Source organism: Gordonia sp. OPL2 (assembly GCF_003797825.1).
Lineage (GTDB): Bacteria > Actinomycetota > Actinomycetes > Mycobacteriales > Mycobacteriaceae > Gordonia.
Genome location: NZ_RKME01000009.1, coordinates 1 through 57671, shown reverse-complemented (window position 1 = coordinate 57671; position 57671 = coordinate 1). Strand labels below are relative to the sequence as shown.

At 66.1% G+C, this 57671-nt stretch carries 48 protein-coding genes and 5 pseudogenes (1 of these 53 running past the window's edge); 24 read left to right on the top strand and 29 right to left on the bottom strand.

Annotation, left to right across the window (positions count from 1 at the left end):
• On the top strand, positions 1 to 441 hold the 3' portion of the coding sequence (locus tag EEB19_RS26920; protein WP_262365596.1) for a hypothetical protein. The gene continues 81 nt to the left of window position 1, outside the view; only the last 441 of its 522 coding nucleotides appear in the window; its start codon lies off the left edge, out of view; the stop codon is at positions 439 to 441.
• Between the two features lie 365 nt (positions 442 to 806).
• Here the strand turns inward: EEB19_RS26920 and EEB19_RS26915 are convergent.
• The 3 genes and pseudogenes from EEB19_RS26915 to speB all read right to left on the bottom strand — a co-directional run.
• Positions 807 to 1227, bottom strand: a pseudogene (locus EEB19_RS26915) (integrase core domain-containing protein); the annotation flags it as partial.
• A 700-nt stretch (positions 1228 to 1927) separates the two neighbouring features.
• Positions 1928 to 3424, bottom strand: a complete 1497-nt coding sequence (locus EEB19_RS11440) for a sodium:solute symporter (protein ID WP_187586272.1) — start codon at positions 3422 to 3424, stop codon at positions 1928 to 1930.
• A gap of 260 nt (positions 3425 to 3684) precedes the next feature.
• Positions 3685 to 4677: an agmatinase gene (gene speB / locus EEB19_RS11435; protein WP_187586478.1), complete on the bottom strand. Its 993-nt coding sequence runs from the start codon at positions 4675 to 4677 to the stop codon at positions 3685 to 3687.
• Positions 4678 to 4820: 143 nt separating this feature from the next.
• Here speB and EEB19_RS11430 point away from each other — a divergent pair, with 143 nt between their 5' ends.
• Positions 4821 to 6356: a PucR family transcriptional regulator gene (locus EEB19_RS11430; RefSeq protein ID WP_187586270.1), complete on the top strand. Its 1536-nt coding sequence runs from the start codon at positions 4821 to 4823 to the stop codon at positions 6354 to 6356.
• A gap of 424 nt (positions 6357 to 6780) precedes the next feature.
• Here the strand turns inward: EEB19_RS11430 and EEB19_RS27185 are convergent.
• Positions 6781 to 7056, bottom strand: a pseudogene (locus EEB19_RS27185) (CoA-binding protein); the annotation flags it as partial.
• Between the two features lie 228 nt (positions 7057 to 7284).
• On the opposite strand from EEB19_RS27185, the gene EEB19_RS26910 reads away from it, so the two are divergent.
• Together EEB19_RS26910 and EEB19_RS26905 are read left to right on the top strand one after the other, a co-directional pair.
• On the top strand, positions 7285 to 7914 hold the full coding sequence (locus EEB19_RS26910) for a hypothetical protein (RefSeq protein ID WP_262365595.1): 630 nt from the start codon (positions 7285 to 7287) through the stop codon (positions 7912 to 7914).
• Positions 7880 to 8170 (top strand): hypothetical protein, encoded by a 291-nt coding sequence (locus tag EEB19_RS26905; RefSeq protein WP_262365594.1) that lies wholly within the window; start codon positions 7880 to 7882, stop codon positions 8168 to 8170. Before EEB19_RS26910 ends, EEB19_RS26905 begins: the two co-directional genes overlap by 35 nt.
• A 33-nt stretch (positions 8171 to 8203) precedes the next feature.
• On the opposite strand, the gene EEB19_RS11420 is transcribed toward EEB19_RS26905, so the two are convergent.
• The gene (locus tag EEB19_RS11420; RefSeq protein ID WP_187586269.1) at positions 8204 to 9826 is read right to left on the bottom strand and encodes a PucR family transcriptional regulator; all 1623 of its coding nucleotides are present in this window, start codon (positions 9824 to 9826) and stop codon (positions 8204 to 8206) included.
• Positions 9827 to 9962: 136 nt separating this feature from the next.
• Between EEB19_RS11420 and EEB19_RS11415 the strand changes: the two genes are divergently transcribed.
• The 4 genes and pseudogenes from EEB19_RS11415 (at position 9963) to pdxS (ending at position 17228) form a co-directional block, all read left to right on the top strand.
• Positions 9963 to 11459, top strand: a complete 1497-nt coding sequence (locus EEB19_RS11415) for a CoA-acylating methylmalonate-semialdehyde dehydrogenase (RefSeq protein WP_187586267.1) — start codon at positions 9963 to 9965, stop codon at positions 11457 to 11459.
• A gap of 31 nt (positions 11460 to 11490) precedes the next feature.
• Entirely contained in the window at positions 11491 to 12876 is a 1386-nt protein-coding gene (locus EEB19_RS11410; RefSeq protein ID WP_187586265.1) for an aspartate aminotransferase family protein, read from the top strand.
• A 97-nt stretch (positions 12877 to 12973) separates the two neighbouring features.
• Entirely contained in the window at positions 12974 to 16330 is a 3357-nt protein-coding gene (locus tag EEB19_RS11405) for an NAD-glutamate dehydrogenase domain-containing protein (RefSeq protein WP_187586263.1), read from the top strand.
• Positions 16327 to 17228 (top strand): annotated as a pseudogene (gene pdxS / locus EEB19_RS11400) (pyridoxal 5'-phosphate synthase lyase subunit PdxS). The gene EEB19_RS11405 and the pseudogene pdxS overlap by 4 nt, the downstream one beginning before the upstream one ends.
• Positions 17229 to 17644: 416 nt before the next feature.
• Here pdxS and EEB19_RS11395 read toward each other — a convergent pair.
• Both EEB19_RS11395 and EEB19_RS11390 read right to left on the bottom strand, forming a co-directional pair.
• Positions 17645 to 18240 (bottom strand): annotated as a pseudogene (locus EEB19_RS11395) (IS1380 family transposase); the annotation flags it as partial.
• 566 nt (positions 18241 to 18806) lie between these two features.
• Positions 18807 to 20072 carry an NADH:flavin oxidoreductase/NADH oxidase family protein gene (locus EEB19_RS11390; RefSeq protein ID WP_262365593.1) on the bottom strand — a complete coding sequence of 422 codons (1266 nt, stop codon included), beginning with the start codon at positions 20070 to 20072 and terminating at the stop codon, positions 18807 to 18809.
• A gap of 51 nt (positions 20073 to 20123) precedes the next feature.
• On the opposite strand from EEB19_RS11390, the gene EEB19_RS11385 reads away from it, so the two are divergent.
• Positions 20124 to 20744, top strand: coding sequence for a TetR/AcrR family transcriptional regulator (locus EEB19_RS11385; protein ID WP_187586259.1), 621 nt, complete (start codon positions 20124 to 20126; stop codon positions 20742 to 20744).
• Positions 20745 to 20792: 48 nt separating this feature from the next.
• On the opposite strand, the gene EEB19_RS11380 is transcribed toward EEB19_RS11385, so the two are convergent.
• On the bottom strand, positions 20793 to 21620 hold the full coding sequence (locus EEB19_RS11380) for an SDR family oxidoreductase (protein WP_187586257.1): 828 nt from the start codon (positions 21618 to 21620) through the stop codon (positions 20793 to 20795).
• A 486-nt stretch (positions 21621 to 22106) separates the two neighbouring features.
• Here EEB19_RS11380 and EEB19_RS11375 point away from each other — a divergent pair, with 486 nt between their 5' ends.
• Positions 22107 to 23348 carry a lipase family protein gene (locus EEB19_RS11375; protein ID WP_262365592.1) on the top strand — a complete coding sequence of 414 codons (1242 nt, stop codon included), beginning with the start codon at positions 22107 to 22109 and terminating at the stop codon, positions 23346 to 23348.
• Positions 23349 to 23375: 27 nt separating this feature from the next.
• Here EEB19_RS11375 and EEB19_RS11370 read toward each other — a convergent pair whose 3' ends face one another.
• From EEB19_RS11370 to EEB19_RS26900, 3 genes are read right to left on the bottom strand one after another with little or no spacing between them, the layout of a single operon-like run.
• Positions 23376 to 23990: a TetR/AcrR family transcriptional regulator gene (locus EEB19_RS11370; RefSeq protein WP_187586253.1), complete on the bottom strand. Its 615-nt coding sequence runs from the start codon at positions 23988 to 23990 to the stop codon at positions 23376 to 23378.
• Positions 23987 to 24787 (bottom strand): MBL fold metallo-hydrolase, encoded by an 801-nt coding sequence (locus EEB19_RS11365; protein ID WP_187586251.1) that lies wholly within the window; start codon positions 24785 to 24787, stop codon positions 23987 to 23989. Before EEB19_RS11365 ends, EEB19_RS11370 begins: the two co-directional genes overlap by 4 nt.
• Positions 24784 to 25071 (bottom strand): dienelactone hydrolase family protein, encoded by a 288-nt coding sequence (locus EEB19_RS26900; RefSeq protein WP_187586249.1) that lies wholly within the window; start codon positions 25069 to 25071, stop codon positions 24784 to 24786. Before EEB19_RS26900 ends, EEB19_RS11365 begins: the two co-directional genes overlap by 4 nt.
• 84 nt (positions 25072 to 25155) lie before the next feature.
• Between EEB19_RS26900 and EEB19_RS26895 the strand changes: the two genes are divergently transcribed.
• Positions 25156 to 25398, top strand: coding sequence for a hypothetical protein (locus EEB19_RS26895; protein ID WP_187586246.1), 243 nt, complete (start codon positions 25156 to 25158; stop codon positions 25396 to 25398).
• Between the two features lie 141 nt (positions 25399 to 25539).
• Positions 25540 to 26058: pseudogene (locus EEB19_RS11350) on the top strand (HAD hydrolase-like protein); the annotation flags it as partial.
• A 171-nt stretch (positions 26059 to 26229) separates the two neighbouring features.
• Here EEB19_RS11350 and EEB19_RS11345 read toward each other — a convergent pair.
• The gene (locus EEB19_RS11345; RefSeq protein ID WP_187586244.1) at positions 26230 to 26610 is read right to left on the bottom strand and encodes an SHOCT domain-containing protein; all 381 of its coding nucleotides are present in this window, start codon (positions 26608 to 26610) and stop codon (positions 26230 to 26232) included.
• Positions 26611 to 26713: 103 nt separating this feature from the next.
• Between EEB19_RS11345 and EEB19_RS11340 the strand changes: the two genes are divergently transcribed.
• Positions 26714 to 27742 (top strand): LLM class flavin-dependent oxidoreductase, encoded by a 1029-nt coding sequence (locus EEB19_RS11340; RefSeq protein ID WP_187586242.1) that lies wholly within the window; start codon positions 26714 to 26716, stop codon positions 27740 to 27742.
• A 9-nt stretch (positions 27743 to 27751) separates the two neighbouring features.
• Here EEB19_RS11340 and egtD read toward each other — a convergent pair whose 3' ends face one another.
• A complete protein-coding gene (egtD, locus tag EEB19_RS11335; RefSeq protein WP_187586240.1) occupies positions 27752 to 28708 on the bottom strand; it encodes an L-histidine N(alpha)-methyltransferase in 957 nt (318 codons plus the stop codon).
• The gene (egtB, locus tag EEB19_RS11330; protein ID WP_262365591.1) at positions 28705 to 30081 is read right to left on the bottom strand and encodes an ergothioneine biosynthesis protein EgtB; all 1377 of its coding nucleotides are present in this window, start codon (positions 30079 to 30081) and stop codon (positions 28705 to 28707) included. The genes egtD and egtB overlap by 4 nt, the downstream gene beginning before the upstream one ends.
• Positions 30082 to 30300: 219 nt before the next feature.
• Between egtB and EEB19_RS11325 the strand changes: the two genes are divergently transcribed.
• Positions 30301 to 31029: a Clp protease N-terminal domain-containing protein gene (locus tag EEB19_RS11325; protein ID WP_187586238.1), complete on the top strand. Its 729-nt coding sequence runs from the start codon at positions 30301 to 30303 to the stop codon at positions 31027 to 31029.
• A gap of 1 nt (position 31030) precedes the next feature.
• Here EEB19_RS11325 and EEB19_RS11320 read toward each other — a convergent pair whose 3' ends face one another.
• Positions 31031 to 31552 carry a DUF5709 domain-containing protein gene (locus tag EEB19_RS11320; RefSeq protein WP_187586236.1) on the bottom strand — a complete coding sequence of 174 codons (522 nt, stop codon included), beginning with the start codon at positions 31550 to 31552 and terminating at the stop codon, positions 31031 to 31033.
• A gap of 156 nt (positions 31553 to 31708) precedes the next feature.
• Here EEB19_RS11320 and EEB19_RS11315 point away from each other — a divergent pair, with 156 nt between their 5' ends.
• Positions 31709 to 32794, top strand: coding sequence for a hypothetical protein (locus EEB19_RS11315; RefSeq protein WP_187586234.1), 1086 nt, complete (start codon positions 31709 to 31711; stop codon positions 32792 to 32794).
• A gap of 131 nt (positions 32795 to 32925) precedes the next feature.
• Positions 32926 to 33504 carry a hypothetical protein gene (locus EEB19_RS11310; protein ID WP_187586232.1) on the top strand — a complete coding sequence of 193 codons (579 nt, stop codon included), beginning with the start codon at positions 32926 to 32928 and terminating at the stop codon, positions 33502 to 33504.
• A gap of 13 nt (positions 33505 to 33517) precedes the next feature.
• Here the strand turns inward: EEB19_RS11310 and EEB19_RS11305 are convergent, their stop codons facing one another.
• The gene (locus tag EEB19_RS11305) at positions 33518 to 34084 is read right to left on the bottom strand and encodes an HdeD family acid-resistance protein (RefSeq protein ID WP_187586231.1); all 567 of its coding nucleotides are present in this window, start codon (positions 34082 to 34084) and stop codon (positions 33518 to 33520) included.
• Between the two features lie 31 nt (positions 34085 to 34115).
• On the opposite strand from EEB19_RS11305, the gene EEB19_RS11300 reads away from it, so the two are divergent.
• Positions 34116 to 34964 (top strand): acyl-CoA thioesterase domain-containing protein, encoded by an 849-nt coding sequence (locus tag EEB19_RS11300; protein WP_187586229.1) that lies wholly within the window; start codon positions 34116 to 34118, stop codon positions 34962 to 34964.
• 79 nt (positions 34965 to 35043) lie between these two features.
• A complete protein-coding gene (locus tag EEB19_RS11295; protein ID WP_187586227.1) occupies positions 35044 to 36117 on the top strand; it encodes a DUF4185 domain-containing protein in 1074 nt (357 codons plus the stop codon).
• Between the two features lie 111 nt (positions 36118 to 36228).
• On the opposite strand, the gene EEB19_RS11290 is transcribed toward EEB19_RS11295, so the two are convergent.
• The 3 genes from EEB19_RS11290 to EEB19_RS11280 all read right to left on the bottom strand — a co-directional run bounded on the left by EEB19_RS11290 (position 36229) and on the right by EEB19_RS11280 (position 38683).
• The gene (locus EEB19_RS11290; protein WP_262365590.1) at positions 36229 to 36891 is read right to left on the bottom strand and encodes a DUF305 domain-containing protein; all 663 of its coding nucleotides are present in this window, start codon (positions 36889 to 36891) and stop codon (positions 36229 to 36231) included.
• Between the two features lie 144 nt (positions 36892 to 37035).
• Complete coding sequence (locus EEB19_RS11285; RefSeq protein WP_187586225.1) at positions 37036 to 37458, bottom strand: hypothetical protein; 423 nt, start codon at positions 37456 to 37458, stop codon at positions 37036 to 37038.
• Positions 37459 to 37468: 10 nt separating this feature from the next.
• Complete coding sequence (locus tag EEB19_RS11280) at positions 37469 to 38683, bottom strand: phosphatase PAP2 family protein (RefSeq protein ID WP_262365608.1); 1215 nt, start codon at positions 38681 to 38683, stop codon at positions 37469 to 37471.
• Positions 38684 to 38869: 186 nt separating this feature from the next.
• Between EEB19_RS11280 and EEB19_RS11275 the strand changes: the two genes are divergently transcribed.
• From EEB19_RS11275 to EEB19_RS11265, 3 genes are all read left to right on the top strand, one after another.
• Positions 38870 to 39085 (top strand): hypothetical protein, encoded by a 216-nt coding sequence (locus EEB19_RS11275; protein ID WP_187586221.1) that lies wholly within the window; start codon positions 38870 to 38872, stop codon positions 39083 to 39085.
• Between the two features lie 67 nt (positions 39086 to 39152).
• Complete coding sequence (locus EEB19_RS11270) at positions 39153 to 39923, top strand: deoxyribonuclease IV (protein ID WP_187586219.1); 771 nt, start codon at positions 39153 to 39155, stop codon at positions 39921 to 39923.
• Between the two features lie 185 nt (positions 39924 to 40108).
• A complete protein-coding gene (locus EEB19_RS11265; protein WP_187586217.1) occupies positions 40109 to 41944 on the top strand; it encodes an acyl-CoA dehydrogenase in 1836 nt (611 codons plus the stop codon).
• Between the two features lie 121 nt (positions 41945 to 42065).
• Here the strand turns inward: EEB19_RS11265 and EEB19_RS11260 are convergent, their stop codons facing one another.
• The 3 genes from EEB19_RS11260 to EEB19_RS11250 all read right to left on the bottom strand — a co-directional run bounded on the left by EEB19_RS11260 (position 42066) and on the right by EEB19_RS11250 (position 46161).
• On the bottom strand, positions 42066 to 42842 hold the full coding sequence (locus EEB19_RS11260; protein ID WP_187586215.1) for an SDR family NAD(P)-dependent oxidoreductase: 777 nt from the start codon (positions 42840 to 42842) through the stop codon (positions 42066 to 42068).
• Positions 42843 to 42928: 86 nt separating this feature from the next.
• Positions 42929 to 44617, bottom strand: coding sequence for a VanW family protein (locus EEB19_RS11255; protein WP_262365589.1), 1689 nt, complete (start codon positions 44615 to 44617; stop codon positions 42929 to 42931).
• A 248-nt stretch (positions 44618 to 44865) separates the two neighbouring features.
• Positions 44866 to 46161 carry an acetyl-CoA C-acetyltransferase gene (locus tag EEB19_RS11250; RefSeq protein WP_187586470.1) on the bottom strand — a complete coding sequence of 432 codons (1296 nt, stop codon included), beginning with the start codon at positions 46159 to 46161 and terminating at the stop codon, positions 44866 to 44868.
• Between the two features lie 156 nt (positions 46162 to 46317).
• Here EEB19_RS11250 and EEB19_RS11245 point away from each other — a divergent pair, with 156 nt between their 5' ends.
• Positions 46318 to 47673 carry a 3-oxoacyl-ACP reductase gene (locus EEB19_RS11245; RefSeq protein ID WP_187586213.1) on the top strand — a complete coding sequence of 452 codons (1356 nt, stop codon included), beginning with the start codon at positions 46318 to 46320 and terminating at the stop codon, positions 47671 to 47673.
• Complete coding sequence (locus tag EEB19_RS11240; protein ID WP_187586211.1) at positions 47673 to 48623, top strand: MaoC/PaaZ C-terminal domain-containing protein; 951 nt, start codon at positions 47673 to 47675, stop codon at positions 48621 to 48623. The genes EEB19_RS11245 and EEB19_RS11240 overlap by 1 nt, the downstream gene beginning before the upstream one ends.
• A gap of 83 nt (positions 48624 to 48706) precedes the next feature.
• On the opposite strand, the gene EEB19_RS11235 is transcribed toward EEB19_RS11240, so the two are convergent.
• From EEB19_RS11235 to EEB19_RS11205, 7 genes are all read right to left on the bottom strand, one after another.
• On the bottom strand, positions 48707 to 49318 hold the full coding sequence (locus tag EEB19_RS11235) for a DedA family protein (protein WP_187586209.1): 612 nt from the start codon (positions 49316 to 49318) through the stop codon (positions 48707 to 48709).
• A 215-nt stretch (positions 49319 to 49533) separates the two neighbouring features.
• Positions 49534 to 50064, bottom strand: coding sequence for an acetyltransferase (locus EEB19_RS11230; protein ID WP_187586207.1), 531 nt, complete (start codon positions 50062 to 50064; stop codon positions 49534 to 49536).
• Between the two features lie 240 nt (positions 50065 to 50304).
• Positions 50305 to 51453: a hypothetical protein gene (locus tag EEB19_RS11225; protein ID WP_262365588.1), complete on the bottom strand. Its 1149-nt coding sequence runs from the start codon at positions 51451 to 51453 to the stop codon at positions 50305 to 50307.
• Positions 51454 to 51480: 27 nt separating this feature from the next.
• Complete coding sequence (locus EEB19_RS11220) at positions 51481 to 51876, bottom strand: hypothetical protein (protein ID WP_187586203.1); 396 nt, start codon at positions 51874 to 51876, stop codon at positions 51481 to 51483.
• Positions 51877 to 52120: 244 nt separating this feature from the next.
• Positions 52121 to 52735: a TetR/AcrR family transcriptional regulator gene (locus EEB19_RS11215; protein ID WP_187586201.1), complete on the bottom strand. Its 615-nt coding sequence runs from the start codon at positions 52733 to 52735 to the stop codon at positions 52121 to 52123.
• A gap of 66 nt (positions 52736 to 52801) precedes the next feature.
• Complete coding sequence (locus EEB19_RS11210; protein ID WP_187586199.1) at positions 52802 to 55339, bottom strand: helix-turn-helix transcriptional regulator; 2538 nt, start codon at positions 55337 to 55339, stop codon at positions 52802 to 52804.
• Positions 55336 to 57081, bottom strand: coding sequence for an Hsp70 family protein (locus EEB19_RS11205; protein WP_187586197.1), 1746 nt, complete (start codon positions 57079 to 57081; stop codon positions 55336 to 55338). Before EEB19_RS11205 ends, EEB19_RS11210 begins: the two co-directional genes overlap by 4 nt.
• 272 nt (positions 57082 to 57353) lie before the next feature.
• Between EEB19_RS11205 and EEB19_RS11200 the strand changes: the two genes are divergently transcribed.
• Positions 57354 to 57671 (top strand): IniB N-terminal domain-containing protein (locus EEB19_RS11200; RefSeq protein ID WP_222929933.1); only part of this gene is annotated, 318 nt, incomplete at its 3' end.

Here is a 57671-nt window from a genome sequence, read left to right as displayed (position 1 = left end):
ACCGAACTGCGCGACAACGAGATCCCGTTCATCGTCCTCACCAACAACTCGATCCGCACGCCGCGGGATCTCCGTGCGCGCCTGCTGCGCACCGGCCTCGACATCCCGGAGTCGGCGATCTGGACGTCGGCGCTGGCCACGGCCCGATTCCTCGATTCACAACGACCCGGTGGGTCGGCCTATGTGGTCACGCCTGACGACCCAGTTGAGTTGGCGCACCGGCGGCGATGTCGACCTGGTTGGGTCGGCTCTAGCGCGCCGTCGGTGTCGCGGGCGCACGCACAACCGGGGGCATTTCGTAGAGCACGACAAGCGCTACAAGCGCGGCGGCGACGACCGCGATGCCCAGGACCGGTGACTGCCGATGATCTGGTGGTACGTCCTGCTACGGCCGCAGAAAGTACAGCGCGCCAGCCAGTGCAAGGAGCGCCACGCAGATGAGGAGGACGCAGTCATGTCGAGTTCCCTTTCCGGGATGGATCTGTGCAGTGGCCATTTCAGTTCACAGGGCGGCGACGCTGATCAGATCTGATTGTGTTGCCGGTGCGGCCAAGCTGGGCTGCAGGTAGTAGCAGCAGTCGCCTCAGAACCCGTAGCGGGGTCCAGGCAGCAGTGTTCACAGAGCTGCTCGAATTGGTGACACTCGCAGTCGCACGGCACCGGAGGCCCTGCATCGGGTTCGGTGGATGCGGTGGCGCTGGGTGTGTGTTGTGCGGTCGCCATTTTGTCGGCTTCTCTCTCGCAGTGCGGGGTTAGCGATGCAGGTGGTAGGTGTCGCGGGCGCCAGGCATGGGTTTGCCCCTGAATCACCTTAGGTTTTGTGCCGCCTCGTTGATGGGCTGGACCTCGGTGTTGAGGGCAGCGTAGTAGTCGTGCTCGTACTCGTTGGGCGGAAGCAGTCCGATACTGGAGTGCAGACGGTCGCAGTTGTACCAGTCGACCCAGCCCGCGGTGGCGTACTCGACGTTGGAGATCGTCTTGTACGGGCCGGCATGGAACACGGTGGTGCGGATGCATTCGGTCTTTTACAGCCCGTTCGCCGACTCGATCAGAGCGTTGTCGTAGGCATCGCCGACTGAGCCGATCGATGCCGCGATCTTCTCGAGATCGAGGTGAGCGGTCAGCTTGACCGACGTGTATTGATCAGGCTTGCGATCCGGCGTCGGAGTGGTGGATCAGGTGTCCGGCGATAACTGGATGGCCTTCGTGTGCACGCTGCCACAACGAGCTTGACAAGATTTCTGTGTAAGGACGGCACTCCTGATTTCTGTGTTACTGGTGGTGTTGCCGAGCTCAGGTACGGTTCGATGCGTCCTTCTCGACAGTTCCGCAAGGTCGCTTGGTTGGTATCGAGCAGCGCGCGCACTTGTTCGCGGGCCGCGAGCTTGCCACCACCATGCTCGGCGAGGTCAGAGCACCACGGCGACGGCACACGCCGGCAGCGTAATGTGGAGCGGGGTTATGGGATTGAAGGCGCTGCACCACGAGTTGCGATCGCGCGCACCTGACCCCGCTGCGTCCTGGCATCGACCGGCCTACACCGGGAGGACCCACCATGGAAGTGGTCGACATTCGGCAACACATTGAAAATTTGTGAGTCGCAATGAATTAGCGGGATGACTATTCGTGGTCGCCTCGATGCATGGTCCCCGCCAGGCTCGCGCGGGAGCTGCCGTTGCGCGTCGAGCCCCACCGTCGAGCGACGCACAAATCCGTGCGAGCGCAACGACGTCGATATCGCCTATGCACATACACTTCGTCGGCAACGATCCCGGTTTCGCGACGGTACGGCATGTCGCTGCGCCCCCGGTCCGGAGGCGACGCCAGGCGCGGACCCATTGTCCGCGCCTGGCGTCGTTTCACGAGTTGACGCGACACCCGGGTGGCCAATCTCGCGACAGCGTGACGATCGACCGCCCTCGGGGTGTCAGCTTTCGACAGCCGTCGGTCGGGTGTCGGCGACGTTCGAGTTCATCGCGCTGCCGTTGTGTCGCCCCGACGAACGCATCTTCCATTCTTGCCGAACCGGTTCCTGGGTCGGCGCGGTGGTCAGACTGACGACCACGTAAAGAAACAGTGAAGTGCCCAGGCCGACGTACACCGGCATGACGTCGAGAATGTCGTCCACGAGCAGGAGGGCAGTGACAGTTGCGATCAGACCGCCGACCATCGCCGCGATCGCTCCCGCCCCGTTGGCCCGTTTCCAGACGAGCCCGCCGACGATCGGGACGAAGAGTCCACCGACCAGGACGTCATACGCGATGGTGATCGCGCCGACGACATCGTTGATGAGGATGGACAACCCGACAGCGAGGACTCCGGTGACGATGATGTACACGCGGTTGCCGTGAACATCTTGCTCTGTGTCGTCGATCTCGTCGCCGTGCGATGGACGGCCGAGCAGTGTTTTCACAAATGGGGCAATGTCATTGCGGCATACTGTCGCGGTCGCGATGAGTGCTCCCGATGCAGTGGACATCATCGCCGCGACAGCTCCGGCGAGCACCAGGCCGGCGATCCCGACGGGAAGAATCTGGGCGGCGACGTCAGCGTACACGTCGTCAGACGCTTCGGCGTTCGGAATCAGGACTGCGCTTGCCGTACCGATCGCGGCACCCGCGATTCCGTACAGCACGCAGTACACACCGGCGGCTGTGCCACCCCAACGGGCCACTCGCGGCGATCGCGCGGTGAAGACGCGTTGCCAAACGTCCTGACCGATGAGAATTCCGAGGGTGTAGACGACGAAGTACGTCACGATACTGGCCCAACCGATCGAGGTGATGTCGAACACCTCGTCACCGAGTCGGTCGGTGATGCCGTCGAATCCGCCGGCTCGCGACCAGGTGAACGGCAGCATCAAGGCGAAGATTCCGATGGTCTTGACGATGAACTGAACCATGTCCGTGAGCGTGATCGCCCACATGCCACCGACGCTGGAATAGAAGACTACAATTGCGCCGCCGAGAATCACGGACTGGGCCTGTCCCAGATCGAAGAGCACCCTGAAGATGGTGGCGTAGGCGACGGTGGACGACACGCACAGCATCAGGGTGTAGATGGCCATCAGGATGCCCGAAGCGCGGGTCCCTTCGACGCCATACCGAAGCCGGAGCATGTCGCCCACCGTGTAGATGCCCAGTTTCTGCAAGCGAGGCGAGAAGATCAGGCTGAGGAGCAGGACGCCGGTCGCGACCGCCACCACGAGCCACATCCCCGCCATACCGTAGCGGTACCCGAGGCCGACACCGCCGACGGTCGAGGCTCCGCCGATGACGACTGCGCAAAGAGTGCCTGTGTAGAGCGCCGGTCCGAGACGCCTACCGGCGACGAGGAAATCGGCTGAGTTCGCCGACTTCTTCTTACCCCACCAGCCGAAGAGAAGCATCGCCGACAGATAGACGACGATTATTGCGATATCCATGAGAGGTGCTCTTTCTAGGAGAATTCGTTGAGGTCTGGGCGCGTGATCGAACGCGGGGCCAGCTGTTGACTACGAACGTGCGTAGCGATTTCATCGAGTGGCGCGATCCAGACGTCGGGGCCAGAGATCGCATCCTTGATCAAGTTGCTGAGCACAGATCCGCTCCCAGAACCGCTGATTCGGCATCGACATCGAAGGTGAACGCGGCAGCCGCCACTTTCCCTTCGGGCCAGGCCACGGGGCAGCGGGTAGCAGCGGGCTCATCGACGACGCTTCGCCAGAAGCGACACGAACTCATACGCCAGGTTGGCCGCCGCCACTCCCGTGAGCTCGGCGTGGTCATAGGCCGGCGACACCTCGACGATGTCGGCGCCGACGAGATTGAGTCCCGCGAAGCTGCGGACCATCTCCATCAGTTCACGACTGCTCATCCCACCCGCCTCCGGGGTGCCGGTTCCCGGCGCGTGCGCGGGATCCAGAACATCGATGTCGATGGAGACATACAACGGCGTCGACGCTCCGATGGTTTGTTCGAGCTCGTCGATGACGTCGTCGATCGGTCGGCGGATGAAGTCGCGACAATGGACGACGTGGAATCCGAGTTCAGCGTCTGAACGCAGGTCGTTCGGCGAGTAAAGCGATCCTCGAATGCCCACATGCGCGCTGTGGCCCTGGATGAACAAGCCGTCCTCGGCGGCCCGTCGAAAGGGCGTCCCGTGGGTCAGCGGTGTATCGAAATAGGTATCCCATGTGTCGAGGTGAGCGTCGAAGTGCACCAGGGCGACCGGCCCGTGAACTCGGTTGATCGCCTTGAGCAGCGGATAGGCGATCGTATGGTCGCCGCCGAGGGTGACGAGGCGTTCACCGTTGCGGATCAGCTCGAATGCCCCGGCTTCGATCTGCCCGACTGCAGTGTCGATGTCGAAGGGGTTGAAGGCGATGTCGCCGGCGTCCACGACCTGCTGATTCGCAAAAGGTTCGACATCGAGCGCCGGATTGTAAGTGCGCAGCAGTCGCGACGACTGTCGGATATGCGCCGGGCCGAACCGCGCGCCCGGCCGATAGGTGACGCCCGTGTCGAACGGCACCCCGACCACCGCCACGTCGTGGCGACCGATGTCTTCGAGCCGGGGCAGGCGCGCAAACGTGGAATGCCCCGCATACCGCGGGATCACCAGACCGTTGAGCGGTCCGACCGGGGTGTCGACGACGACGCCAGCACCGTGGTTGTTGTTTGTACTTCCTGGGGGCATTTGACCCTCGGCCTCGAATTGACTCATAGTGACGCTCCTCACGCAGTGTTCCTGCAACTATGAGCGCCAACCGAGGTCGGGTTAATACTCGGATCGTCTAAACTACGGCGATCTGTTTATACGTTTGACTAGAGAGTGGTGTGATGGCCCTGACAACGATCGCCGACCTGGTCGCGATGAGACACCTGCGGCTGAACCTGCGGGGTGGTGCGAGTGGTGTCGATCGCTCAGTCACGTGGGCGCAGACTTCCGATCTGGACAGCCCATGGGACTGGATGACCGGTGGCGAGTTGCTCATGAAAAACGGTCGAACGATGCCGGCGGCGGCAGACGACCAGGTCCAGTTCGTGAACAAGCTGGCCGATCATGCGATCAGTGGACTCGTTCTGGGGATCGATCCCGAAACCCCGACGATCGACGCCGAGGCCCTCTCCGCAGCGGATACTCGTGGTTTCCCGATCATCGTCGCGCCGTACTCGGTCGGTTTCGGCGCGATCGGCCGTGCGGTCGCCGATCAGAACGTGAGCGACGAGAGTCGACGACTGGCGCTGACGGGGCGGGTGTACACCATGATCCGGCGATCCGTGGCGGATACGACAGCTGTGGAAGTGATGCAGCCCCTCGCCAGAGACCTTGCATGCCAGATCGCTGTCCTCGACGCCGAGACCGGCCGCTCCGCACTCGATGACGGCCCGGATGTGCCGGCCGAATTGCAGGAAGCTGTCGTATCCGAAGTCCGTCGGCGGGGCGGGGCGCTGCCGGGGGTCGTCCACCTCGAGTCAGGTGGAAACCGCGCCCACCTGGTTGATGTGCCCGACGAAGAACCGACGGTGCTGCTGACGCATGCGTTCAGAGCCGAACCGCCGGACATCGTGCTGTTGCAGCACATCGCGACGGCAGCGGCGGTTCTGTTGGCCCAGCAAGGAATACGCAGAGAGCACGAACGACGGATCGGCGGGGAGTTGCTGGCGGCTCTGGTGGACGGGCGAGTCGGAGACGTCGAGGCGCGAGTCGGGCTCACGAGCCGCGGTCTGTTCCCCGAGTCGAGCGTCCTTGTCGCATGTGCCGGTGGGCGCGAGTCCGACGAACATCGCGTGCACCTGAGCTTGCACCGCCGCGCGGTGCCGAACTTGCTGCTTCGGAGGGCGGGCGTACTGTACGCGCTGCTCTCCGACAGCCGCGAGGCTGCACAAATCCTGCACCGCCGACTCGGTCCACGCGCCGCCCTGGGAGTCAGTGATCCGCTTGGGGTACCGAACCGGGCTCCTGACGCGGCGCGGGAAGCCAATTGGGCGCTGCGGGCTGCGGAGACCGCGCCCGGCCGAATCAGTCGTTACGCTGAGGCTTCGCCGCTGGCCGTGATGCGAGATACCGAAGAGGCAAGGTTGTTCGTCGATCGAACCCTTTCGGATGTGGCGGCATACGACGAGTCACACGGTAGCGAACTGCTGAAGACACTCGACACTTTCCTTAGTTGCGACAGGTCGTGGCAGCAGGCGGCCGTGAGTTTGGGCGTACACCGCCAGACCGTGGTGTACCGGATTCGGCGTGTCGAGGAGCTGACCGGACGGAATCTGTCTGTGACAGGTCATATCTCGGAGATGTGGCTGGCTCTGCGTGCACGAGATCTCCTGAGGACATCCCGGTCGACGAGGATTGCGGATAGTCAGACGTCGTGACCGGTGCGCCGCGGCCCGACCCGATTGCAAGAGTGTCGTCCGCAGCCCCCGTCACCTCGGTGCGAGATCGCAGACGATCGGCACGCGCGGGTGCCGATCCTCGGCGAAGAACCGAAGTTGATCGGCCAACCCGAGAACTGCTTTCTCCCCGAGGAGATCGCCGTCGACAACGGAACTCGCGGGCCGGTGTTGACGAACGCCTCGACAACCGCCCCGCTCGCAGCGACGAGCCGACCGACCCACGGCGGAGTTCGGAGCCGACCGTGCCGACATATTGGTGCGGCACCCGTGACCAGGTCGACCAGGCCCATGCAGTTCGGACCGAGGACGCCGAAGTCGTGATTGGACTGTCGTTGTTGGGGTTCGCAACCGAGATCAGTCGCGACCCGGAGTCCGTCGCGCCGACACCGGGAACGATGAAGGTCGAGACGCCGGCGGCCAGCCCGTCTTCGATGACGCCTAGCACACGGTCGGCACGAACCTGGACCACGGCAAGATCGACGGGTTTGTCGAGGTCGGTGAGCCTGGGTACTGCGGGCACACCGAGTACATCAGAATAGCGCGGCGTAACGGCGACCACCGGCCGGAATAGCCGAGCGTTCGGCAATAATCCAGGGCGACGTGCCCGATGAACCGTGAAGGCGAAGCCCCCACCGCGATAGAACGCGGGCTGTATCGCTGCAAGTGAGGCATACGACATCCTGATGTGGAGTCACCCCCACCTGATGCGACAAGCTGTAAACCCATAGCGTCGCCGGTATACAAATGTGAAGTTGCCCGTCCGGGTGAATCTCGAACTCTGACAACATGATTAAAACTCCGGCCACGAGCCGCGCCCTGGTTGCCGACCATTCCGATTCCGACAGCGTTCTGCAAATTCGAGACGTCCCGATGGGGGAACCTCGGTGGCGAGGATGTGTTGATCGCCGTGAACTGGTCCAGCACCAAGTACAAGGACGGCCTCGCGTCGCGGCGAGACGGTAAGGTCGCACGTCTCGACCCGATCATCCCGGGTATCGACCTCGCGGGCACCGTCATTGAGCCGGGTTCGTCCAAATTCGCCGCCGGCACCCCGGTGGTCGTACATAGATATGACCTGGGAGTCGCGCACCACGGTGGGTACTCGGAGTACGCCCGCGTCCCGGCCGAATGGGTTGTGCCGCTCCCCGAGCAGCTGACCCAACAACAGGCGATGGCATTGAGAACAGCCGGCTTCACCGCCGCTCTCAGCGTGATCGCGCTCGAGGACCACGGTCTACGGCCCGAGTCCGGACCGGTCCTCGTCACCGGTTCCACCGGCGGCGTCGGCAGCACAGCGGTCTTCATTCTGGCGAACCGCGGTTACGAGATCACAGCGGTCACCGGTAAGCCAGATGCGGCCGAGTGGCTGCGCTCTCTGGGCGCCACCGAGGTGATCGGACGGACGCGACGAGCTCGACGCGTCCCGGCCCCTTCAGCGCGAGAAGTGTTCCGGCGCAATCGATTGCGTGGGCGGCGAGACGCTTGCTGCGGCCCTGGCGTCCATGCGATATCAATCGGCCGTCGCTGCCTCGGGTAACACCGGTGAGGTCAAACTCCCCACCACTGTGTTCCCCTTCATCCTGCGCAGTGTCGCACTGCTCGGCATCGACTCGGTGCGGACCCCGATCTTCCGCCGGCGCGAGGTCTGGACGCGGCTGTCCGACGACCTCCGGCCGGTAATCGTCAACGATGGGGCCACCGAGGTCATCGGCTTGGATGAGGTCCCAGATGCATTACAGCGGATTCTGGGCGGGGACAATCGCGGACGGACCGTCGTTCGGGTTCGGAGTTAAGGCGTGTCCCCAGGCTGGGCGACTGGGCACCGGTCATCGCCGCCGCGGAGATTGGCCGGTGCTGGACGCGTCCAAGATGAGCATCGCCACGTGCAGGGAGGTTCGCGACTCGCTGTCGAGGAGCGAGACTCCCAACGTGCGTTCGAGTTCGTTCAGTCTCGCGTACAGCGCCGGACGACTCATGTGCAGGCGCTTGGCCAGCACGGATTTGTTTGCACCTGTCTCGAGGAAGGCGCGCAGCAAATCGATTCCACTATCGCCCTTTTCGATGTCATCGAGCATCAGTGCCTGCAACTCCGACTCGGCGAACGACTGCAGCCGCCGGTCATCGCGCAGCGATGCGATGAGTCCGCGAAGTCGGAGATCGGATGCCCGAAAGTACGGGGCGCGCAGACCGGGTGTTGAGTGCGCGACGTCGGCCACATGGGCAGACCGATCGATGGATTTGATGCAGACGACCAGGTCTTTCACTGGTTCGGCGACTCCGAGTACGGGGTCGGCGAGGTGGCCGTCGTGCTTGACGTCGCGTGCGATGCGTTGGCCCAGCGCGTCGAGTAACGCATGTCGATCGCCGTCACGAGGAGTTCGCAGGGCGATGATCATCCCTACCTCACCGCGCGCACGGATCGAGAAGAGACCCGTGTGGCCCGAGCCTCGGACAGCGTGCGTCACCAGATCACGAAGGCGCGTGTTGAGTCGCTCGATCATCTGGTCGTTGTCGACGACACCGTAGTCGGCGCGCACTGTCGCCGGTACGTACTCACCGCTGTCGTCGAGTCCCAAGGCGAGCGCTCTCGCAAAGACGTCTTGCCCGTTAGTCGCGCGACCGCGCAGGACGTCGTCGATCAGTCCGGCCTGAGCTCGGTGTTCGACGTCGGCGCGCCCTTTTTCGGCCATCCGATGCATGGCCAGTGCCTGTGCTGCCCGTTCCAGGACCATCGAGGTCCGGTCGAGGTCGGCCGGGGGTGTCGGCGCGATCAACCGTGCCCACACCTCGTTCATCGGCCCCACGGGGGTCACAATCCAGCCGCCTTCGAGCTCCTTCTCTCTGCGCCCGGCCGCATGCATCCGGGAACGGCGGCCCCAGTCGTTCAGCAGAGGCGCGACTGATTTGCCGGCATCGCCGATCGACAGTGCGCGGTGACCCAGGTCTTCGAGCACTATCGGTTCACCCAGCAAGCCCGCGGCCGCCTGAACGATGTCGTCGATCGACGCGCGGGTCATGGTGAGTTCGGTGAAGACTTCGTGCGCCCGGCGAGCGAAGTCCACCTGCTCGTACTGGTTGGCGACGATCATTCGATGGACCTCTTCGGTCACCTCGACGAATCTGATGACTCGCTGCAGTACGACCAACGGGAGTCCCTCCTCGTGCGCGACTCGCGCTGCTTCCTCCGGAAGCGCCTGGTCGGTGAGTTCGACGACCACACCCGCAGCCCGAGCACGAGCCAGGCCGTGCAGGTAGTCCCGCGGGGATCGCAGGAGTTCTCGACCAGTGGTCAACACGAGTTCGCCGCCCTGCAGGAGGTCGGTCAAATCGGCCACGTCGCTAACGTGTACCCATCGGACCGGGCCATCGAGCCCTTGCTCATTGATCACCGTCGGCCGACCGGCTTGGACGACGGACAGTCCGATGACATCGCCGACAGTTGGTATCACCGACACAGTGTAATTCCAACCCCCGGGATTGTTACAGAGCGTAGCCGTTGAACCGCCTCGTGTGGCCCAACGATGGAGGGACTACGCAGGACGGCTTGCCGTCGAACCACCATCACGAAAGGCAGGGTCCCAGCTCATGTCTGTGACGACCATCAGTCATTGGATCAACAACAAGGTGTTCCCCGGGTCAAGCTCGAACACGGCGCCGGTGACCAATCCGGCGACCGGTGAGACCACCAAGCAGGTGTCACTGGCGAGCGTCGAAGACGCTCGGGCGGTCATCGACAGCGCCGCGGCCGCGTTCCCGGGGTGGCGTGACACGAGCCTCACCAAGCGCGTGGAAGTGCTGTTCCGCTTCCGCGAGCTGCTCAACGAGCGCAAGGCAGAGCTGGCCGAGATCATCACTTCCGAGCACGGCAAGGTCGTCTCCGATGCGCTCGGTGAGGTGACCCGAGGCCAGGAAGTCGTGGAGTTCGCCTGCGGCATACCGCATCTGCTTCAGGGCGGTTACACGGAGAACGCGTCGACGAAGATCGATGCGCATTCGGCGCACCAGCCGCTGGGTCCGGTCGCGATCATCTCTCCGTTCAACTTCCCCGCGATGGTCCCGATGTGGTTCTTCCCCCTCGCCATCGCGGCAGGCAACACCGTCGTGCTGAAGCCCTCGGAGAAAGACCCCTCGGCGTCGCTGTGGATCGCCGAACTGTGGAAGGAGGCAGGCCTGCCCGATGGTGTGTTCAACGTCCTGCAGGGCGACAAGGTCGCCGTCGATGAACTGCTGACGCATCGGTCGATCAAGGCCGTCAGCTTCGTCGGGTCCACGCCGATCGCCCAGTACGTCTACTCCACCGGCACCGCCGCCGGCAAGCGCGTCCAAGCCCTCGGCGGAGCCAAGAACCACGCGATCGTCCTTCCGGATGCCGACCTCGACCTCGCCGCCGACGCCATGGTCAATGCCGGATTCGGTTCGGCGGGCGAGCGCTGCATGGCCATTTCGGCCTGCGTGGCCGTCGGTCCCATTGCCGACACCCTCGTCGAGAAGATCGCCGAGCGAACCCGAACCATCAAGACTGGCGACGGTACCAAGAACTCCGATATGGGGCCGCTCGTGACCAAGGTCCATCGCGACAAGGTCAAGTCGTATGTCGACGCCGGTGAGGCCGACGGCGCCACCATCGTCGTCGACGGCCGCGATGTCAACCCGGACGGCGGCGCAGACGGTTTCTGGCTCGGACCGACGCTGATCGACAATGTCACGACCGGCATGAGCGTGTACCGGGACGAGATCTTCGGGCCGGTCCTCTCCGTCGTCCGGGTCAACTCGTACGACGAGGCGCTCGACCTCATCAACGACAACCCCTACGGCAACGGGACCGCGATCTTCACCAACGACGGTGGCGCAGCACGTCGATTCCAGAACGAGGTCGAGGTGGGCATGGTCGGGATCAACGTACCGATCCCGGTTCCCATGGCCTACTTCAGTTTCGGCGGATGGAAGAACTCGCTGTTCGGCGACACCCATGCCCACGGCAAAGAGGGAATCCACTTCTTCACCCGTACCAAGGCCATCACCACACGATGGCTCGACCCGTCACACGGCGGACTCAATCTCGGCTTCCCGCAGAACGCCTGACGTCGAACCGCGATATCGGAACGAGGAAATAATGACATCCACGATTCATTCGATGCCGATTCCCAGTGGCACATCTACCGAAGAGGCTATCGCAGAGGGCCGGCGCGCGTACGAGCTCGATCGCGCCCATGTGTTCCACTCGTGGTCAGCGCAGGCGCAGATCGACCCCATGACGATCCTCGCGGCCAAGGGGTCCTACATCTGGGACGGCGAGGGCAACCGGCTGCTCGACTTCTCATCTCAGCTGGTGAACACCAACATCGGTCATCAGCATCCGGCGGTCGTCAACGCCATCCAGGCGCAAGCCGCCAAGCTGTGCACAGTTGCGCCTCAGCACGCCAACGCTGCTCGATCGGAAGCCGCGCGCCTAATCGCGGAGCGGTCGCCCGGCGACCTCAACCGCGTGTTCTTCACCAACGGCGGTGCCGATGCCAATGAGCATGCCGTCCGAATGGCTCGCCTACACACGGGCCGGTACAAGGTGCTCGCGCGCTATCGCTCGTACCACGGCGGCACGGACACCGCCATCAACCTGACAGGTGACCCGCGGCGCTGGCCCAACGACTACGGCAGCAGCGGGGTCGTTCGCTTCTTCGGGCCGTTCCTGTACCGGTCGCAGTTCCACGCCACGGACGAGGCCGAGGAGACCCAGCGTGCCTTGGCGCACCTCGAGCAGCTCATCAGCTTCGAAGGACCGGCCACGATCGCGGCGATCGTTCTGGAATCGATTCCCGGAACCGCCGGCATCATGATCCCTCCGCCCGGTTACCTGCAAGGCGTCCGCGAACTCTGTGACCGCCACGGCATCGTGCTCATCGCCGACGAGGTCATGGCCGGGTTCGGGCGCGCAGGCAAGTGGTTCGCGATCGAGCACGCCGATATGGTCCCGGACCTCATCACTTTCGCCAAAGGTGTCAACTCCGGCTATGTTCCACTCGGCGGCGTGGCGATCAGTCCCGAGATCGCGGCCACCTTCGACAACCGGCCCTACCCCGGTGGCCTGACCTACAGCGGCCACCCCCTGGCCACTGCTGCGGCCGTGGCGACGATCAACGCGATGACTGAGGAACGCATCATCGAGAACGCAGAGTCCGTGGGCCGCGACGTGATCGGACCTGCTCTTCGCGAACTGGCGCAACGGCATCCGGGCATCGGAGAAGTCCGCGGCACCGGCGTCTTCTGGGCACTCGAACTGGTGCAGAACAGGACCACCAGAGAGCCCCTCGCCCCCTACGGCGGGACGAGTGAGGCGATGGGCGCAGTGCTCAAGGAGTGCAAGGCGAACGGCCTGTTGCCGTTCGCGAACTTCAACCGCATCCACATCGTGCCGCCGTGCACGGTCACCGAACAGGAAGCGCGAGAAGGTATCGCGATCCTCGATCGCGCACTCGAAATCGCCGACGGCTACACAACCTAGCGAGATCATCCGCAGAGTGCTGCGGGGGCGGCCGCCGTCCATGCCTCCTCCGCAGCATCTGCCATCATCCATCACCACCGCCTGAGGGAGCCCAACGATGCGCTCGCCGACCACCGTCTCGGATACGACCGACACCCCATCGGAGTACCAGCGCCGGCATGACAACCGAAACCCGCACGTCGGCGGGTCCAGCGGATGTGATCGTGAAGACGTCTCCGTCTACATCAAGCGGGCTGGTGTCGACGGACCATCCTCGCGACTGCAGTTCATCCTGCACGCGGACGAAGTCGTGCCGATGCGCCAGATACTCCCTGTCTTCGACAGCATGGACCTGGAGGCGATCGAGGAGCACACCAAGATCACCTCGCGAGCGGACGGATCGACCTGCCACGTACACGAGTTCACGCTCGAGGCGGGTCGGCACGCCGCCGAGGCGGTGGTCTCGGCCGCCAACGACGCCGACCGAGCCACCGACCTCGACGAGCGGGTTACCAGTACTTTCCACGCGGTCCGTGAAGGGCTCGCTGATGCCGACGGCTTCAACGCCCTCGTTCCGACGGCCGGCCTGACGTGGCGTGACGTGGTGCTGCTGCGCGCACTCGGACGCTACCTCAGGCAATCTCGTCTACCCTACAGCCAGAGTCGCATCGAACAGGTCTTCCTCGACACCCCCGAGTCCGCGGTCGCGATGACCGCACTCATGGACGCGCGCTTCGCCAGGCCGTCGACTCCGTCGGACGCACCTGAACGGTGTGCTCGCGTCGATGCGACTCTCGCGCAGGTGGACAGGCACATCCAGGAGGCCGCCGGCCTCGACGCCGACCGCATACTCCGTGGCTACCGGAACGTCATCATGGCCATCACGCGGACGAACGCGTATCGCCCGGACGCGTTCACGTCGACGCGAACCTGGCTGGCGTTCAAGATCGCCGCCGAGACGGTCGACGAACTCCCGCAGCCCCGTCCCCTGGCCGAGATCTTCGTGTTCTCGCCCGAGGTCGAGGGAGTCCACATGCGCTTCGGCCTCGTGGCACGCGGCGGACTGCGCTGGTCGGATCGGCTGGACGACTACCGCACCGAGGTCCTCGGTCTCGCCAAGGCCCAAGCGGTGAAGAACGCGGTGATCGTCCCGGCCGGCGCCAAGGGGGTGTTCGTCGCCAAGACACCATCCCGGGTCCGAACCGGTCGTCGCGCCTTGCCGCCGGCAACCGCGGAGCACGGTCGGGCCTGCTACCGGCAGTTCATCAGCGGACTCCTCGACGTGACCGACAATCAGACGACGTCCGGAGTCGTCGAGCCCCCCAGCTCCACGGTCATCTACGACTGTGCCGACCCCTACCTCGTCGTCGCCGCGGACAAGGGCACGGCGACGTTCTCCGACACCGCCAATGCCATTGCGCGCGACCGAAGCTACTGGCTCGGGGACGCCTTCGCGTCGGGCGGGTCGTCCGGATACGACCACAAGGCGATGGGTATCACCGCCCGCGGTGCCTGGGTCAGCGCCCAGACCCACCTACGCGAACTCGGTATCGACACCGTCCGGGACGACTTCACGGTGGTGGGCATCGGCGACATGAGCGGCGACGTCTTCGGCAACGGAATGCTGTTGAGTGCGCACATTGGTCTGGTCGCGGCCTTCGATCACCGGCACATCTTCGTCGACCCGGACCCGGACCGGTCTAGATCTCTCGCGGAACGCCGGCGCCTGTTCGAGAAGGGCCGTTCGAGCTGGGGGGACTATGATCGGGCGCTGATCAGTGACGGCGGCGGTGTGTGGTTCCGGACGGCCAAGTCCATACCGGTCTCGGCATCGATGCGGGCGAGTCTCGGAGTCGACGACGAGGTCGAGCTGCTCACTCCTGACCAACTGATCGCTGCGATCCTCACCGCTCCGGTCGACCTGTTGTGGAGCGCAGGCGTCGGCACCTATGTGAAGGCCTCGGACGAAAGCCACGCCAACATAGGGGACAAGGTCAACGACGGTGTGCGCGTGGACGCGACGAGTGTCCGGGCCAGAGCAATCGCAGAAGGCGGCAACCTCGGTGTCTCGCCGCGTGCGCGGATACAGTTCGCCCGCCGCGGAGGATTGATCAACTCCGACGCTATCGACAACGCCGCCGGAGTGGACAGTTCGGACCACGAGGTCAACATCAAGATCCAACTCGCGAGCAGTGACGTCACTGCACGACTCGAGCCGGAGGAGCGCGCTTCGCTGTTGGCGTCGATGGCCGACGACGTCGCAGCGCACGTGTTGCGGAACAATCGTCACCACAACGAGGTGCTCAGCGATGCGAGGTTCAACTCCGCGCACTTCACCGATGTGTACGGCCGGATAGTTGCCGATCTCGAATCTCGGCGGGGCCTCAACCGCGGACTGGAGTGCCTTCCGGAGGCCGCCGAGTTCGACATCCTCGAACGAGACCAGCAGGGTCTGGTCAACCCACAGCTCGCGACAGTGCTGGCACATGTAAAACTCGACCTCAAATCCCAACTCCTACAGGACGAGGTGCTGGAGGCCGAGTGGTTCGAGCCGGTTTTCTCGACGTACTTCCCCGACGCCCTGACCGCCCTGCTCGGCGACTCCATCGATCAGCACCCGCTCCGCCGTGAGATCACCGCGACAGTGCTCGTCAACGAGATCATCGCAGCTGCCGGGATCACCTATCCGTTCCGTCTCGTCGAGGACACCGGGGCCACGGCGTCGGACATCGTCCGCGCCTACGCCGTCGCGACGACTGTCTTCCGTCTACCTGATCTCTGGACGAGCATCCGTGGCGCAGACCTTCCCACCGCGGATACGAATGCGCTGGTGGTCGAGAGCAGGCGGCTTCTGGATCGCGCGTCGCGATGGTTCCTAAGCAATCGTCCTCAACCGCTCGACATCGGTGTCGAGATAGACCGATTCGAGCCGGTCGTCAGCCGTCTCTCCGGTGAGGTCGCAGACATGTTGTGCGGCAACGAGGCAGACACCGTCGAAGCGTCGACCCGGTCGATGGTCGAGCGAGATCTGCCCCGGGAGATCGCGCAGCGGCTGGCCGAGTCGCTCTACGCCTACAGCCTGCTCGACATCGTCGAGATCGCTGCACAGGTCAACCTCGAGCCGGACGCTCTGGCAAGGGTGTACTACGCGCTGTCCGATCACCTTCGCATCGACGAACTACTCATCGCGGTCTCCTCGTTACCCCGTGGGGATCGTTGGCAATCCCTCTCACGAATCGCGTTGCGAGAGGACCTCTACCGGTCGCTGCGGCGACTCTCGGTCGATGTTGTGAAGTGTTCGACGGAGGCAGCTGACTCGCCGGTCGCCGCCATCGGGCAATGGGAACAGCAGAACCGGGCGCGCCTGAGTCGTTGCCGGCGGACGTTGGACGAGTTGCGCCGGTCCGGCGCCACGAATGTGGAGGCTCTCACGGTCGCGACGACACAGATCCGACGAATGACGCAGACGGGATGATGATGGAAACGACTACGAACGGCCAGGGCACGGCCCAGGTCAAGCGCGGCATGGCAGAAATACTCAAGGGCGGCGTGATCATGGATGTCGTCACGCCCGAGTAGGCGAAGATCGACGAGGACGCCGGTGCGGCGGCGGTCATGGCTCTCGAGCGCGTGCCCGCCGACATCCGCGCCCAGGGCGGCGTGTCGCGGATGAGCGACCCCGACATGATCGACGGCATCATCGCCGCCGTCTCGATCCCGGTGATGGCCAAGGCTCGCATCGGTCATTTCGTCGAGGCGCAGGTCCTGCAGAGCCTGGGCGCGGACTACGTCGACGAGTCCGAGGTCCTGACCCCGGCCGACTACAGCAATCACATCGACAAGTGGGCCTTCACCGTGCCGTTCGTGTGTGGTGCGACCAATCTCGGTGAGGCCCTGCGCCGGATCACCGAGGGAGCGGCCATGATCCGCTCGAAGGGCGAGGCCGGCACCGGCGACGTGTCCAACGCGACGACCCATACGCGCCAGATCCGTGACCAGATCCGACGGCTGACATCGCTGCCGAAAGACGAGTTGTATGTCGCGGCAAAGGAATTGCAGGCGCCCTACGACGTCGTGGCCGAGGTGTCCGAAGCCGGCAAGCTGCCGGTCGCGCTGTTCACCGCCGGTGGCATCGCCACCCCGGCCGACGCCGCGATGATGATGCAGCTCGGCGCCGAGGGCGTCTTCGTGGGATCGGGCATCTTCAAGTCGGGCAACCCGGCACAGCGCGCCGCGGCGATCGTGCAGGCGACCACCTTCCACGACGACCCGGACGTGCTGGCGAAGGTCTCGCGCGGCCTGGGTGAGGCGATGGTCGGCATCAACGTCGACTACATCCGCAGCCGCACCGCCTCGCCGAGCGCGGCTGGTGACCGCTTCAACCGGTTCGGCCGCGTCGGTACCTAAACCCCGATCCACCGATCGATGATCTGTGGTGTCGTGAAAGGTGTTGAGCACGTTTGGGTCGTCGGCGGGCGTGAGGGGGTTGCCGATCTCGAATGTCGGCATTTTCAATGGGTTTGGGTGTTTTGCGTCTGACTTAGTTCGGCATTTGGCCTGGAAAAAATACCAGCCAGGATGCGGCGTGCCTGGACGGCTGGGAGGTCAGTGCAAGTGTCGAATCAGAGGGTGTCGAACACACGCAAGAAGCGGCGGTTGTTGCAACCGAGTCAGAAGTACGAGATGTGGGTGGCGGTGCTGACCGGCCAATCCACCCAGCGCGAAGCGGCCGAGAAGTACAAGGTCGATCGGTCCACGGTGACCAAGGGTGGCCAGTGTGTCCGCAATCCAGCCGGTGGGCGCCACGCGCGGAGTTGCACGCCCCTTTGCGCAGACGCTGGACGGCGATCACCGGTGCACCCTCACCACAGGTGATGGTGGTGATCGCCGAGTTCAACCGGCGAACCCGGGTGTAGCCGAGCCCAAGGCCCTGCTTGCCGGGGCCGTGGACTTCGACGATCGAGTCGTCGATGTCGACCATCACCGGCCCGTCGATCCCGGCCAGCACCGGGGTCCGGGCATGAAGTCCGGCCAGCATCCTGGGTGGCGATCGCATCCAACTGGCGGACATGCCCGAGGGAGAGCTCTAGCAGAAACGATCCCAACGTCGACGGTGCATAGGGGTCGTCGAACACCCGCCCCATCGCCCCGTGCCGCAACAGAGCCATGTCATCGATGCTGTCAGCGCCGGCGACCATCCCTGCGACCAGGGAGAACACCTTCCGATCCGGATTGGACCCCTTGTCGGTCGGCACCGTCAGATGCTCGCGTGCCAACCCTGACAGACTCGCGTGTTCAGCCAGCGACATCACCGGCACCAGCCCCGCCGCGCCGGAGATTCGGGTCATCACAGGACGCAGACCGGACCGGATGGTTGTGAGACAATCGCGCTTCGCCTCGACGAGTTCCCGTAGTTCCGCCGGCGTGCGCAACGCCCGTGAGCGATCCAGGTCGTCGAACGGGACGGACATCAGAGACTCACGCTCGACTGGTGAAGGTGTGGAGGTCCAGTGAGACGTCCACGCCGTCCTTCTCAACCAGATGCGCGGATGCTGGGCGCCGGCGCCATTTCGGGTCCACGAACCCACTCGCGCCGCACAATATAGTCGGCCCTTGTTTGTAGGATTCAGAACACCAAGATCGGATTCGCCTCCCCGCTCGACGACTCCGGCACCAACTTGTTCCGGCTCGGCGCCTGGGCGCCTAAACCTCGATTCACCGATTTGGCTGGAAACGGGCGGTGCGGGATAGACGAAATACCCTGTCTGAGTGACAGAATGGGACTTCCCTAGGGTTCCATCCGCACGCTCAGAAGGCCATCTCGTAGATGCTTCCGCGACCCTGCTCGAACTGGATGTGTCGATGTCAGCTTTGCGTCTGGTTCGGCTGGCTCACCGAAACGTTGACGCGCGAGTTGCCGGTGATGTGCAGCGAGCCGGAGTTTCAGGCCCCTAACGACGGCGGCCGCGACCCTGAAGTGCGCCGAGCCCGTTGCGTTGGATCGCGCTCCCAGCAGTCCTCACTATCGAACGGCGAAGGTCGGGTTCCGCTCCGGCGGCGATCCGATGAAGCTGGTCGGTGTGCCATTGAAGCTCAAGGGCGCCCTCGAGCGCGCGGATCGACTGTTTTCGTGCCAACGTTGACGGCAGACCGAAAGTGACGGCACGCGTAGTCAGGTCCGCAGAGCCATTCAAGATCCGGGTCGCCGCGTCTGGAGTCGTGGCAGACGGACGTCCGACGCCGACGATGTCGCAGGCACCGGAGCTGATTGCGTCGCTCATCCCCGCCCGTGTCCTGAATCCACCGGTCACTGCGATCGGCGAGGCTTGGGTCTCGCGCCGTACCGCTTCAGCGAACTCAAGGAAGTACGCTTCACGAGCCATCGTACTGGCGGTCAGTTCGGGTGCCCTTCCAGTCATGGCTGGAGATTCGTATGTTCCCCCGCTGATCTCGAGCATATCGATGCCATCTGACTCGAGAAGGCGGGCGACGCAGCGGAAGTCGTCCTCGCTGAAGCCGCCTCGTTGGAAGTCGGCAGAGTTGATCTTTACGCCGACTGCAAATCCTGCTCGACCGGCGGTTTCCCGGCGAATCGCGCGGAGGATCTCAAGTAGAAAGCGGGATCGATTCTCGATGGATGATCCGCCCCACTCGTCTTCGCGTCGGTTACTGTTCGGAGAGAGGAATTGTGAAATCAAGTAGCCGTGAGCTGCGTGGATCTGAACGCCGTCGAAGCCTGACTCCGCCGCGATGACCGCTGCGGTGGCGAACTTCTGAATGATATCCGCGATCTCGCGCGCCGAGAGTTCGCGGGGTGTTGCCATTCCCGGAATGCCGGTGGGTATCGCAGAGGGCGCGACCGGTCTGACGCCGGCTATCGGGTTGGCCTGGCGACCGGGATGATTGATCTGCATCCACATCGCAGTTCCCGTCCCGCGCATTGCGGAGGCCCAGCGTGCAAAAGCGGCGAGGTCGGATCGTTCGTCGGCGACAACGTTGCCAGGCTCGCCCAGATGCTGTCGATCGACCATGACATTGCCCGTGACCAGCAGACCGAACCCGCCAATAGTCGCCCACCGCGAGTACAGCCGGGTCAACCGTATGTCCGGCGCGCCGAAGGCGTCCGCGAGGCCTTCACTCAGTGCGGATTTCATGATTCTGTTGCGAAGGGCCGCGCCACACGGAAGTGTGATCGCAGAATCAAGCTGGGGCGCCATTGAGTTCATTCTCCTGATGGGTGTCGGAACGCTGTGAGGTAGGTTGATCGGGTGGTAGCTGAGCGGGACGCGCGTCGTGGTCGGGGCGATCAGACGAGGGCGGCGATTCTAGATGCCACGCTGGAACGCCTTGCCACGCATGGATTCGCCGCTACTTCTACCCGGGGGATTGCAGCGAGGTTGGGCGTATCGCAGGGTGCGATCCAATACCATTTCAAAACCAAGGTCGACATGGTGGAGGCGGCCCTGAACGAATTGCTCGACCGCATCGGACCACGGCGGACCGCCGCGGGTGATCCGTCCGATGGTTCCGAGATCGACGAATGGCGTGCGGCGGAGAGGCTCATGGAGAGTCTATGGCGGGTCCACAATCTTCCCATTTCTCGGGCTGTCATCGAACTTCTTTCGGTGGCCAATAGCGACGATTCGGTGCGCGAGAAGATGTCCGATATCGCCAATCGTGCGCAGGAAATGACTCTGGAGTCTGGGCGGGCCCTCATGCCGACGCTGAGCCGCACACCGGGTTTCGACGAATGGCTACTCCAGGCGATCGCCTCGATGCGTGGTCAGGTGATCATCTCCCGGCTGGTAGTGGAGGGGGCCGTCTCGCTGCAGTGGCCAGCGCACCGTGACATCCTGCTTTCGCAGTTGCGCGCGGTGCAGGTCGGCTAGGCCTGTACGCCGTTCGACGACTGCCGGTCACGGGACCCTCCACGACCGTCAGAGCAGGGCGCCCGCGACTTTTCGCGCCACCGCCCCGACTCGCTGGTACTTCGATCCGAGTGCTCGAACAGACAGATCGAAGAAGTGGGCGTCGGGCCCGATCAGCACCTTGGCCTGATTCCTGCGGACTCCTCGTAGGATCGTTTTCGAGGCAGACTCCGGTGTCGTGATGGTGAGGTGCTTGTCGAATACCTCCGACATACGCTTATGGTCGGTGCCTTCAGATACCGTGGCGTTCTTGACGATAGAGGTCCTCACCCCACCCGGGTGCACGCAAGTGACTTTGAGATGCGGGTGGGACGCGAGCATTTCGATGCGCAGTGCCTCCGTGAAGCCGCGGACCGCGAACTTCGATGAGTTGTATGCACTCTGGTCACCTACGCCGAAAAGCCCGAAGATGGAAGAAACATTGACGATGTGGGCCTCGTTCGCGGTAATGAGTTGCGGTAAAAGAGCTTTGGTCATGTTCACCACGCCCCAGAAGTTGACATCCATCACCCTCTGATAGTCCTTGAAGCTCGTGTCGGTCACGGATCCGTGATGGTCGACCCCGGCGTTGTTGAAAACCAGGTTCACGGCGCCGAATTTGTCGATCACGTCACTCGCGTAGTGCTCGACGAGTGTCTGCTCCCGCAGGTCGAAGACCTTGCTGTCGACCGTTGCACCCATCGTCGCGAGTCGTGCCCGCGTTTCCTCGAGCCCCTCCGCGTCCCAGTCGCAGATCGACACCCTGCATCCGGCCGCTGCTAGGTCGACCGCGAGAGCCCGCCCGATTCCTGAAGCGGCGCCGGTCACTACGGCGACCTTGTTCTCGATGTTCGTCATCGTCTCTCTCGTTCCCTGTCGTACGCACCTGCAGGACGACTTCCCACCCCGCCTGCGTGCCGGTGCTGGTTCCGTCGGGCAAACGGCACTGGGCCGTGATTCAGTAACACAAATAACGTCACCGACTGGTTCAGAACCATACACTGACTGGAAATTTGCCGCAAGGGCCAGTGCTTCGGGAGGGGCGATGGTAGGGCGAGTCAAACGGTCTCCAAACTGACTGGAGCAGAACACTATTGGAGGAAGCGCGTGGTTGCGCGCGGCATCGACCTCCGACGGTGTGGACCGGCGAACCCGTTGACACGCGTATCGATCATTCGGTATAGTAATATGAACAATGTTCATATTGGCTTGCTTCGACGCAGAGCATCGCATCCGAGCCAGCCCTGTGCTTCGGGAGGATCAGGCCCCATGTCACTGCCTGCTCGGTGCTTCGCGGCTGCGTTAATCGCGGCGGCAATGGTGATGACTTCGGTCGGTGCCGGCGTGACGTCAGCGAGTGATCCGTTCTACGCCAGCGGGCACGGGGTCGCTGCGGTGGCGAACGCGCAACCGGGTGATGTGTTGAGAACTCGGACGGTGTCGTACCGGATCACGGGTGTACCCACGGCCGTCACCGCGGTACAAATCGTCTATCGCACGACCGACGTGAAGGGCCGCCCCACGAGCAACGTCACGAGTGTGCTCAAGCCGACGGGGCCCGCCCGCGCCGGAGCGGCGGTGTCCTACCAGTCGTTCTACGATTCGCTGGACCCGGAGCACAGTCCGTCACGATCGGTAGCGGGGAGCGTCTCGTTCGGCGGCCTGATCAACAACATGGAGTCCGTATTCCTCATTCCGCTGCTCGCTCGCGGCTATCCGGTGATCGTCACCGATACCGAGGGGCAGCGTGCGAATTTCGCCGCGGGGCCCGAATACGCTTACAACACGATCGACGCGATCCGTGCCGCTGGACGTGTCTCCAGCACCGGGCTTTCCGACACGACGCGCGTTGCGCTGTACGGATATTCGGGCGGTGCGATCGCAACGAACTGGGCTGCGGCGTTGGCGCCGCGGTACGCTCCGGATGTCAACCGGCGGTTGGTGGGTGCGACATCCGGAGGACTCCTGGTCGCTCCTGCCAGCAATTTGACCTACGTCGACGGAAGTCTGGGATGGTCGGGTGTCGCCGTGATGGCGATCGCCGGTCTGGGCCGCTCGTACGATATCGACTTTCGTCCGTACCTCAGCGAACGCGGGCGGCAGCTTGTGGGCTCGATCCAGCGGGCTTCGATCGCAGACGTGCTGTTTAGGTACCCGGGCCTGCGGTGGAGTGATCTCGTGCTGCCCAAGTACGCCGACCCGCGATCGGTGCAGCCCTTCGTCGACGTGGCCAATCGGATCAATCTCGGCTCGCAGCCCACTCCGACGATTCCCCTCCAGGTCGCGCAGGCGCTCAACGGGTGGCTGGAGGGGACGGCGGGGAACAAGCCCTCGATTGACTCAGGCGACGGCGTCATGATCGCCGGCGACGTCCGCTCGTTGCTCCGCCAGTACTGCGCGAGCGGAAACCGTTCCGTTCAGTACATCGAGTACCCGGTACTTTCGCACTCGATCGCGGCGTTGCCCGCGGAGGCCGAGGCAATCAAGTTCATCGAGGACAGGTTCGCCGGCCGGAAGCCGTTGTCGACCTGTGGGAACATCGCACCCGGGAATTCGCTGGCGCCGCTCGTCGGCACTGGCAAGTGACCGCGTCCGAGCTCCACCTGGCGCGACTCAGTTCACGTCGAGGCTTCGTCCAAGGCTCTCTGCGGCGAAGGCTACTGCGTCCTCCCACGGAACCGTCAGAAACTCCTGGCGTGCGGTCGTGTAGTGATTCGCGAGGCCGGTCACCGTCGACCACAGCAGTGTCATCGCGAGGCCGACATCGCCCTCATACCCCTGGTCGATGAGCCCCCGGCCCAGGGTCGCGACAAGATCCGCGGTAGCGGCTCGGAGGCGTTGTTCGACAGCCGGTTGTAAACCGCCGCTCTCCTGAACGAGTCCCAGCGCGTCGAACTGGCGACCGAACACCTGGTACTGCTCGCGGTACTGAGTGGCGGTGGCGATGAACACTTCCGCGAAGTCGGACGCGGTCTCGATCTGTCTCCGCAGTTTCCCGGTCAGCCGCACCACGTTCTCGGCAAAGATGCCGATGAACAGGTCCTCCTTGGTCGCGAAGTACGTATAGACGGTGCCGAGAGATATCCCGGCACCGTCCGCGACGTCGCGCATTCGCAGTGCGGCGTAGCCACCGTCGCGGAGCAGTTCCTCGCCGGCGAGGAGGATGTCGATCCGCCGCTGGTCGCGATCCCCCCACCGGGTGGCATTCGTCGCTGTAGTCCTGCTCACCGTTCGATATTGCCTAGCGCCGCCTCGGCGAACATCACCGGATCGTGCGCGCAGACCAGCCGCACCGATCCGGCACCGTCGGCGAACGTCTCGGCGAGGCGGTCCCGGGTGGCCCGCGCCTCCCGCCTCCCGGTCGCGGAGATGAACTGCCCGGCGCGCAGAGACGCGGGCACGGGGCCGCCGAACACCGCGGCGCGGTGATAGAAGGCGTCGCCGCAGTGCAACAGCCAGCCGTCGCCGGACCGCACCGCGACCCCCGCATGGCCGGGGGTGTGACCGGGGAGCGGGACCAGGAGGGCGTCGTCGCCGAGCGGCTTCAGGTACGCCGCGGCGAACCCGAACCAGTCCGCGCGGAACATGTCGTAGGCCGTCACGGCGGGCTCGTTCGAACGGCGCCAGGGCCGGTACCGGACGGCTGCGGGGATGCCTCGTGTTCCCCGCGCCGACTGCAGCTCCGTCGCCGTCGTGTGGACGGTCGCGCCGGGAAAGTCGTCGATGCCGCCCGTGTGGTCGGAGTCAAGGTGGGTGGCAACGATGTGTGTCACGTCGGACCGGTCGAAGCCGAGCGCCTCGACCTGCGCGGCGGCGGTCTCGACGGGCGCGAAGTCGGGCCGAATTACCCGGGCCAGGCCTCCGGTGAGGCGGGCCGCGGGTGCCGTTATGTCGGCCAGCCCGAGTCCGGTGTCGACGAGCACGAGCCCGGCGTCAGTCTCCAGGAGCAGCACGTGGCACACCATGGACGGCGCGCCGAGGGGGCGGAGTGTGCCGCAGTTGAGGTGGTGCACGCGGGAGATCATGCGGCACTCCCGTCCGCGAAGCGTGCCGCGAAGAAGGCGAAGACGCGCGCCCAGGCGTCGGCCGACGCCGCCTCGTCATAGCCGAGGCCTATCACGCGCAGGACCCCGTCGGGGGCGAACTCGAGCCGGTTGGCGAAGCTGTGCCCCACGCCCGGATAGGTGTTCAGGTCCGACGGGACGCCGGCCCGGTCGAGGACGCGTCGCAGGCGCCGCTCGCCGAACGGGAGGAACGGGTCATGGGAACCGAAGGAGCCGACCACCGGACAGGCGTCGGCGCCGACCATGCGAAAGGTGGTGAGTGCGACGGCGAGTCCTCGCCGAACCGGAAGGCCAGCGTGTAGGCGGCGGAGAAGGCGCCTCGGGCGACGGTGGAGGCCACGTCGAGCGGCCACGAAAACCGTGGTGCCAGCGAGCGCGGCCCGTCGACCACGGCGGCGACGATCTGGGCGGCGTGCTCGGGGTCCAGGCCGGGAAGCCTGCGCATGCTGGGCGTGGGCGCGCTCATCCGGGTGCGGATGAGCGGCATGTGCATCGACGTGACGCGAATGTTCCTGGTCCGCAGTTCCGGTGCCACGCTGCGGAACCACGTCGAAGGCGCGCCCGCGCAATGAGGGACGCGCCATGGTGACTCCGTTCGGCCGAAATATGAACTATGTTCATATTGCTCGGCGAGCAGGCGCGTGTCAAGGCGGGCGCAAGCACAGAAGGCAGTCAGACTGAACTGTGTTCAGATATGCTCACACCAAGCATCCGTGGTCGGCGAATCCGGGCTGACCACGGCCTTGCACGACATCGGTTACGTGATCACCGATTCAGAGCTGGACTATGTGGTGCTCGGCGAGACACGCACCTATTCGTTCGAGGCCATCACGACGGCCATCCGCCTGGTCGAGCGGGGTGCCCGGTTCATCGCGACCAATCCGGACGCGACAGGGCCGTCGGCGAGCGGATCGTTGCCGGCGACCGGCGCGGTGGCCGCTCTCATCACCCGCGCCACGGGCCGCGAACCGTACTACGTCGGCAAGCCGAACCCGTTGATGATGCGGTCGGCGATCCGGCAGATCGGGGCGCATTCGGAGAGCACGCTCATGATCGGTGACCGCATGGACACCGACGTCATCTCCGGTATGGAGGCCGGCCTGCAGACGATTCTCGTGCTGTCGGGGATCTCCACCCCCACCTCGGTGGAGCTGTACCCCTACCGACCCACCCGCGTCATCGGTTCGGTTGCCGATCTCGTCGGCCACACCGCCGATCCCTTCGCAACATAGCTGCGTTACCCGCGCCATACCCGCACCACGGCGGCCGAGGGCAACACGGTTGTCGCCGACAGCACCCACCCCGACATGCGAACAGCACCCACCTTCACAACGGTGGGTGCTGTCGGCGACAAACGTGTTGCCCTCGGCACGAAAGCGGTTGCCCTCGGCGGGAGAACTGCCTTACGCCAGAGCTTTGGCCTTCAAGGCGTCGTACTCGTCCTGGGTGATGGTGCCGGAATCCAGGAGTGACTTGGCGTCGGCGATCTGTTCGGCCGGACTCTTCGTGGCGACCGACTGGATGTAGCTGTCGGTAGCGGCCTTGGCCTCCTTGGCCGCAGCCTGCTGGCGCTCCGCCATGCCGCGTCCTTTGGCGAGCAGATACACGATCGACGTGATGTACGGGAAGATCACCAGGAAGATGACCCACGCGGCCTTGGCCCAGCCGGACGCCTTGTGATCGCGGAACAGGTCGGTGATGATGAACCACAGGACGATCAGGTACGCGACGAACGCGAAGATGACGATCGTGTACCAGAGGAAGTCCCAGAACGAATCCCACATGGGAAAGTGCTCCTTGCATGTCAGAGTGGCCGACGGTCGCCAGCGCGCGTTCAGCTTATGACAGCACATTCACTTCGGCAGGGAGTGACTACGATTTGCTCTCATGGAGTTGGGCCTTGACACCTTCGGCGACGTCACCGTCGACGACACCGGTGCCCCGCTGACAGCGGCACAGACCATCCGTAACGTCCTCGAGCAGGCCGTGCTGGCCGATGAGGTCGGCGTCGACTTCCTCGGTGTCGGAGAACATCACCGCGACGACTACGCGATCTCCGCGCCCGAGGTGGTGCTCGCCGCGGTCGCCGCGAGGACGCGGCGGATGCGCTTGGGTTCGGCGGTGACCGTGCTGAGCTCCGACGACCCGATCCGCGTGTTCGAACGGTTCGCCACCCTCGACGCGTTGTCGGACGGTCGGGCCGAGGTGATCCTGGGCCGCGGCTCGTTCACGGAGTCGTTCCCGCTCTTCGGCTTCGACCTGTCCGAGTACGAGGAACTGTTCACCGACAAGTTGTCGTTGTTCGCGGCGTTGCGTTCCGGGCTGCCGGTGACCTGGTCGGGTTCCACTCGCGGCCCGCTGACCGAGCAGTCCGTGTTCCCCCAACTCGCCGACCCGCCCCTGCCGACCTGGATCGCGGTCGGCGGCAGCCCCGAGTCGGTGATCCGATCGGCGTCCTACGGCCTTCCGTTGATGCTGGCGATCATCGGCGGCGATCCTCTCCGATTCGCCCCGTACGTCGATCTGTATCGCCGGGCCCTGACCGAACTCGACCAGCCGACGGACCTGCCGGTGGGCGTGCACTCCCCCGGCCACGTGGCCGACACCGATGAGCAGGCGCGCGAGGAGTTGTGGCCGCACTACCGCGTCTACGTCGAACGGATCGGCCGGGAGCGTGGATGGCCCCCGCCGACGCGCATCGAGTTCGATCGGTCGACGGGGCCGTCGGGTTCGCTGTACGTCGGTTCGCCGGAGACGGTCGCCACCAAGATCGCCGCGACGTCGAAAACGTTGGGCCTGAGCCGCTTCGACATGAAGTACTCGCACGGCACCCTGCCGCACGAGAAACTCATGCGCAGCATCGAACTCTATGGCACCCAGGTGATCCCGCGCGTGCGCGAACTGCTCGCCGATTGACCAGCGTGGTCACCGCCGGGCGAGAGTCAGCAGGAAGTCGCCGGCATCGTCGGTCCAGGTGTGAGTCACGCCGAGCCCCGCGGTGGCGAGCTCGTCGGCCAGCGCCGCACGGTCGAACTTGGTGCTGATCTCGGTGAGCACCTCGGTTCCGGCCGACAGTTCCCATCGACGGTCGAGGAGCGGGATGTCGACGACGATGTCGCGTCGCGCGCGCAACCACATCTCGATGCGGTGGCGCTTCGGGTTCCACCGGGCGACGTGATCGAAGTCGTCGGCGTACAGTCCGCGCGTGTCCAGCCCGGTCCGCAACACCTCGATCATGTTCCGGTTGAAATCGGCGGTCACCCCGGCCTTGTCGTTGTAGGCGGCGACCAGCCGACCGGTGTCCTTGATCAGATCGGCGCCGAGCAGGAAGTAGTCGCCCGGGTCGAGGGCTCCGGCGATCGTGCGCAGGAACGTCGCTCGCGCCTCGTCGTCGAAGTTGCCGATGGTGCCGCCGAGGAACACCGCGACACGCGGCCCCGAGGACGGGGGCACCGTGAGGTCGGGGCTCGTGAAGTCGCCGGCCACCGGGACGATGTCGATGTCCGGGTAGTCGACTCGTAGTGTGGCCGCCGACGACTCGAGGATCTCCGTGCTCACATCGAGCGGGACGTAGCGAAACGTCCGGCCCTCGTGATCGGCACGCTCGGCGAAAGCGGAGAGCAGCAGGCGGGTCTTGGTCGACGTGCCCGACCCGAGTTCGACCATCGTCGACGCCTCGGTCACGGCCGCGATCTCCGCACTGCGTGCCGCGAGGATCTCGGTCTCCCGCCGCGTCGGGTAGTACTCGGGCAGCCGGGTGATCTCGTCGAACAGCTTGCTGCCGCGCTCGTCGTAGAGCCACTTGGTGGGCAGGGTCGGCGGGTCGGCCCACAATCCGGCGACGGCGTCGGCGGCCAGCGGGTCCTCGATACCGGTGATCACCGGGCCAACCGCAATCCGGAGAACGCCCAGCGCGCCGAGGCCGGGAAGAAGTTGCGGTAGGTCGCGCGCTCATGGCCGCGCGGAGTCACCGCGCTCGCCCCGCGCAGCACATGCTGATCGCACATGAACTTGCCGTTGTACTCGCCGACGGCACCGTTCGCGGGGACGAATCCCGGATAGGGCAGGTAGGCGCTGGCCGTCCACTCCCACGTGTCGCCGATCATCGTGCTCCCGGCTCGGCCCGGATGGCATCTGGCCGGGTCGAGCAGTTGCCCCCGCGTCGACGACCCGGTGACAGCAGCCGTCTCCCACTCGAATTCGGTGGGAAGACGCGCACCTGCCCACCGCGCATAGGCATCGGCCTCATAGAACGAGACATGCAGGACGGGCTCGTCGAGGACGAGCCGGCGGCGTCCGGACAGGGTGAACGTGGCCCACTCCCCGTCGACCTGTTGCCAGTACCCGGGTGACTGCCATCCCGTCTCGCGGATGTGTGCCCACCCATCGGAAAGCCAGAACTCGGGACGCCGGTAGCCGTCGTCGGCGATGAACTCCAGCCACTCGGCGTTGGTCACCGCACGCTCTGCGATCTCGAAGTCCTCCAGGAACACCCGGTGCCGCGGACCCTCGTTGTCGTAGGAGAAACCCGCTCCGCTCCCGGCGCCGAGCTGACCCGGCCCGCTCGCTCCGCTCCCGGCGCCGATTTCCGTCACCCCACCCGACACCGACCGCCAGGTCAGCGGATCAGGCGTACCGGACTCGTCGGCGGCGCGGTCGACGTAGACGGGCGCGAACGCATGGGTGGAGAACAGGTGCTTGAGGTCCATCAGCAGCAGTTCCTGGTGCTGCTGCTCGTGATTGCATCCGAGTTCGGCGAGCGCGAGCACGTCGTCGTCGAGGGCGCCGCGCTCGAGAACGTCGGCCATCGCGTTGTCGACGTACTCGCGATAGTGGCCGACATCGGCAACACCCGGCCGGGTCACCAGCCCGCGCTCGGGGCGCGGATGACGCGCACCGACCGCCTCGTAGTAGCTGTTGAAGAGATACCGGAAGGTCTCGTCGTAGACCACGTACGACGGATCATTGCGGAGGATGAACTCCTCGAAGAACCACGTGACATGCGCCCGATGCCATTTCACCGGGCTGGCGTCGGTCATCGACTGCGGCGTCTGGTCCTCCGCGGACAGACTCGAGGTCAAGGCGTCGGTCAGTCCGCGGACCTCGAGAAACCTCTCGGACTGCGACGGCGGGGCGGACGCCGACGATGACTCTGCTGACGACGACTGAGCTGACGACGACCCTGCTGACGACGACTGAGCTGACGACGACCCTGCCGTCTCGGACGGGGTGATGCTGGGCTTGGTGATGCTCACCGGTACCTCCCGGTTCCTGCGGACCGGCTCGTGCTGAACCGGCGGATGGACGGGCAACCCTCGGCTCCATCGTTCCCACGGCCTTCACCGCTGTCAACGAACAACCGGAGTCGAGACACTCGCCGTCATCGCATCACAGGCCACCGACAAAAACCGCTCACCACGATTCGCCGTCAACGGATGGTTGACGTACGTGGAGCGTCAACCTATCGTTGACGCATGCCGGAACCCGTGATCATGACCAACATCCGTCTCGACGACCTGATCGCCGCCATCCGCAAGGTGCACGACGATCCACTCGAACAACTCTCCGACGCCGTGGTCGCGGGTCAGCACCTCGGCGAGGTCGCCGATCACCTCATCGGCCACTTCGTCGATCAGGCCCGTCGCGCTGGCGCCTCCTGGACCGAGATCGGCACCAGCATGGGCGTCAGCAAGCAGGCCGCGCAGAAGCGCTTCGTCACGCCCACCCCGGACACGTCGCTCGCAGACGAGTCGAATCCGTTCGGGCGCTTCACACCTCGGGCCCGCAACGTCGTCGCCGAAGCCAACAATCTGGCGATCGCCGAGCATGCCGCGTCGGTCACGCCGGAACATCTCGCCCGAGGCCTGACGGTTGCACCCGAATCGGTCGCAGATCTCACGCTGCGAGCCCAGGGCGTCGAGCTGGCCGCGCTGGCGGAGGCCTGCACCGTGCCGGCCGGTGCCCCCGAGGAGACGGGAAACCGAAAGTCACTGGTGCCCTTCGATGATCGATCGAAGTCCGTGCTCGAGAAGACCGTGACCACCGCTGTCGGCATGGGCCACAACTACGTGGGGACCGAGCACCTTCTGCTGGCGCTGTTCGCCGATCCGGCACTCGCTGCGGTACTCGAAACCCTCGGCGTGCGTGCCGATGCGGCACGGACGTTCATCCTCGAGACCCTCGATCAGTTCACGCAGAAGTGATTCAGCCGTCCTCCGCGGCCTCTTCGGACTCCTCGACGGCATCGGTGTCGATGTAGTGCACGGCCGCCTCTTCGGCGGAGGCCCCGGCACCGTCGATACCCGCGTCGGTCGCAACCTGTTCCTGCTCGTCGTCGATGCCGGTCCCCTCGTCGGGGGCGATCAACCGTCCGGCGCGACCCTCACCTGACTGATCGGCCTCGTCGTAGTCGGCGTCGCGATCAGATGCGTGTGACCGCCAGTCCTTTCGGTTCTCGGCGTCGATGTCATCGAGCGGATCCGATGCGCCGACGTCGGGCTCCTCCTCGGACAGTCGCTCGTCGAGCGTCTCGCCCTCGCGTTGTTCCTGCGCCGTCAATCCGCGGCGCGCCCCGCTGGGGGGATGATCCGGCGGGGAGTAGCCCTCGTCGAGTACGTCGTCGACGCCGCGATCGTCCAGCGTGTCCTCGGGTTGGAGCTGATCGTCGTCGTCGAGACTGTATTCGCCGTCCGAGCCTTCGGAAATGCTGCCGATGTCATCACTCACGATGTTCACGATGCCAGTCCTGTCGAGGCGGATCCACCCGACGCTGTGACCAGCTTCACCCGACATGACCGCCGCGGGGTGAATTCGTCATTCTTTGACACGACGCGTCGACAGAAACACTGTTGACCTGCCCGCTGTGGCCGTATCCTCCCAGCCATGACCACACCGCCCGATCCTCACAATCCCGGCACGCCGGACGATCCGAACGCCGGCGGTACCCCGCCGCCGTCCTACCCGCCCCCGGGGTCGTACCCGCCGCCGGAGTCCACTCCGCCGCAGGGCGGTGGCAGTTATCCTCCGCCGGGTTCCTACTCTCCCCCGAGCTCGCCTCCCCCCGGCTCGACACCACCGCCACCGCCGCCCGGCAGTGGCGGATACGGCCAGCCGGCACCCGGTTACGGCCAGCCCGGCGCTGACCCCGGCTACGGACAACCCGGCGGCGGTTACGGCCAGCCCGCGGGTGGCTACGGACAACCGGCCGGCGGTTACGGTCAACCGGGCGGCGGTTACGGCGCCCCGGGTGCACCTGGCAACTACGGCACCGCCGCATTCGGCGCCCCGCCGGCCGCGCAGTTCTCCATCGGCGAGGCCATCAGCTACGGATGGAACCGGTACAAGGAGAACGCGGTCTCCTGGATCGTCGTCATCCTGATCTCGCTGGTCGTCTCCGGCCTGATCGGCTGGCTGAACAACGTGTCGTCGGATTACGGCCGGATCTTCTGGATCAGCGCGCTGTTCGGCATCATCTCGACCATCGTCGGCTACATCTTCCAGGGCGCCTATGCACGGGGTGCACTGGACGAGACCAGCGGCACCAAGCCGTCGATCGGCCGGTTCTTCGAGGTCAACATCGGCGCGGTGATCATCACCGCGTTCCTGGTGGGCCTCGGTACCTTCATCGGCCTGATCCTGCTCATCATCCCCGGCATCGTCTTCGCCTTCCTGGCCTACTGGTCGCTGACCTTCGTCGTCGACCGTGACCTCGACCCGATCGCCGGCATCAAGGCCAGCTTCTCGGTGATCAGCAAGAACGCGGGACCGCTGTTCCTGTTGGCGCTGGCGGTCATCGGCCTCAACATCGTCGGCGCAATCCTGTGCCTCGTCGGTCTGCTGGTGACCCTGCCGGTCACGATGATCGCGACGAACTACGCCTACCGGTACTTCACCGGCGGGCTGATCGCACCGATCGGCGCACCCGGTGGGGTCGCACCGCCGCCGTACCCGCCGAACCCCCAGTACTGAGGTCCAGCGCTCCGGCGCTCCCGCAGTACCGACCGACTGACACGACTCGGCCGCCACCTCGAAAGGGGTGGCGGCCGAGTCGTTTCCGAGGAAATCACCCGCTGCTCGCCGAACTCGACGACAATCGGATCATGCTCGACGAGATGCAGGAAGAGGCCCAGACGTACCTGTCGGCCGGTGAGTTCTCGCACGCCCTCGCCGAGTTCTCCGTCCTCCGCGAGATCCGTTCGCGCCGCGAGGGTCCGTATTCGTTGATGTACCTGTCGAATCTGCACGACTGCGTGCGCTGCATGTCGCATCTCGAGCTCTGGGCGGATTCGACGCCGCTGTGCCGGGAGCTGCACGGCAAGTATCTACGGACCCACGGTCCGGCCCAGTCCGACACCGTCGACGTCGCCAAGCACTGGGCGTGGGCCCTGGTCCATCTGCACGACTATCCGCCGGCGGTCCGTCTCTACCTGACCACCGCGGACGCCCTCTGGGATGACGACCAGCAACAGGCGCGGCGTCTGCTGGCCGCGGCCGTCGCACACCGCGGTGAGGACGATCCGCGGACGATGATGGACCGCGAACCCGGTCTCGTCGACCGGGCGCGGCTCGTGCACAGCCGCGACGTACTCGCGACGATCACCGCCATGATCGACCTGATCGCCGACGACACCGAGGCCGCGCGGGCCTCGGTGACGTTCGACGGTCTCGCGATCGCCTGACCGGCGTCACGCCTCAGACCGGCTGATCGACCTTCTTCGGCAGCGTGAACAGGGTGACGACGCTGACCACGATCAGCATGATCGCCGCCACCCACAGGAATGTCGCGAGGGCGAGGCCCGGGATGAACAGCATGACGATGCCGGCGATGATCGCGACCACCCCGGACAGCACCAGCAGCCACCGCGGGGTGTGGAGCGAGCCGGCAACCGCGTGCGACAGGTCCGCGACGCCCTGGAAGATCCAGCCGACGCCGATGAAGATGGCCAGGAACAGCAGCGACTCTTCCGGATTGAAGAGGGCGATGATTCCCGCGATCAGGATGAGGGCGCCGATGAGTCCGAGCACGAACCGCCAGCCACCGGAGAGCAGCGAGGACGCGAAAGCGGTGTACAGACGGAACAATCCGGCGACGATCAACGAGATTCCGAAGAGGACGCCGATCACGAACAGGGTCGCGGCCGGCCACACGAGCGCGATGATGCCCAGGACGATTCCGACGATGGAGGTCACGATCATCATCGAACGGACCGCGGCCACCAATTCGTCGGGAATCTGGCGTGCGTAATCTGCAATTGTCATGGACGAAGGTTATTACGACCGAGGGGGACACATGTCGTCGATCGCCTTTTTCTCGCGGGACGACGACCGCCTGATCCCGACGCGTTTCGCGGCCAGTCTCTGGGCACCGGGAACGCTGAACGGACCGGCCGTCTGCGCCGTCGCGGCCCGGGCCGCCGAGGAGGAGTTCAGCGCGGCCGGTTTCCGGCCCGCCCGCTTCACGATCGACCTGTTCAAGGTCGCTCGAGACGTCCCGACGAGCACCCGGGCGCGCCTGATCCGCGACGGCGGCCGGATCAAGGTGGTCGAGGTGGATGTCGTCCAGTCGAAGGACAATTCGGAGTCGGTGATCGTCGCCCGCAGCACCACCGTCTTCGTGAAGGAGAGCGACAACCCACCCGGCGAGCGATGGACGCGCCCCGTCGAGTCGATCCGGTTCCGGCCACCGGAGTCCGATCCCGACGACCACTACCCCTGGTACGGCGCAGCCGGTCCGGACGGCGAGATCATCTGGAGTCAGGACATGGGCTCCCACCAGGATGGCGGGCGCAAGTGGCTGTGGACACGCGCGGTGTCGACGGTCGCCGGCGAGGAACCGTCGGCGTTCGAACGGGCCGCGATCAGCGGGGAGTCGACCAGCCTGGTGTGCAACTGGGGCAGCGCCGGGATCGCGTTCATCAACTGCGATCTCACCGTCGCGTTGTCGCGGCTACCGGTCGGGTCACGGATCGGTGTCGAGGCGGCCGCCCATGTCGAGGTCGACGGGATCTCGACGAGCACGACCAATCTGTACGACGTGGACGGACAGTTCGGCGTCGGCATGGTGACCGGGGTGAACAACGCCGCCGCCACCATCGACTTCACCGCGGTCGACACCGGAGGCCGATACACCGAGGCGTGAGGAACCGGCCCGAGGCGAAACCGAACGATCGTCTCACGTCACGCGCCAATCACCGTGTGGTCTTGATAGGGTCACGCGCATGACGCGGCGCAACCGACGGTGGGGTATGGCGATGGCGGTCACCGCGCTCGCCACCGCACTCACCGCTGGACTGGCAACCCCGACGGCCGACGCGGCACCTGTGGCGGCCGGAAACGGCACCATCGTCGCGCGTCTCACCGGACCGGGCTCGATCAACGACACCATCGGCCGATACAACATCGTCGGCACCGACCTCGGCGTCCTGTGGGACAACGGGCACGGCGAGATCATGGCCGCCTTCGGCGACACCCAGTCGTTCAACGGCTGGTCGCTGCTCTACGGCGAACTCTGGTACTGGCGTTCCAATGTCCTGCTGCGCAGCCGCGACCGCAACCTTGCCGACGGCATGACGTTCACCGGACACGCAGGCCCGCCCGGACACGCCAAGCGTCTGCTCAAGCCGAACCTGCGTCGCGAGATCACGATCATCCCCACCGCCGGTGTCGCCGCGAACGGCAAGCAGTACATGAACGTGATGTCGGTGAAGCACTGGGGACAGCCCGGTGTCTGGTACACGAACTGGTCCGGCCTCGCCGCGTCGACAGACAACGGGCAGAACTGGCGGGCCGTCAACGCCTTCCGGCCCAACGGCGGCGGCAACGCGAAGTTCCAGATGGCCGCCTACCTGAAGGTCGGCCACACCGTCTACACCTACGGCACCTCCGACGGACGTTGGGGCGCAGTTTATCTCGCTCGTGTCGACGAGAAGGACATCGAGCACCTCGGCGAGTACGAGTACTTCTCCTACGGCCGGTGGGTGCGCAACAACCCGGACGCCGCCACCCCGGTGATGGGTGCGCCGACCGGCGAGTTGTCAGTCGCATGGAACGACTACCTCGGCAAGTACATCTCGCTCGGTACCAAGGACTCCGGTGTGGTGCTGCGGACCGCCGACAATCCGTGGGGCCCATGGACTTCCGGCGAGGTCGTCGTCCCGGCGAACAATCCCTACTCCGGCTACGCACCCTTCATCCATCCATGGTCGAAGGGCAACAACCTCTACTTCACGTACTCGATCTACACCGGCTATCAGGTCTACCTGATGCGCCTGCCGCTGCGTCGGCCCCAGTAGCCGGACCGCAGTAGACGGACCCCAGTAGTCGACCGCAGAAGACGGCCGCCGCAGACGAGCCGGGCGAACCTCGATGGCGCACGCCCGGCCCATCTGATCACTGCGCGGCGATCACTGTCCGAGCACTCTTCTCATCTCGTCGATCTCGGCCTGCTGGGAGTTCTTCACCTGTTCGGCCAATGCGCGCGACGGTCCGTCGATCCCGGAGGCGAGTTCGTCGTCGGCCATCTCGACGGCGCCCTCGTGATGGCCGATCATCCCCTCGAGCCACAGTCGGTCGAACTCCGCACCGCGGGCCGCCTGCAGGGCCGACATGTCCGATTCACTCATCATGCCCGACATGTCGTGTCCCGCATGGCCGTCGGCGGCACCGTCACCCGGAAGGCCGATCCCCCAGCCCGACAGGCGAGCAGTCATCTCGTCGATCTCCGGTTGCTGGGCGTCGGCGATCCGTGTCGCCAGATCGAGCACCGCGGGATCGGTGCTGCGTCCCTCGACGAGGCCGGCCATCTCGACCGCCTGCCGATGATGCGGGATCATCATCTGATTGAAGGTGATGTCGGCGGCGTTGTGGGAGGCCGACTCCGATGGTGCTGACTCCGATGGTGCGGACGCCGACGACGCAGGCGTCGAATGCGCACCACCGTGGTCCATCGATGTCGCCGATGTCGCCGGTTCCGACCTGGGGCCATCGGAGGTCGAGCACCCGCCGAGGATGACGGCTGCCGCCGAGGCCGAGACGGTGGCGTACAGGAACTTCTGTCGATTCTTCACACGTGATCCTTGTCGTTGAATGTGCTACGACAGTCACTGCTCGAGAAGGCAGTGCTGCGCAACCGCTCTGTCACATGGGCAGGCGGAGATGACGTCGACCGGATACCCACCGCGCTCAGCGCACGAGGGTCCGGTGAACGTCCATCAGCAGCGGATCACCTGGAGTTGCAGATGGGTCGGCATCGCCCACGGTGGTGGACGGCCGGCCCGCAATGAGCGCCCGACGCGGATCGAGCGCAGGAGCGGTGGGATCGGAAATCCCCAGGCCAGCACCAGGATGCCGAGGATGACGACGGCGGGTTCACCGGCCCGGATGAAGACGCACGCGTGGTCGTGCGGGTCGCAGTCGCCGGCACCGCCGATCGTGTCGCGATCGTCGAGGGCCTGCTGAACGGGGTGCATCGACGACTGGCTGTGCGACCCGGTCATCTCCTGGCCGGACGACTCGTGGCCGGTGGCGCAGTGCGCGACCACGGAGTGCATCACGAGGATCGCCATCGCCAACCCCAGGAGGAGCCCGGCGCCCGCGACGCCACGCATCAGCGGACGTACACGGGCCGAGGACATGGGGACGACCCTACCGGCCGGGTGCGGGCACTTCCGTGTCCGGTTCGGGCGCTTGCCGTTCGGGATCGTGCAGTTCGGGATCTAGGCGTTCGGGATTCGCGCCCTCCCGCTGTGCGCGCCGACGTTCCGCTCGCGGTGTCAGCCACCTCTTGTCGACGACGGTGGCGACCAGGATGACGAAGGCCGCGAGGCCCCAGCCGAGGATGATGTCGAAGACATAGTGTTCGGCCGTGTAGACGAGGGTGAACGCCATCGCGAGGGCGTATCCCATGAACAGTGTTTTACCCAGGGCCTTCACGCGCGGCCACATGAACAGGGCGAGCAGCATCGTCAGGCCCGCATGCAGGGACGGGATCGCGGCAACCAGGTTGGCCTTGCCCTGCCCGACCTCCACCAGCGTCGACGCCGCGTGGATGTTGAGGAAGTTCCAGCCGCGCGCAGAGATCCGCTCGACGTAGGGCTGTGCGTCCGGATTCGTCGGGGTGACCTCACCGAGGATTCCGCCGCCCGCGACCGCACCCTCGTACGCCATGCACTGCGGTTCGCGAGGATGGTCGACGACCTGTTCGGCGGTGCAGCGGGCGGCCGCCCACGGCGGTGCCGCGGGGACCAGGGTGTAGCCGACGAGCGCGAGGAAGGTGGTCGCGACGAAGCACGCCGCATAGCGTCGCCACGCCGAACGGTCCTTGAGCCACAGCACCGCGGCGACCGCATACGGCACGATGAAGTACGACATGTAGATGACGCTTGTGACGACCTCCCACCAGGGCGGCGACGCCTCCTTGAGGTGTTCCTGCAGCCACACCGTCGGGTTGACGCCGAACAGCCAGTGGTCGACGTCGGCGGCCAGATGCCACTGCGTCGGCATGTCCACGATGCGCGCGACGTCGCGGGTCCAGTCGTAGAGGATCAGGATCAGTGCGAACGGCAGCCAGTCGATGATCACACTGATCGCGCGGCGGCGGCCGATGGTCGCGGCGAGCATGCCCAGGCACAGCAGGACGATCAGCTGCGTGCGGTCGAAGGCCACACCGTTGACCGCGATCTCGTAGATCATGAACGCCGCCCACGCGGCGATGGCGATGCGGCGCACCATCGTCAGGTCGCGCCGGTTCACCGGCTCGGTGTCCGGGGCAGCGGCGGCCGAGATGTCGTCGAGGATCGGTTCGACGCCGTCGGCGGGAGCGTCGGAGGTGGTCGGTTCGTCGGGCACCCGGGAGTTCACCGTGTCGTCAATGCTCACCCGAGTTCCTGCCCACCCACGCCCGCGTCGGGGCACCCTGCACGTTCACCTGCCGTCAGCCTAGTGATCATTCCCCGTTGGGGGACCCGCAAACCGCCGGGCACCGGGTGAACAGTTGGGACAACACCTACGATGGTGATCGGTATCACACCCATGAAAGGAGTCTCGGTGCCCGACCGGTATCTGCGTTACGGCGACCAGCGCTACATCATCACCAAGGAAGCGGAACAGCGACTCAACCGCGCTCTCGACACCGTGTACGCAGAGGGCAGCAGGGGTCACGAGTGGCTCAGTCTCTATCACGGCAGCGACGCGCCCTGCCGCCTCCTCATCGCCACCGGGGTGCCGATCACCATCGAGACGGTGCCCGCGCTCGACGACTGAGGACCGCGACGACCGAAGGACAGCACTGTCGGACTGCACTGTCGGTCCGGGGCACTATCGTTGATCCATGCGCATCGGAGCACATCTGCGTGAGGACGCCGACCCCCTGTCCACCGCGAGCGATCTCGGCATCGACGTCTTCCAGATGTTCGTGACCGATCCGCAGAGCTGGAAGAAGCCGGAGGCCCGCGACGATGCGGCCGCGATCCGCGACTCCGAGATCGACGTCGTCGTCCACTCCAGCTATCAGATCAATGTCGCCAGCCTGAACAACCGGCTGCGGATGCCGTCGCGGAAGGCGGTCGAGCAGCAGGCGACCGCGGCCGCCGAACTCGGCGCCTTCGGCCTCGTCGTCCACGGCGGACACCTGCGCGACGGCGAGGACGCCAAGGAAGGATTCGCCAACTGGCGCAAGCTCTTCGACCGCCAGGTCGACAAGGGCGGGTTCGGCGTCCCGATCCTCATCGAGAACACCGCGGGCGGCGACCACGCCATGGCCCGGACCCTGGAGGCCATCGACCGTCTGTGGGAGTCGGTCGGCGACTTCGAGCAGGCCGGCTTCTGCCTGGACACCTGCCACGCCTGGGCCGGCGGCGAGGATCTCGTCGGCCTCGTCGAGCGCGTCAAGGGCATCACCGGGCGGATCGATCTGGTGCACCTGAACAACTCGCGTGACGAGTTCGACTCCGGTCGCGACCGGCACGCCAATCTCTCCGACGGGCACATCGATCCCGAGGTCCTCGTCGCGGTGGCCGCCGCGGCCGATGCCCCGGTCATCCTCGAGACCCCCGCCGAGGGCATCCCGACGGATCTCGCCTACCTGCGAGAAGCCCTGTAGACACGCCCTCTCCGGCTCTTCCGCAGGCCGTCTGCCACGCCTGCCCACCTCGGTCGACGCAGATCACAGACCGATCAATTGCTCTGTACCCCGGATGGCGCTATCCTGTAGTTACCGGCGAGTAACTTACTCTCGCGCCAAGGACTCGTAGCCCACCCAGACCTGTCAGAGAAGGAAGTTTTTCCATGGGCCATTACAAGAGCAACATGCGTGACCTGCACTTCAACCTGTTCGAGTTGTTCCAACTCGACAAGGTCCTGGAAGACGGGGACTTCGGCGACCTCGATCACGAGACCGCCGTCGACATGCTCCGCGAGGTCAAGAGCCTGGCCGAGGGACCGATCGCCGAGTCGTTCACCGACGCCGATCGCAACCCGCCCGTCTTCGACCCGGAGACCCACAGCGTCGCCATCCCGAAGAGCTTCGCTGCCTCCTACAACGCCCTCGTCGAGGGCGGCTGGGACAAGATCGGCATCGACGAGGAGCTCGGTGGCCTGCCCGCCCCGCGTTCGCTGTACTGGGCCATCGGCGAGATGATCCTCGGTGCCAATCCCCCGGTCTTCATGTACGCGGCCGGCTCGGGCTTCGCCAACATCTTCTTCAACAACGGTACCGACGAGCAGAAGAAGTGGGCCGCCATCTGCTCCGAACGCGGTTGGGGCGCAACGATGGTGCTCACCGAGCCGGACGCCGGCTCCGACGTGGGCGCCGCGCGCACCAAGGCCGTCAAGCAGGAGGACGGCACCTGGCACATCGACGGCGTGAAGCGGTTCATCACCTCCGCCGACCAGGACATGACCGAGAACATCTTCCACCTGGTGCTGGCCCGCCCCGAGGGCGCGAAGCCGGGCACCAAGGGCCTGTCGCTGTTCTTCGTGCCGAAGTTCCACTTCGACCACGAGACCGGCGAACTGGGCGAGCGCAACGGCGTCTTCGTCACCAACGTCGAGCACAAGATGGGCATCAAGGCATCGGCCACCTGTGAGCTCAGCTTCGGTCAGCACGGCACCCCTGCCGTCGGCTGGCTCGTCGGCGAGGTCCACGACGGCATCGCGCAGATGTTCGATGTCATCGAGCACGCCCGGATGATGGTGGGCACCAAGGCGATCTCCACGCTGTCGACCGGTTACCTCAACGCCCTCGACTACGCCAAGGAGCGTGTCCAGGGTGCCGACCTGACGCAGATGACCGACAAGACCGCACCGCGTGTGACGATCACCCATCACCCGGATGTGCGTCGTTCGCTGATGACCCAGAAGGCCTACGCCGAGGGTCTGCGTGCCGTGTACCTCTACACCGCATCGCATCAGGACGCCGTCGCCGCCCAGATCGTCTCCGGCGCCGACGCCGAGATGGCCCACAAGGTCAACGACCTCCTGCTGCCGATCGTCAAGGGTGTCGGTTCCGAGCGCGCCTACGGCATCCTCGGTCACGAGTCGCTGCAGACGCTGGGCGGTTCGGGCTTCCTGCAGGACTACCCGATCGAGCAGTACATCCGCGACTCCAAGATCGACTCGCTGTACGAGGGCACCACGGCCATCCAGGCGCAGGACTTCTTCTTCCGCAAGATCATCCGCGACAAGGGCCAGGCTTTCGCCCACGTCGCCGGGCAGATCCAGAAGTTCCTCGACACCGAGGCCGGCAACGGCCGCCTGAAGGCGGAGCGTGCGCTGCTGAAGACCGCGATGGACGACGTGCAGGCGATGACCGCCACACTCACCGGGTATCTGATGAACGCCCAGGAGAACCCTGCCGAGCTGTACAAGGTCGGCCTCGGATCAGTGCGGTTCCTGCTCTCCGTCGGCGACCTGATGATCGGCTGGCTGCTGCTGCGTCAGGCCGAGATCGCGCTCGCCGCACTCGATGCGGGCGTGTCGTCGGAGGACAAGTCGTTCTACGAGGGCAAGATCGCCGTCGCGAGCTTCTTCGCCAAGTCGATGCTCCCGCAGCTGACCGCGATCCGCGCCACCGTCGAGAACCTCGACGCCGACATCATGGAGGTCGACGAAGCGGTCTTCTGACCCGCACGGCGTACCGACCCTGAAAGTTCTTCCCCCGGTTCTGTTTTCCTCCGCCAGTTGCACAAGGCGGAGGAACGCAGAGCCGGGGGGAGAACTGTTTTCGGACTGTTCTCGGCGACTGTTACTTCGGAGGCATCCGGATGCCGCCGTCGACGCGGATCACCTCGGCGTTCATGTACGAGTTGGTGACCAGTTCGACGACCATCGATGCCAGTTCGTCCGGCTTACCGAGACGATGCGGGAACAGCACGGACTCGCCGAGCTTCGCCTTGAACGCCTCTGCGGCCTCACCCTCGCCATAGATCGGGGTGTCGATCAGGCCGGGCGCGATGGTGTTGACACGCACGCCGACGGCGGCGAGGTCGCGGGCGACCGGCAGGGTCATGCCGACGACACCACCCTTCGACGACGAGTACGACGCCTGGCCGATCTGACCGTCGAACGCCGCCACGCTGGCCATGTTGACGATGGCGCCGCGCTCGCCGGACTCCAGCGGCTCGTTGCGGCTCATCGCGGTGGCGGCGAGACGGATGAAGTCGAAGGTGCCGACGAGGTTGATCGCGATGACCTTCTTGTAGGCATCGAGATTGTGGGCGGAGGCGAACTCGCCGTCCTTGCCGATCGTGCGCTGCGCCCAACCGATACCGGCCGAGTTCACCAGGGCCCGCAGCGGACCGAGCTCGCCGGCGGCGTTGATGGCCGCCTCGATCTGAGCGGTGTCGGTGACGTCGACGGGCACGAAGATGCCGCCGACCTCCTTGGCCAGCTCCTCCCCCTTGTCGGCCTGCAGGTCGGCGACGACGACCTTGGCCCCCTTGGCCGCCAGCTGGCGAACCGACGCCGCACCGATCCCGGATGCGCCGCCCGTGACAATTGCACTTGCTCCATTGATATCCACGTTCCGGAGCCTATCGAGCGTTCTATCGCTCGGTCCAGAGGGGACCGGACCGGGATCGACGAGATCGGGATCAGACCAGATCGGGATCAGACGCAGGACACCTTCGGTTCCGGGTCGTACTTCACGGTCCGGGTGTGGCGGCCGATCTCGGCGCCGGTTCGGACGTCGGTGATGATCCGGGTGTTCGAGGTGGTGAAGCCGCGGCTGCCGCTCGACGCGATGCAGTTGTCGCCCTTCGGGAACTTGAGCGACGGCGGATCGGTGAACGCCGACCGGTCGCCCGTGATCGACTGCACCTCGCGCGTCTTGGTCCCCCAAAGCCGCACCGTCACGCCCGACGGCGACCATCCGGTCTCGATGAAGATGCCCGTGCGGGAGTTGTTGCGGAACTTCAGGTCGATGGCACCTTCGAACACCGTCGCCTCACGCGCCTCGGGATAGCGGGAGATGTAGTAGCTGTGCTCGGTGTGGTCGACGTCCTCGAGGCCGGCGAAGTAGGCGGCGTTGTAGAGCGTCGTCGCGAATTGGGAGATGCCACCGCCGACGGCCTTCTCGGCATGTCCGTGATCGATGATCGTCGACGTCACGTACCCCTGGGCGCTACCCCGCGGCCCCGTGTGGGTGTTGAGCGAGAACGTCGCTCCGGGTTTCACGAGCGCACCGTCGACCTCCTGCGCGACGAGGCGGATGTTCTCCCCCGACGCGCTGCTGAAACCAGAGGTGCTGAACTCGCTGACGACCTCGCGGATGCCGAGCTTGTTCGCGGCCGCGGTGTCCAGGCGCGGCTTGACCGGCTCGTAGGCGACCTCGACGACACGCGCGTCTGAGGCGTCGGCGCCGGTGGCCACGGACGTCGCCGAGTCGAATGTCTTCTCCCAGTCGACCCGGGAGCCGTCACGCGACCCGACCACCGTCGGCCTTCCCGACGACACGCTGATCGTCGCCTCGACGGGTGCACGTTCGGTCCGGGCCAGGCGTGGACCGAGGAGCGCAATGCCACGCTTCTGGTCGATCACCGGGCGGAGCCCACCGTTGCCGTCGGGGCCGAACGTCAGGATCGAACCGAGCTGCGCCGGCTCGACGCGGACGGTCGTGGGTCGCGTTCCGCGGAACGTCAGCGGCCCGGCGACCGCGCGGGTGGCGGCGCCGGCCACGGTCTGTCGCACGACGTCGGCGGAGACGGTGGGCGAGAAATCCTCCAGCGGAAGAGAGACCGGTGTGGCGTAGAGCCATCGTTGCGCCAGCGTCGCCGTCGCGGCGTCGCGGGCCACCCGCTTGCCGGCCGCCGGGAGGTCGGCGACCGGGGTGGCACCGACGTAGTGGACACCGCCTTCGACGGCGGCCTTCTCCAGCGTGGGACGGTGCTCATCGAGCGTGGCGTCGACGGCCGCACGGTTCACCTGCACGACCGGCTCGACGGTCCGCGAGACCCCGAAGAGGCCGAGCACACGGGTGACGGGGTTGCGGGGCTGCTCCATCAGTCGTTCTAGTGTCGCGTCGCGGTCGAAGGTCAGCCCGAGCGCGTCCGGTGGCACGGTCACGGTGCCGGTCGAGGTGGCCAGCGCGACCCGCCGGGTGGCGCGGTCGGCGAGGTCGTCGAGGACGGACTGCGCCTGCGCGTCGTCGAGGTGTCCGGCCGGGATGCCGGCGACGACGACACCGCGCGCCGTGGAGCCCTTGGTCAGGATGAGATCGGTGGCCAGCGCGATGCCGGCGAGTGCGAGAACTCCGACGACGATGCGCACCACCGCACGCACGGCCGGGTATCTGCTCACGTCACAACCATAAGGGGCGCTGGAAAAGAAGGCGCCCCGACCGAGCTGCCGGGTCGGGGGTCTGGCAGCTCAGCCGGAGCTACTCGTATATCTACGCTATTTCGCGTCGCGTTACATCTTTCCGCGAACAATTTTCCGGGGAGTGTGACCGGATTGTTGCGCAACGGCCCCGACCCGGGTGGTGGGATCGATCCATTCACCGCAGGTCAGGGCCGTTGTTTATCGATTTGAGATGTCTAAATAACGATTTAGCCTTCGATGATCGCCGTCACACCCTGTCCACCTGCCGCGCAGATGGAGACCAGCGCCCGACCGCCGCCGTTCGCCTTGATCGTCTTGGCCGCCTGCGCCACGATCCGACCGCCGGTCGCCGCGAAGGGATGTCCCGCGGCCAGCGACGAACCGTGGACGTTGAGTTTCGCCCGGTCGATGGCACCGAGTGCGTTGTCGAGGCCGAGACGCTCCTTGCAGTACTCCTCGGACTCCCACGCGGCCAGGGTCGCCAACACGACCGAGGCGAACGCCTCGTGGATCTCGTAGAAGTCGAAGTCCTGCAGGGTGAGTCCGTTGCGCTCGAGCAGGCGCGGCACGGCGTACGTCGGCGCCATGAGGAGTCCGTCGGGCCCGTTGACGTAGTCGACGGCGGCGGTCTCGCTGTCGACGAGATAGGCCTGCACGGGCAGCCCCTTCTCGTCGGCCCACTCGTCGCTGGCCAACAGCACGGTCGACGCGCCGTCGGTGAGCGGGGTCGAGTTGCCTGCGGTCATCGTCGCGTCACCGAGCGAGACACCGAAAACCGGCTTGAGCTTGGCCAGCTTCTCGACCGACGAATCGGCACGCAGGTTCTCGTCGCGGGTCAGCCCGAGGAACGGCGTGATCAGATCGTCGAAGAACCCGGAGTCGTAGGCGGCGGCCATGTTCTGATGGCTCGCCGCGGCGAGGGCGTCCTGGTCGGCGCGCTTGACGCCGAACTCCTTCGCGGTGATCGCGGCGTGCTCACCCATCGACATGCCGGTGCGCGGCTCGCCGTTGCGCGGGATCTCGATGCCGAGCTTCGGCAGCAGCCTGGCCGCGGCCAGCAGCTGATCCTTGGTGCTGCGGGCCCGATTGACCTGCAGCATCTGCCGACGCATCGACTCCGAGACACCGATCGGGGCGTCGGAGGTGGTGTCGACGCCACCGCCGACGGCGACGTCGTAACGGCCCGACGCGACACCGTCGGCGACCGCGACGATGGCCTGCAGGCCGGTGCCGCACGCCTGCTGGATGTCGAAGGCGGGCGTGTACGGCGACAGGGCCGATCCGAGGACACATTCACGGATGAGATTGAAATCACGCGAGTGCTTGAGCACCGCGCCGCCGGCGACCATGCCGAGGCGCTCGCCCTGCAGGTTGAAGCGGCTCACCAGGCCGTCGAGGGCGGCGGTGAACATCTCTTGGTTGCTGACCTCGGCGTAGGACTTGTCCTGGCGGGCGAACGGGATTCGGTTGCCGCCGAGGATCGCGACCGGACGCAGGGTGCGGGTCTTGGGTTGCTGAGCCACTTCGATCTCCCAGGGGGTGTAGTTCGATGTCTGTACGCTATTCTTACTCATGAGTAAGTTAGTTGTCGAACGTCGCTCGGCGTGAGCGTCGTCGCACACCTGCTTCCCACCTCGACCTGCCGTCGAAGACACCGTTGAAGACAGAGGAGATCTCCCGTGGCAGCCACTGGCCTGTATTCGAACTTCGTCCACTCCGCGCCCGGTTCGTTCATCGCGAAGCAGGCGGGGCTCCCGGTCCCGCCGACGCTGCGTCGTTACAAGCCGTCCGAGCCCGCTCTGCCCGGCCCCGTGCTGCTCGGCGGCAGCGGCCGGATCGTCGAGCCGCTGCGCGAGATCCTGTCGACCCCCGACTACGACGTCATCCAGAACGCGACGACCGGCCGCAGCGCGGACAAGTACGGCGCGCTGGTGTTCGACGCGACCGGCATCACCTCATCCGGCGAACTGCGGCAACTGTTCGAGTTCTTCCAGCCCAACATGCGGTCACTCGCGCCGTGCGCCCGGCTGCTCGTCATCGGCACCACGCCCGAGCTGGTGAAGGAGCCGAACGAGCACATCGCGCAGCGCGCACTGGAGGGTTTCACCCGCTCGGTCGGCAAGGAGTTGCAGAAGGGCGCGACCGTGCAGCTCGTCTACGTCTCCCCCGAGGCGAAAACCGGCCTGACGGGCCTGGAGTCGACGATCCGTTTCGTGCTGTCGGCGAAGTCGGCGTTCGTCGACGCGCAGGTGATCCGCGTCGGTGAGGCCGACGCCACGGCACCCGCCGACTGGGACAAGCCACTGGCGGGCAAGGTCGCCGTGGTGACCGGCGCCGCGCGCGGTATCGGCGCCACGATCGCCGAGGTGCTCGCCCGCGACGGTGCCCACGTGATCGCCGCCGACGTCCCGCAGGCAGGCGAGGCCCTGTCGGAGACCGCGAACCGGATCAAGGGCACCGCGTTCCCGCTCGACGTCACCGCCGACGACGCAGGCACCAAGCTCGCCGACCACGCGCTCGAGCGCCACGGCGGCATCGACATCATCGTCAACAACGCCGGCATCACCCGCGACAAGCTGCTCGCGAACATGGACGACGCCCGCTGGGACGCGGTCATCGGTGTCAACCTCATCGCACCGCAGCGACTGGTCGACGACCTGCTGGCCAAGGGTGCGCTGAGGGAGGGCGGCGCAGTCATCGACGTGTCGTCGATCGCGGGCATCGCCGGCAACCGCGGCCAGACCAACTACGGCGCCTCCAAGGCGGGCGTGATCGGACTCGTGGACACCTACGCGCCGATCCTCGGTGAGAAGGGCATCACCATCAACGCGGTGGCCCCGGGCTTCATCGAGACCAAGATGACCGCCGCGATCCCGCTCGCCACACGTGAGGCCGGACGCCTGATGAGTTCGCTGCAGCAGGGTGGCCAGACCGTCGACGTCGCAGAAACCGTTGCGTACTTTGCCAGCCCGGCGTCGAGCGCCATCACCGGCAACGTGGTCCGCGTGTGCGGCCAGGGATTCCTGGGTGCGTGATGGGTAAGACGATCACACTGCAGGGCGCTCCGGGCACCGCCGAGGTGTATTCCAAGGCCGTCGGCGCGATGCTGCCGGTCATCGGGAAGCCGGCGAGGGTGCGAGCCGACGCCACGATCCCCGACCGCAACTACCGACTCGAGAACGTCCGGGTGGACGCCGACAAGCTGCATGCCTACACGCGGGTCACCGGCCAGCGCTTCGGCGCGACGCTGCCGCTCACCTATCCGTTCGTGCTGCAGTTCCCGCTCGCCATGAAGGTCATGACCGACAACGACTTCCCGTTCGGGGCCGTCGGTTCGGTCCATGTGGAGAACAGCATCCATCGGCTCCGCCCGATCGGTATCGACGAGCCGTTGACTATCGACACGCACGCGGAGAACCTGCGCGAGCACCGCAAGGGCCTGCTGATCGACATGGTCTCGCAGATCAGTGTCGGTTCCGAGTTGGTGACCACCCAGGTGGCGACGTTCCTCAAGCAGCAGCGGACGAGCCTGTCCGACGAGCCGCGCGGACCGGAGCCGAAGCAGACCACCCCGCCGCCACCGGATTCCGTGTTGTCGGTGGATCTGGGTCGCATCCGGCAGTACGCGGAGGCCTCCGGTGACCGCAACCCCATTCACATGAGCAACCTGTCTGCCAAGGCATTCGGCTTCCCGAAGGCCATCGCACACGGGATGTGGAGTGCGGCAGCCGCGGTCGCCAACGTCGAGGCCCAGCTCCCCGACGACGTCACCTACTCGGTGCGTTTCGGCAAGCCGATCCTGTTGCCGGCGAAGGTGAATCTCTACACCAGGCGGATCGATGGTGCCGGCGCAGCGAGCGGGCCGAGTGCGTCCGGCGCCGGAAGCGCAGCGAGCGGGCCGAGTGCGTCCGGCAGCTTCGACATCTCGATCCTCAACCGTCGCAAGGGTTATCCGCATCTGACGGCGACCACCCGCGGAGCCTGAGCGCGGAGCCTGAGTTCTTCCGCCCGAATCGTGTTCGTCCCCCGGCTGCGGCCGGGGGACGAATGCGTTTGTGGGGGAAGAACTCAGGCGTGTCGTCGCTGCTGCCACCACCGCCACAGGTACCAGCCGCCGGCCACCAGCACGACCGCGACGCCCGCGTAGAGCAGCAAGGTCGCGCCCAGCGCCGCGCCGGCGAAGTATCCGACGAGCAGCACCGTGGTCGCCCAGGTGATGGCACCGATGGCGTCGGCGATGCCGAATCGGAGTGGCCGCATCCGGGTCATCCCTGCCACCGGCGGCACGAGCGTACGCACATATCCGATCCACCGACCGGTTGCCACGGCGACCATGCCGTCGTGGTCGATGCGCTCTTCGGCAGACTTCCACCGATGCTCACCGAATCGTCGGCCCGCTCGCGACGCCTTCACCCGATGACCGGAGCTGCGCCCGATCCAGTAGCCGGTGGCGTCACCCGCTATCGCGCACACACAGACGGCGACGGCGAGGGCGCCGACCGACGTCGGGCCGACGGCCGCGGCGACACCCGCCGCCAACAGGACGGCTTCACTGGGCAGGATCAGACCGAGGATCAGGGTCGAGGTCTCCGCGTAGACCACCGCGCACGCAACGAGATACACCGCCCAGGAGGGCACCGACCGAACCACCTCGACGAGCCAGTCGGCGATTGTGTGCACGGATCAGAGGTTACCGGGCTGAGTTCTTGCGCCTGATGTCACTACGTGCGCTACTGCCTGCACCTCAAGTGGTCAACGCGGGATTCGGCGACCGGTGCAGGAGTTCGGCTCCGGCACACCAGTTCAGCCCGCGAGATAGCCGACGAGGATTCCGGCAGCGAATCCGATGATCGGATAGGTCACGAGCACCGACACCTTTCCGGTGAAGTAGGTCCTCACACTGCGCCAGTCGATTGAGTTGTCACCTTGAGCCAACTCTCCTCCATGTCTTTGATCTCGTAGTCTGCGCTGTCCCAATCACTGACCGCAGCTGTTGCCGTCAGGATCGACAACATCGAGTCGCCTGCAGTTGTCACATAGGCAAGCTGAGAACGACGAACACGCAGTTCTGCCTCACCAGCGTGGTACGTCCCCTCGTCAACGCTGAGACGTCCGTCTGGCGTGACCGCGTGACTCAGGATCGTGCCTCCATCCAAGGCGCCGATGTCGAAACCGGTGTCGATCTCAGCGAGATCGATCACGTCGGTCGCACCGAGGTCGAAGTACTGGATGGCCACGTTGGGCACGAACCTCGGGATCGGATCGACCGAACGTAGGAGCACCCTGCTCGCCATCGCGTCATGAGCTGACCGGGAATCCAGGTCGTACCAGGCGGCGGGTGGAGCGAAGTCCAGTAATTCCGTTGTTGCACAGAGTGTCACCGTGCAGCCGTAGCGAGCGATCGCGTATTCGGTTGCCGCTATCATGATGCGCGTCCTATCGTGCCCGTCACTGCGACAGCGCGTTTCCGCTCACCAGACCGATAACAAAAGCTGCGATCGTCGGGCTGCAGATCAGCGGCGTGAATATCATAAAGCCCAAGGTGCCGTCCGACAGCGAAGAAGACAATGACCGCTTCGAGGAGGCTTGCGCACTCCACGATGTGGACGCTGAATCGGCACGATGCCGAGCCTGATGCTCGTTCTCGCCGGACTCACGGGGTCGCATCAATCGAACCATCCTTTCACGACCTTGGCCGCATCGGAACCGGCCTTGCTGCCGATGGCGGCGCCGATACCGGCGCCGATCGCCGTACCTACTGGACCCGCAAATGACCCGACCACCGCCCCTGCGGCGGCGCCACCGAGCGCGCCCCCCGCGAGCGCACCGCCGACTGCAGCGGTCGCGTCCCCACCGTCTTGTTCGCCGCGATCGTACTTACTCCATTCGTCGAAGACGGTCACGCCTGCACCAAGCACAAATGACCCGCGGGCCATCGTTTTCCCCAGTGTGTTCAGTCGAGAGATGTCGTCAGCACTCATTCCGGCCTGACCGACTGACCGGCGGGGCCTACTATAGGCATCCGCGATGTCTTCTCCGCGTCGCTGTGCAGCCGCGATTGCCGCGGTCACCGCTGGGCTCGTCATATCACTGTTCCCAGGGTCCGCCCCCAGCGCGTTCTTGATATACGCAAGCCTCGACGGGTCGATGTCGACCGGCTGGCCGGCCTGGAGTTTGGCAAGCTGGTCAGGCGTCAGGCTCATTGCCCGAGCAAACCGTCCCTTCTGCTCCGGTGTGGCCGTGCCGTTGCGAATGGCCTCGCTGTCACCAGCGGCGAGCGCCGGGTCGATCGCTCCCCTGTTCACCGCGATAGATGAGGGCGTGATTCCCCCGATCTCCGAGAGCGCGGATACGACTGAGTTCCTGACATTCGTCACAGCGGTATCCGCAGCAGCTCCAAGATTGTGCAGAGCGGTCTGATGTTCGTACGCTGTGCCGGCGTCGTACTCGGCGCCATCCGGCGCGCGGCTGGGCTGGAAACTCACGGTGTAGCTCCGGCTACCCCGATCCAGGATGTATCCGTCGGCATCGGCGAGGGTCGTTCGATTCGCCAGTGCGGTCATTGCCCCACGGATGTCGGGCGCCCCGGCGTTGAGCGCTGCGGCCAGATCGCCGTATTCGTCGGCCACTTCCTTCAGCCATCGCGTGATACCGGCGGCCCGATTGTCGGCGGGCCCACGTGCTTGACCCGCCCACTGCGCAGCAGTCAAGTTGAGCACAGGGTTACCGGCCCGGGGTGCTTCGATCTCAAGGTGCGCCTGGATCTTCATCACGCCGTTTGCGATGGAGGTCAAGACGTCGGGATTCCACGCCATGACCTCGTTGTAGCTGGGTGGCATACGCTACTTCACCGAAAGCAAGACATCGATCGGAACCGTACGGTCAGTCTGCTGGCCCTGGCGAGCGGGGAAGGGGACGGCATCACGCAGCTTGCCCGCACTTTGCTCATCGGTGTCGACAGTGGTGTTCTTGACGCCGACGACCAACTCGGAAAACGCCGAGACCGTTCCCGACGCGTTGCCCAGGGACGCAGAGATCTGCTGATCCGCGGTCGTTGCGACGACCGACATATCGTTCGTCGCCCCTGTGAATTGTCCCGCCAGCTGACTGAAAGTCGCCGTGGTCCCTTCCAGGCCCGCGTACGAGGTGAGTTCCTGCGCCATCAGCCGCGATGCACAACGAGATATCTCCGTCGCCGCTGCACCAACTGCAGATGGGTCGACCACCAATTCCGACATCGTTCCCCCGATCGCTCGATCTCCTGAATATGGCAGGGGTGCAAATCTGTCAAATCCGGCAGACGTTCAGATGAATATGCGGAGAAAGTCGTGGCGTTCCGCGGAACGTCATGCGATTCGACCACCGCAGCAGCCGGCCGACAGCCACCTCATCGGTCGGCAGCCACCTTCGCGGCTCCGAAGGTGGCTCCTGACAGATGAGGTGCGTGTCGTCACCGACGTCGACGACCGCGCCGCGTCGGACTCACTCGACCGGCATGTCCGCGGTGCCGACACCCTTCAGGCCGCGCCACGTGATGCCGACGAGCAGGTCGGTCGCGGTCTCGAGGTCGACGTCGCCCTCGGTGATGCGGTCGGCGACGGCCTCGCCCGCGCCGACGAGTGCGACGGCGGTGAGTTCGAAGTCGATGTCACGCGCGCCCTCGACGGTGGTGCCCGCGCGGATGAGTTCGGTGACCATCTCGGTGACGCGCTTGCGGCTGTCGGTCACGAAGTGGGCGAACGTCTGGGTGCCGACGGCGACGCGGTACAGGACCTTCCACGACTGCCGGTGTTCGTCGACGAACCGCAGGAACTCCTTGACGACGGTGCGGGCCTGCTCGCGCTGGCGTAGCGACGGGTCGAAGCCGACGCTCATCGCATCGATGAACCGGCCGGACTCACGCTCGATGCACGCGCTGAACAGTTCGTCCTTGGAACCGTAGTAGAGGTAGAGCATCGGTTTGCTGATCTCGGCCTCGGCCGCGATCGCATCCATCGACGCCTCACGGAAGCCGTTTTCGGAGAAGACCTTGACGGCGGCGTCGAGCATCTGCTGTTCCCGCACCGCGCGGGGCAGCCGTTTCGTACCGCCGGCCATCGTCACTCCTTCGCCGATCGTCGCACCACGGTCGTGGCGTTCGAATCATCTTACCGTGCGGTAAGTTCATTGGTACCCGGCGGCGCGAATTGCGGCGAGGAGCTCGGACCGCGACCCGGCATCGAGTCGGCGGCGGATGCGTGCGACGTGGTGCTCGACGGTCTTGGCGGAGATGTACAGTCGCTCGCCGATCTCACGATAGGTGAATCCGGCAAGCAGCTCGCGCGCGACCTCCGCCTCACGCTCGGTGAGCGGGCCGTCGACGTCGTTGTTCAGCCCACCCGCAACCGTCCGGCCCACGTTCGCCGGGCGATCCGGGCCCACCGACCGGGCCGTTCGCAAGAGGCTCGTCGCGACGGCCGTGTCGTCGGCGCGCAGGGCGGCGTCGGCCGCGAGTCGTCCGGCATCTCCACGCAGTCCGACGGCCTCGAGGCCTGCGACGGCGGCGGTGATGCGTTGCGTGGACACCGAGGGCTGCCCGGCACCGCCGACATCCGCGCCCACCGCCACCGAGACCGCCGCTGCCTCGCTCAACGCCGCCACGAATCGGGTGGCCCCCGCCTGCGCCGACATCGCTGCCAGGTCACCCGCGCGGGATCGTGCACCGGTCAGATCACCGGCCAACAGTCCGGCGCGGACCGCGTACCAGGTCCACAGTGGCCGCCACACCGCACGGTCGTCGAGCCGGTCGAGGAGGGCGTCGACGGCCGCGACGTGTCGGGCGACCCGTGCGGCGTCCCCGATCCGGGCGGCGGCCAGCCACAGTTCACCGAGGAGGGCGACGTCGGCCAGGCCGATCTCGACCGACACGATCAGCGGGACGGCCTGACGCCAGGTCGTCGCCAGCCCGGCCATGTCGCCGGTTCGTCCGGCGACGCCCAGTGCGATCGCCAGCCGGCGGAGGCGGGCGGCGGGCACGGTCGACGGGGACTCGGCGGCGATCGCCGCGGCGGCCGCGTCCAGGTCCCCGGCGTGGAGCGCCGACCACGCGTCGGCGAGCGCGCAGTCGGGGTCGTCGGTGTCTGCCCAGATCAGGTCCCTGAGCGAAGCCGCGGCGATCTGATCACCGCACTGCACGGCGAGCGCGAACGAGGTCCAGCCCAGCTCCCTCAACCGTGTGGGGTCGCCGACCGACGACCATGCGCGAATCAGCTCCTCGACTGCCGGCTCGACGTCGGCCGACAACATCGCGGCGATGGCGGCGTCCTCGGCGAAGCGCGAAGCCGTCGGTGCTCGTCGTCCCGGCTGCCCGAACGTCGTTGCGCCGGCGCGATCGCCGACGGCGAGCAGCGCGTCGACCGCGGCGACCCGATGGCCGGCGACGAGGTCCGGGCCGAGCCACCGGAACAAGTCGGCTGCCTGGGTGTGACGTCCGGTGGCGCGGGCGACGGCAGCCGCGACGGCGAGCGCATCGGCAGCGCGGTCGGTGGGCGTGGTGATGTCGGCGATGAGGTCGTCGACGAGTCGCGCCGCACCGGGGAGATCCCCGGCGTCGAGCGCGAGTCGTGCGCGCGCCGGCCGCAGCCAGGCGGCGTCGCCACCGGCCGCCTCTGCGGCCTCGAGCAGTGTCGCGGCGCGAGCGGGTTCGGACTCTCGCGCCGCAGCACACAGGGTTTCGACGACGACCGGATCGACTATGCCGGCGCCGACGGCGCGCAGCGCATCGTCGACGGTCGGCGCACCGGAGCGCAGGCGAACCTGCACGGCGCGGCGTCGAAGGTCGTGGAGTCGTTCCGGACCGATGACGTCGCACAGGGATTCGGCTGCGACGGCCGGGAAGACGTCGGCGCCGCCGAGGAATCCGCTGCCGCGGGCACGGTCGAGCGCAATGGCCGCATCGTCGGCGGTGATCTCGAGCGTCGCAGCCACCGACACCGGGTCGAGCGCGGCGCGCGACGACGCCAGCGCGAGCACCGACAAGGTGTCGTCGTCGAGGGTTCGGAACACCCGATGTCGGTGATCGCGGGCGACACTCTCGGCGATGGAGATCGGATCCCGCACCGGCCGAACAGGTCCGGCAAGGTCACCGACATCACTACCGACGTCGAGGCCGTCGTCGCCGGCCTCGACGTCGCCCGAGGCGATGATGGCGAGGACATCGTCGATCACGGCCGAGGCGCCGGAACATCGGCGACGAATGTGCGAGGCGGTCGTCGCGTCGAGCGAGAGTCCTTGCGCAGCAGCACGATCGATCACTGCGCCGGTCGACATCGGACGGCGAAGCAGGTCGGCGCCGCTGCGGCGGGCGCGGGCGATGAGACCGGCGATCGCGGGATCACGGTCGCGGTTCTCGGTCGCGCCGACGACGCCCGCCGTTCCGTCGTCGAGTCGCCGGACAAGGGTGTCGAGCAGTTCGACCGGCCACATGTGCAGGTCGTCGGCGACGACGATCGGCCGGCGCGATCCGTCCACATCCGGCGTCAGATCGTCGGCCGGTACTCCGACGATGACACGAACACCGTTGTCACGCAGAAGTTCTGCCACGGAGCGCAGGATGGCTGATCGTCCGGTTCCGGGCGGCCCGACGACGAGGGCGCAGTCGAGAGCGGCCCCGCGGACGCCGACGTCCCGGACGATCCTGGCGAGGGCTGATCGGTCGGTCACCGGCAGAGGATGCCCGCGACTCCGCAGACCGTGTCGCCGGTACCTTCGAGCACGCGGCCCGGCAGCTGGGTGACGCCACCGCCCGAACCGCCACCGTTGCCTCCCCCACCGTTGCCGCCCCCGTTACCGCCGCCGCCCGAGGACTCGGGGAACTCCGGTGGCGGGTTGTTCGTCGAGGGCGCAGGCGGATTCGACGACCCGGGATTCGACGGCGCCGGATTCGCCGGTGCTGGATTCGCCGGCGCCGGACTCTGCGATCCCGGATTCGCCGGTGACGGATTCTGGGTGGCCGGCGCTTGCGCGCGGGAGTTCGGCGCAACCGGATTCTGGTTCACGGGAGCCTGATTCGTCGGCGCACCCTGCGGCGTTCCGACGGGACGCTGCGTCTGGACGGGTGCCGCGCCTGCGGTCGTGCCGGTCGCGGTCGTGGCCCCGGTCGTCCCCGCTGTTGTCAGTGGCCTCTCCGATGTGGCGGCGCCGGCCGGCGCCGGGGTGACGGGGTCGGCGGCCGGACCGATCAGCCCGGTCCCGACGGACAGCCCGGTGGCGGTGATCGCCGCCAGGACAAGGGTTCCGGCGCCGATGAGCATTCCGCGACGACCGCGGCCGAGTCGGGGTGCGGGTTCGTCGGCGGTGAGGGACGGTGCCGGGATGACCTCGCGCACCGGCGGCTGGGCGGGCAGCACCGCCGTCGACTCGGTCGCGCCGGCGCCCACCGGCAGCAGGTCGGTCGCTGGTTCAGCGACACCACGGGTGGCGAGCAACGCGGCACCCGCGGCCGCCGCCGAGAGCGGCTCCGGGTCGAGCAGAACAGGCAGTCGCAGGGTGGTCGACAGCAGCTCGGTGACGAGCGGGATCGACGCACCACCGCCGGTCGCCACGATCGCGGTGACCTGATCGGGTGTGACGTCGGCGGCGATCAGCGCCTCGCGGATGAGCGACGCCGATTCCAGGATCGGTGCCCGCAGGAGATTCTCCGCGTCCTCGCGGACGAGTCGCGCCTCGGTGTGATGCTCACCGACGGCGACGTCGACCACCGCGTCGGTGTCGACGGACAGGGTTTCCTTCGCCGCGCGACACCGTTCCCGCAGTTCGGCGAGGTCGTCGATGACCGATGGGTCGTCGTGGGCGATGGTGGCCAGCCCGCCGGAGACTCCGGTGACGTCGAGGAGGTCTGCGAGGATGAGCCGGTCGAACTCGCGGCCGCTGATCGCCGACGACGCGAGGGGCCGGCCGACGATCTCCGGGACCTCCCCCGCCCGGACCACGGTGGCGGTCAGTGTGGACGCGCCGAGGTCGTAGGCGACGAGGGTCGCACCGTCGGGAAATGCGCCGTGGGAGTGCTCTGCGGCGGCGACGGCTGCGGACGACGTCGCCGCCCAGCCGATCGTCAGTCCGGTGAGGCCGTCGCAGCCGTGCAGGGCGTCGCGGGCCTCGTCGACGGCGGCAGCAGACCAGGTGTCCGGATGCAGCACGGTCAGGCGGGCATCCGACAGGTCGCCGAGGTCGGCGCGGACCGCGTCGACCATGGCGTCCACCGCCTCGGCGTAGACGTCTGCCGCAGGTACCGGGTCGCCGTTGTCGTCGACGATGCCGACCGGGTCGCCGACGCGGTCGATGAAGTCGTCACGGCCCACGAGTTCGACCGTCGATCGTCGGACGGTGGTCTCCCAGGCGTCCGCGGAGGCCGCAGACGCGACACAGTTGTCGGCCCCGATGGTCACGCCGATCCCGAGCGTCATCGCCTCACTCCTGTCTGCACCGCACGGCATCCATGCGGCGCGCTTGTTGAGTGTGTCGTGTGCGGGGACCTGGCCGTTAGCGGTCCAGACCAAGTAGGGGGCCGATCCCCGACCCGTCCCCCATGCGCGCGCGGCACCCCGGGGATCGACGCCCCGGCGTAGGGGGAACCGGCGAACTAGGGCTTTTCCCCGATGTCGGTCGGCCTGCCGGTGCCTAGCGTCGACACCATCACGGGATCGACCCGATCTCGCCCGACGAGGAGACGACTCGCATGAGCACCAACGCCATCCTGGACTTCATTCTCGGCCTGTTGCGCGACGAGCAGTCGATCAACGCCTACTGCCGCAACCCGGAGGCGACCCTCGCCGCGGCCGGCCTGCACGGGGTCAGCCCCGCTGACATCTCGGCGGCCGCGCCGCTGGTCGCCGACGCCGGCCTGGTGTCGGCGGGAGCCGGCGCAGGGCTGGGTGCCATCGCCGGTGCCGGCGGAGGTCTCGCCGGCGGTATCGGTGCAGGTGGCGCCGGTGGCGGTGTCATCGGCGGCGGCGCAGGCGGGGGTGTCGTCGGCGGGGGTGTCGCTGGTGGCGGT

Bases quoted from the DNA above. Each gene is read 5' to 3' on its own strand.
- EEB19_RS11340 (WP_187586242.1), top strand. From the start codon at position 26,714: ATGGAGTTGGGCCTTGACACCTTCGGCGACGTCACCGTCGACGACACC.
- EEB19_RS11410 (WP_187586265.1), top strand. From the start codon at position 11,491: ATGACATCCACGATTCATTCGATGCCGATTCCCAGTGGCACATCTACC.
- EEB19_RS11390 (WP_262365593.1), bottom strand. From the start codon at position 20,072: ATGGCGCCCCAGCTTGATTCTGCGATCACACTTCCGTGTGGCGCGGCC.
- EEB19_RS11270 (WP_187586219.1), top strand. From the start codon at position 39,153: ATGCGCATCGGAGCACATCTGCGTGAGGACGCCGACCCCCTGTCCACC.
- EEB19_RS11205 (WP_187586197.1), bottom strand. From the start codon at position 57,081: ATGACGCTCGGGATCGGCGTGACCATCGGGGCCGACAACTGTGTCGCG.
- EEB19_RS11220 (WP_187586203.1), bottom strand. From the start codon at position 51,876: ATGTCGGAATTGGTGGTCGACCCATCTGCAGTTGGTGCAGCGGCGACG.
- EEB19_RS11310 (WP_187586232.1), top strand. From the start codon at position 32,926: ATGCTCGACGAGATGCAGGAAGAGGCCCAGACGTACCTGTCGGCCGGT.
- EEB19_RS11365 (WP_187586251.1), bottom strand. From the start codon at position 24,787: ATGATCTCCCGCGTGCACCACCTCAACTGCGGCACACTCCGCCCCCTC.
- EEB19_RS26900 (WP_187586249.1), bottom strand. From the start codon at position 25,071: ATGGTCGGCGCCGACGCCTGTCCGGTGGTCGGCTCCTTCGGTTCCCAT.
- EEB19_RS11315 (WP_187586234.1), top strand. From the start codon at position 31,709: ATGACCACACCGCCCGATCCTCACAATCCCGGCACGCCGGACGATCCG.
- EEB19_RS11440 (WP_187586272.1), bottom strand. From the start codon at position 3,424: ATGGATATCGCAATAATCGTCGTCTATCTGTCGGCGATGCTTCTCTTC.
- EEB19_RS11225 (WP_262365588.1), bottom strand. From the start codon at position 51,453: ATGGCGTGGAATCCCGACGTCTTGACCTCCATCGCAAACGGCGTGATG.
- EEB19_RS11295 (WP_187586227.1), top strand. From the start codon at position 35,044: ATGACGCGGCGCAACCGACGGTGGGGTATGGCGATGGCGGTCACCGCG.
- EEB19_RS11415 (WP_187586267.1), top strand. From the start codon at position 9,963: ATGTCTGTGACGACCATCAGTCATTGGATCAACAACAAGGTGTTCCCC.
- EEB19_RS11230 (WP_187586207.1), bottom strand. From the start codon at position 50,064: ATGATAGCGGCAACCGAATACGCGATCGCTCGCTACGGCTGCACGGTG.
- EEB19_RS11265 (WP_187586217.1), top strand. From the start codon at position 40,109: ATGGGCCATTACAAGAGCAACATGCGTGACCTGCACTTCAACCTGTTC.
- EEB19_RS11380 (WP_187586257.1), bottom strand. From the start codon at position 21,620: ATGACGAACATCGAGAACAAGGTCGCCGTAGTGACCGGCGCCGCTTCA.
- EEB19_RS11300 (WP_187586229.1), top strand. From the start codon at position 34,116: ATGTCGTCGATCGCCTTTTTCTCGCGGGACGACGACCGCCTGATCCCG.
- EEB19_RS26905 (WP_262365594.1), top strand. From the start codon at position 7,880: ATGCGATATCAATCGGCCGTCGCTGCCTCGGGTAACACCGGTGAGGTC.
- speB (WP_187586478.1), bottom strand. From the start codon at position 4,677: ATGCCCCCAGGAAGTACAAACAACAACCACGGTGCTGGCGTCGTCGTC.
- EEB19_RS11305 (WP_187586231.1), bottom strand. From the start codon at position 34,084: ATGACAATTGCAGATTACGCACGCCAGATTCCCGACGAATTGGTGGCC.
- EEB19_RS11405 (WP_187586263.1), top strand. From the start codon at position 12,974: ATGCGCTCGCCGACCACCGTCTCGGATACGACCGACACCCCATCGGAG.
- EEB19_RS11215 (WP_187586201.1), bottom strand. From the start codon at position 52,735: ATGGCCGGCGGTACGAAACGGCTGCCCCGCGCGGTGCGGGAACAGCAG.
- EEB19_RS11285 (WP_187586225.1), bottom strand. From the start codon at position 37,458: ATGTCCTCGGCCCGTGTACGTCCGCTGATGCGTGGCGTCGCGGGCGCC.
- EEB19_RS11240 (WP_187586211.1), top strand. From the start codon at position 47,673: ATGGGTAAGACGATCACACTGCAGGGCGCTCCGGGCACCGCCGAGGTG.
- EEB19_RS11345 (WP_187586244.1), bottom strand. From the start codon at position 26,610: ATGTGGGATTCGTTCTGGGACTTCCTCTGGTACACGATCGTCATCTTC.
- EEB19_RS11325 (WP_187586238.1), top strand. From the start codon at position 30,301: ATGCCGGAACCCGTGATCATGACCAACATCCGTCTCGACGACCTGATC.
- EEB19_RS11430 (WP_187586270.1), top strand. From the start codon at position 4,821: ATGGCCCTGACAACGATCGCCGACCTGGTCGCGATGAGACACCTGCGG.